Here is a 55,776-nt window from a genome sequence, read left to right as displayed (position 1 = left end):
GCCCGCCATCGCAAAGGCCGGCGGCAAGGTGCTCGGCGAAGAGTACGCACCGCTGGGCCACACCGAGTTCTCGTCGATCATCAACAAGATCAAGGCCGCCAAGCCCGACTGCATCTACAGCACGGTGGTGGGCGGCTCCAACGTGGCCTTCTACAAGCAGCTGCGCGCCGCGGGGCTCGACGGCGCCAAGCAGGTGCTGCTGTCGACCGTGGTGTCCGAGAACGAGATCGACGGCATCGGCAAGGACAACGCCGCGGGCTACTACGCCTGCATGGGCTACTTCCAGAGCATCAAGTCGCCGGCCAACGAAAAGTTCGTGAAGGCCTTCAAGGCCAAGTACGGGCAGGACCGCGTGATCGGCGACCCGATGGAGGTGGCCTACAACAGCGTGTACCTGTGGAAGCTGGCGGTGGAAAAGGCCAAGTCCTTCGAGGTCGACAAGGTCACGGCCGCCGCCGCGGGCGTGGAGATCGAGGCACCCGAAGGCACGGTGCGCGTGCACGCCACCAACCACCACGTGTGGAAGAAGGTGCGCGTGGGCCGCGCGCGGCCCGACGGGCAGTTCGACATCGTGTGGGAATCGCCGCAGCCGGTCGAGCCCAACCCCTTCCCGAAGGTCTGAACGCGATGAACTTCGACATCGCGGTGATGCAGGTGTTCAACGGCGTGAGCCTGTTCACCATCCTGCTGCTCATGGCGCTCGGGCTGGCCATCGTGTTCGGCCTCATGGGCGTCATCAACATGGCGCACGGCGAGCTGATGGCGCTCGGCGCCTACATGACCTACCTGGCGGCGCGCTTCTTTGCGCACTTCGCCCCGGGCTTCATGGACCTGTACCTGTTCGCCGCGATTCCGTTCGCGTTCGCCGTGACCTTCGCGTTCGGCTATGTGCTGGAGCGGGGCTTCATCCGCTTCTTCTACGACCGTCCGCTGGACACCCTGCTGGCCACCTGGGGCCTGAGCCTCATGCTGCAGCAGGCCTACCGCTCGGTCTTCGGCGCGCAGGAAGTGAGCGTGCCGCTGGCCTCGTGGCTGGCGGGGGCGTGGGAGCCGACGGCGGGCATCCAGCTGCCGCTGAATCGCATCTTCATCGTCGGGCTCACGGCCCTCGTCGCGGTCGGTGTGTACCTGCTGCTGTACCGCACGCCCTGGGGGCTGAAGGTGCGCGCGGTGACGCAGAACCGCGCCATCGCCGGCGCGGTCGGCATCGACACGCACCGCGTCGACGCGATGACCTTCGCGCTGGGCTCGGGCCTGGCGGGCATCGCCGGTTCGGTGTTCACGATGATCGGCTCGACCAACCCCGGCACGGGCCAGCTGTACATCGTCGACTCGTTCATCGTGGTGGTGTTCGGCGGCGTGCAGAGCCTCATCGGCACCGCGCTCTCGGGCTTTGCCATCGCGCAGTCGCAGACCTGGCTGGAGTACCTCATGAGCGGCTCGATGGCCAAGGCCACGATCCTGCTGCTGGTGATCGCGGTGCTGTACTTCCGGCCCCACGGCCTGTTCGCCACACGCGCGAGGAGCTGACGCATGCACGGTCTTTCTCCTCAACGTACCCGCGACCTCGGCGCGATGGTGGCGGTGCTGGTGCTGCTGGCCGTGGTGCTGCCGCTCACGCTCGATCCATTCCGCCTGAACCTCATCAGCAAGTACCTGGCCTTCGCGTTCGTCGCGGTGGGCGTGGTACTCACCTGGGGCTACGGCGGCGTGCTGAGCCTGGGCCAGGGCATGTTCTTCGGCCTGGGCGGCTACATGATGGCGATGTTCCTCAAGCTCGAAGCCTCGGCGCCCGAGCTGCCGGACTTCATGGTGTGGAGCAGCGTCGAACAGCTGCCCGCGTGGTGGCAGCCGTTCCACTCGCTGGGCTGGACGGTCGTGGGCATCCTCGTGATTCCCGCCGTGGTGGCCTATGTGTTCTCGTACGCGATCTTCAAGCGGCGCGTGAGCGGCGTGTACTTCGCGATCGTCACGCTGTCACTCGCGCTCACGCTCACGGTGGTGGTGGTCGGCCAGCAAGGCGACACCGGCGGCGCCAACGGCATCACCGATTTCCGCACGCTGCTGGGCTGGGACATCGCCACCGACGAGGCCAAGCGCACGATGTACTTCGTCGAGGTGGCGGCCATCGCGCTGGTGATGATGGTGTCGCTCGCCATCGTGCGCAGCCGCTTCGGCAAGCTGCTGATCGCCATCCGCGACAAGGAAGACCGCGTGCGCTTCAGCGGCTACAACACGGCGCACATGAAGGCCTTCGTGTTCGCGGTGGCCGCGGTGCTGTCGGCCATCGGCGGGGCGTTCTACAGCCTGCAGGTGGGGTTGATCGCGCCGGGCGTGATCGGCGTCGTGGCCTCGGTCGAGATGGTGATCTACGCCGCGGTCGGCGGGCGGCTGTCGATCCCCGGTGCGGTAGTCGGCGCGCTGTTGATCGGCTTTCTCAAGTCGTACCTGTCGGAGACCTTTCCCGAAGGCTGGCTGTACTTCCTCGGTGCCGTGTTCATCCTCGTGGTGTGGGCGATGCCGAACGGACTCGCGGGCCTGGGCGAGAAGCTCATGCGCCGTCGCAGCACGGAGGTGGCGCCATGAACGCCACGATGACGATGCCCAACGGCGGGCTGCCGCAGGCCGCTTCGGCCGTGCCGCCATCGAACGAACAGATCCTGCGCATCGAAGACCTCACCGTGTCCTTCGACGGCTTCAAGGCCGTGGACGGGCTGAGCCTTTCGGTCGAGCGCAACGAGCTGCGCGTGATCATCGGACCGAACGGCGCGGGCAAGACCACGCTGCTCGACATGGTGTGCGGCAAGACCAAGCCCAGCGCGGGTCGGGTGCTGTTCAACGGCCAGGACCTGGGCCGCTTGAACGAGTACGAGATCGTGCGCGCCGGCGTGGGCCGCAAGTTCCAGACGCCCTCGGTCTACGAAGACCTCACGGTGCTGGAGAACTTCGAGATCTCGCTGCCGCGCATGCACGGGCTGCTGCAGTCGCTGACCTTTCGCCGCACACCCGCCGTGCGCGAGCGCATCGACGCGATGGCCGAGCAGGTCTTCCTGGCCGAACGCCTCGGCCATCGCGCCGGGCAGCTCAGCCACGGGCAGAAGCAGTGGCTGGAGATCGGGATGTTGCTCATGCAGGAGCCCGAGCTGCTGCTGCTCGACGAGCCCGTGGCCGGCATGAGCCCGCGCGAGCGCGAGCAGACGGGCGACCTGCTGCGGCGCATCTCGGCCGGCAAGTCGGTGGTCGTCATCGAGCACGACATGGACTTCGTCAAGCGCATCGCACACCGCGTCACGGTGCTGCACCAGGGCAAGTTGCTGAGCGAAGGCACGGCCGCCGAAGTGCAGGCCGACCCGCGCGTGATCGACGTGTACCTCGGCCATTGAGCGAAGGAGAATTCACATGCTCGAAGTCTCCGATCTCAACGTGGCGTATGGCGAATCGCACGTCATCCGCGATGTGTCGCTGCGCGTCGCGCCCGACGAAGCGGTCGCCATCATGGGCCGCAACGGCATGGGCAAGACGACCTTGCTGAAGTCGCTCATCGGCCTGCTGCCCGCGCGCGGCGGCCACATCCGCCTGGGCGGCACCGAACTCACGAAGCTGCCGAGCTACCAACGCGTGGCGCAGGGCCTGGCCTTCGTGCCGCAGGGGCGCATGGTGTTCCCGTTCCTCACGGTGGAGCAGAACATCCTCGCCGGCGCCGCGAGGTCGGGCCACCGCACGGTGCCCGACTACCTCTACACCTTCTTTCCCGTGCTCAAGGACATGAAGCAGCGCAAGGCCGGCAACCTCTCGGGCGGCCAGCAGCAGATGCTGGCGATTGCGCGCGCGCTCATCTCGGAGCCGAAGGTGCTGATCCTCGACGAGCCCACCGAGGGCATCCAGCCTTCGATCATCAAGGAGATCGCGCAGACGCTGAACGTGCTGCGCGCCGAGCGCGGCTTTGCCGTCGTGGTGTCGGAGCAGGTGCTGAGCTTCGCGCTCGACCTGGCCGACCGCTTTCTCGTCATCGACCGCGGCCGCATCGTGCACGACGAAGCACGCGCGAGCCTTGACCAAGACAAGGTCCGATCCTTTCTGACCGTGTAGCCCTTCCTCTTTTTTCCCTCAACCACCCTTCAGGAGCAGCGTCATGAGACATGGTGATATTTCGAGCAGCAACGATTGCGTCGGCGTCGCGGTCGTCAACTACAAGATGCCCCGCCTTCACACCAAGGCCGAGGTGCTCGACAACGCACGCAAGATCGGCGAGATGCTGGTCGGCATGAAGCGCGGCCTGCCGGGCATGGACCTGGTGATCTTTCCCGAGTACTCCACGCACGGGATCATGTACGACGCCAAGGAGATGTACGACACCGCGTCGGCCATCCCCGGCGAGGAGACCGCGATCTTCGCGGACGCGTGCCGCCGCGCCAACGTGTGGGGCGTGTTCTCGCTCACCGGCGAACGCCACGAGGAGCACCCGAACAAGGCGCCCTACAACACGCTGATCCTCATGAACAACCAGGGCGAGATCGTCCAGAAGTACCGCAAGATCATGCCGTGGGTGCCCATCGAGGGCTGGTATCCGGGCGACTGCACGTATGTGAGCGAAGGCCCCAAGGGCATGAAGATGAGCCTCATCATCTGCGACGACGGCAACTACCCCGAGATCTGGCGCGACTGCGCGATGCGCGGCGCCGAGCTCATCATCCGCTGCCAGGGCTACATGTACCCGGCCAAGGAACAGCAGATCCTGGTGTCGAAGGCCATGGCCTTCATGAACAACACCTACGTGGCCGTGGCCAACGCGGCCGGCTTCGACGGCGTGTACTCGTACTTCGGCCACTCCGCGCTCATCGGCTTCGACGGCCGCACGCTCGGCGAATGCGGCGAGGAAGAGATGGGCATCAACTACGCCGAGCTCTCGATGAGCCTCATCCGCGACGCGCGCAAGAACGGCCAGTCGCAGAACCACCTGTTCAAGCTCGTGCACCGCGGCTACACCGGCACCATCAACTCGGGCGACGGCGACAAGGGCGTGGCGGCCTGCCCCTACAACTTCTACACGCAGTGGATCAACGACCCCGAAGGCACGCGGGAGATGGTGGAGTCGTTCACGCGCACCACGGTCGGCACGCCCGAGTGCCCGATCGAGGGCATTCCGAACGAGCCGGCGAAGCATCGCTGAGCGACCGCACCCCGCCCCTCCCCTTCAACGCAAGAAAAAGAGGTATGCCATGAGTCAGACGCATGTCGACGACACGGTACTCGGCGACGAGTACGAGCACGACCCGGTGCCGCTCTCGAAGCGGCGCAGCACCTTCTCGGTCTCGATGGTGTGGCTCGGGTTCCCGATGATCATCACGGGGGCCATGACCGGCTCCATCCTGGTGGCGGGCATGGGCTTCCGGTCCGCGCTGCTCGCGATGGTCGTGGGCAACCTGCTGATGTTCGCGTATGTCGGGGCGCTCGGCGCGCTGGGCACGGCGCGCGGCCACAACTTCGCGCTGCTGGCCAGTGCCAGCTTCGGCAAGAAGGGCTACGTGTTCGCGTCGGGCCTGCTGTCGACCTTGCTGCTGGGCTGGTACGCGGTGCAGACCGGCATCACGGGCAACCTGATGCACACGGCCTTCAAGTTCGACTACCTGACGATGACGATCGCGGCCGGCGTGCTGTACCTGGGCATCACCTTCGTCGGCATTCGCGGCCTGCACTGGATCGGCATGGTGTCGGTGCCGCTGTTCGTGGTGCTGGGCGGCTGGGTCGCCTTGCATTCGGCCGGCGCGGCGGGGTGGGACAAGGTGCTCTCGTACGCCGGCACGCAACCCGCGTTGCCGATGTCCTTCGGCATCGGGCTGACCATCGTGGTGGCGCTGTTCATCGACGCGGGCACGGTCACGGCCGACTTCAACCGCTGGGCCACCGACCGCAAGAGTTCGCTGATCGCCACGGCCTGCGCCTTTCCGGTGGCCAACCTCGTCGCGATGCTGGTCGGCGGCGTCATGACGGCCGCGCTGGCGCTGCCGCAACCGCAGCCCTTCGGCCTGGACAACATGTTCGGCTACCTGCTGGCGCAGAACGCGCCATGGCTGGCCGTCGTGGCCTTCGTGTTCCTGCTGTGCAACCTGGGCTCGGTGTGCGCGCACTGCCTCTACAACTCGGCCGTGGGCTGGTCGCGCATCGGCAACGGGCGCATGCGCGTGTTCGCCGTGGCGCTCGCCGCGGTGGGCATCGTGATTGCCGCGGCCAACGTGTGGGCGCTGTTCATTCCGTGGCTGTCGCTGCTGGGCATCCTGGTGCCGCCCATCGGCGCCGTGCTGATCGCCGACCTGTATTTCGTGCGGCCCGGCGCCGCCATCGGTGCCGACTGGCGCCCGCGCGCCTTCATCGCCTGGGGCGTGGGCTCGCTGGTGGCCTATGCCACCGAGACGATGGCGCCGCAGCTGTCGACGGCGGTGGCGGCCTTCATTGCGGCAGGCGTCTGCTACTTCGTGCTCCACATCGGGAGCGCAGCGCCGGTGGCGGCAGCCGCGCCTTCCATCAAGAACTGAACACCTCCTTCGAAAGCGATCACCCCATGGACTACGACATCTTCGACCTCGGCGACGTGCCCCTGCAGCGGGGCGCGACGCTGCGCAATGCGCGGCTCGCCTACAAGACCTACGGCAAACTCAACGCCGACAAGAGCAACGTGATCGTCTACCCGACCTGGTACTCGGGCCAGCATTACGACAACGAATGGCTCATCGGCCCGGGCATGGCGCTGGACCCCGAGAAGTACTTCATCATCGTGCCGAACATGCTGGGCAACGGCCTGTCTTCGTCGCCGAGCAACACGCCCGAGCCGTACAACCTGTCGCGCTTTCCGGACATCACGCTGTACGACAACGTCACGCTGCAGCACCGGTTGGTGACGGAGAAGTTCGGCATCGAGCAGGTCGCGCTGGTGGTGGGCTGGTCGATGGGCGCGCAGCAGACCAACCAGTGGGGCTGCCTGTACCCCGACATGGTGAAGCGCATCGCGCCCTTCTGCGGCTCGGCGAAGACGGCGCCGCACAACATCGTGTTCCTCGAAGGCGTGAAGGCCGCGCTCCAGGCCGACGCCGCATGGAACGGCGGCTGGTACACCACGCCGCCGAGCAAGGGCCTGCGCGCGGTGGGCCGCGTGTACGCGGGCTGGGGTTTGTCGCAGCCCTTCTACATGCAGGAACTGTGGCGCGAGCTGGGCTTCAGTTCGCTCGAAGACTTCCTGGTGGGCTACTGGGAAGGCTTCTTCCTGCAGAAGGACGCGAACAACCTGCTCGCGATGCTGTGGTCGTGGCAGCACGGCGACATCAGCGACAACCCGGTGTTCAAGGGCGATTTCAAGAAAGCACTGGGCGCCATCAAAGCGCGCGCGATCGTGATGCCGGCCGAGCGCGATCTGTACTTTCCCGTGGCCGACAACGAGTGGGAGGTGTCGCACATGCCGAACGCCGAGTGCCGCCCGATCCCCGGCGTGTGGGGCCACTTCGCGGGCGGCGGCAGCAGCCCGGTCGACACCCGCTTCATCGACGACGCCCTCAAGGAACTGCTCGCCACGCCATGAACGCTCCCGTCCACGACCCGCTCGCCAGCTACCGCATCGAGACCGAGCCGTTCTACCGGCCCGCCGGAAACGAAGTGGTGCTCTATGAACACGCCTATCGCCACCGCATGCCGCTGATCCTGAAAGGGCCGACCGGCTGCGGCAAGACGCGCTTCGTGGAGCACATGGCGTGGTCGCTCGGCCGGCCGCTGGTCACGCTCGCGTGCAACGAGGACATGACGGCGTCGGACCTCGTGGGCCGCTACCTGCTCGATGCGAACGGCACGGCCTGGCACGACGGGCCGCTGACGCTTGCGGTGCGCCACGGTGGCATCTGCTACCTCGACGAAGTGGTCGAGGCGCGGCAGGACACCACCGTGGTGATCCACCCGCTGACCGATGCGCGCCGCATCCTGCCGCTCGACAAGAAGGGCGAACTGGTGCACGCGCACCCCGACTTCCAGCTCGTGGTGTCGTACAACCCCGGCTACCAGAGCAGCGCGAAGGACATGAAGCCGTCGACGCGCCAGCGTTTCGCCGCGCTGGAGTTCGACTATCCCGACGGCGTGCTCGAAGCGGAGATCGTCGCGCACGAAGCCGGCATTGAACCTGAGCTCGCCGCAAAGCTCGTGGCCATTGCGCACTGCTCGCGCGAACTCAAGCACCGCGGGCTCGACGAGGGCGTGTCGACGCGCATGCTGATCTACGCGGGCGTGCTGATCCGCGACGGCGTGTCGCCGCGCGACAGCTGCGACATGACGATGACGCGCGCCCTCACCGACGACCCCGACATGGCGAGCGCGCTGCAGGGCTTTGTCGAGGCGCAGTTCGGATGAACGACGGGCACAGCGCCCTCTCGCTGCTGGCCCGCGGGCTGGCCGGCGTCGATGTCGACGTGCAGCCACTGGCCGGCGCACGCGCCGTGCTCAAGGGCCGCCGGCTGCTGTTGCCCGAGGGCGACGAGGCCGTCGTGCGCCTGCACCGCGCGATGGTGGCGCATGCGGTCGCGCACCTGCGCTACTCGACGCCCGCGCGGCCGGCGCGCACGCTCAAGCCGATGGGCATCGCCATCGTCTCGGCGCTCGAAGACGCGCGCGTCGAGCGCCTGCTGTGCCGCGACTTTCCCGGCCTGCATGGCTGGTTCGTTGCGGCGCTGCCGCCCGCGCCCGATCCGCTGGACCTGCGCTTTGCCGCGCTGGTCGCGCGCGTGGACCGCGTGCTGCTGCTAGCCGATGCCCAAGACGACAACCACTGGGTCAACAAGGCGCGCCACCTGTTCGACGAGACCGTCGCCCGCGCAGGGCTGGACGACTACGACGCCTTCCGCGCCATCGCCTCGATCCTCGCCAACGACCTGGGCCAGATGCGCGTGCGCTTCGAGCCGCAGGACTACGCCGTGCCCGCGCCCTGGCGCGACGACAACAGCTACCTCTGGGATTTCGGCGAAGCCGAGACACCGCCCGACGACGCCATCGCGCTGCAGCAGACGGGCGTGCGGCCACCGCCAGCTTCGGATGCACCGAACGAAGGCGACGCAGCGCCACCCGAAGGCGGCGCCGACATGGAGCTCGGCCGCTACACCTACCCCGAATGGGACCGCACGCAGGAGCGCTTGCGGCCCGACTGGTGCACGGTGATCGAGAAGCTGCCCGCATGGCAGGGCCTGGGTGCGATGGGCACGTCGACGGCGGCGGGCCATGAGCGCATCGTGCCGCTCACCCTGCCCCGCGCGCGCCACCTCGACCGCACGCACCGCCTGCGCCGGCAGTGGGAAGGCGATGACATCGACCTCAATGCGGCCATCGAAGTGCTGGTCGATCGCCGCCTGCGCCTGCGGCCCGATGCGCGGCTGTTCATGCGACCCGGCAAGGGCCCGCGCCCGTCGAGCGTGCTGGTGCTGCTCGACCTGTCGGAGTCGGCCAACGACGCGGGCCACGGCGATGGCGCCGTGTCGCTGCTCGACCTGGAGAAGCAGGCCGCGCTGCTGCTGGCTGCCTCGAACGCGCGCGGCATCGACCGGCTCGCCATCCACGGCTTTTCGTCGAACACGCGCGCCGAGGTGTACTACTACCGCCTGCTCGAGTTCGGCCAGCCGCTCGCCGCGCCCTCGCGCGCGATGATCGGCACGGTGCGCGGGCGCTACTCGACGCGCATGGGCGCCGCGCTGCGCCATGCGGCCTCGCACCTGCAGGCCGAGCCCGCGGGGCCGCGCGCGATCCTGCTGGTGACCGACGGTGCGCCGTCGGACATCGACGTGCACGACCCGAAGTACCTCATCGAAGACGCCCGCCAGGCCGTGGCCGAGGCGCGCGATGCCGGCGTGCGCAGCGCGTGCATCGCGGTGGACGGCGCGGCCGATGCGTATGTGCGGCGCATCTTCGGCTGGCGCAACTATTGCATCGCCGACGATGCGCGCAGCCTGCCCGCGCGGCTGGCCCGCATGAGCACGCGGCTGGCCGCCGCCCATTGACCGAACGACGGAAGAAAGACACGGAGGAGCACACAATGAGGGCCTACACATCCAGGAGACACCCCAGTGGCTGACAGGGACCCTCTTCGCGTCGGCATTCTGTATTCCGAGACCGGCGTCACCTCGACCATCGGCCTGTCGCAGCTGCAGGGCGCGCTGCTGGCCATCGAGGAGATCAACGCGGCCGGCGGCGTCGACGGCCGCGAACTCGTGGGCGTGCGCTACGACCCGCAATCGAACCCCGTGCGCTACGCCCAGTTGGCCGAGCGGCTGATCGTGCAGGACCGCGTGAACGTGATCTTCGGCTGCTACATGTCGAGCAGCCGCAAGGCCGTGATCCCGGTGATCGAGAAGTGGAACAAGCTGCTGTTCTACCCCACGCTGTACGAAGGCTTCGAGTACTCGGGCAACGTGATCTACACCGGCGCGGCGCCCAACCAGAACAGCGTGCAGCTGGCCGAGTTCATGACCACGAACTTCGGTTCGCGCGTGTACCTGATCGGCTCCGACTACATCTACCCCTACGAGTCGAACCGCATCATGGGCGAGCTGGTGATGCAGCGCCCCGGCAGCGAAAAACTCGGCGAGCGCTACGTGGCGCTCGACGCCACCGAGAAAGATTACCGCGCGATCATGGACGACATCCGCGACAAGCGGCCCGACTTCATCTTCTCGACGGTGGTGGGCGACTCCACCGCCAGCCTCTACCGCGCGTATGCCGAGGCCGGTTTCGACCCGAAGACGATGCCCATCTCGAGCCTCACCACCTCGGAGGCCGAGGTCTCGCAGATGGGTCCGGGCGTGACCACGGGCCACTTCACGGCGGCACCGTATTTCCAGTCGATCGACTCGCCCGCCAACCAGCGTTGCCTGGCGCGGCTGCGTGCGCGCTTCGGCGACGGCTGCGTGCCCAATCTGTGCTGGGAGGCGTCGTACTTCCAGATGCACATCTTCGCCAACGCCTTCCGGCAGGCGGGCACGGACGGCATCGCGGAGATCCTGCCGCACATCCTGGGCAGCGAGTTCGATGCGCCGCAGGGCCGCGTGAAGATCGACCCGGCGAACCACCACACCTGCCTGTACCCGCGCATCGGGCGGGTCGATGCCCACGGCCAGTTCACCATCGTGCGGCAGGCGACGCGCGCGGTGTACCCGGACCCTTACCTCGTCACCCATTCGCTGGGCGACTGGACGGCGCGGCTCGATACGCTGGAGCTCTAGGATGAACCCGCAGCAGTCGTTGATCGGCGCGCCCCAGCAGCGTGCCCCTGTGCGCAGGGCACTGGGTGCTTCCCGCAGCGAAATCAAGGAGGAGGCGAAGCCGGGGGACATTCGCGGAGGGAAATACCCGGTGGCCTGCGCACGCGCCCCGAACAGCAGCACCAGCGGCGCCCTGAGAAAGAGCTGACCGTGGACAGCACAGCCCCCAAGCGACACACCCTGCGGGTGACGCCACCGCAGCTCAAGGAGCTGCGGCTGCTGAAGATCGCGGTGATCCATCCCGACGACGCAGACGGCCGGCAGCTCACCCAGCAACTGCAGCGCATCGGCTGCCAGGTGCAGGCCTTCTGGCCGCCCGTGCAGCACCTGCCCGAGGGCATCGACGTGGCCTTCATGGCCGTGCTGCCCGACTTCATCAACCTGCGTTTCGAGTGGACCCAGAGCGAGGACGCGCCCGCCGTCATCGCCGTCGTCACGTACGAGAACCCGACCATCGTCGAGGCCGTGCTCGAGATCGGCGCCAAGGCGGTGCTGCCGTCGCCGGTGCGTTCGTTCGGCTTGCTCTCGGCACTCGTGGTCGCGCGCGAGGCGCACAAGGAAAGCCGTTCGCTCGCGCGGCGCCTGCGCAAGACCGAGGCCAAGCTGCTCGGCGTGCGGCAGCTGGCCGAGGCCAAGTCCATCCTCATGAAGACGCACGACGTGTCGGAAGGCCAGGCGCACGACCTGATCCGCGAGCAGGCCATGAGCAAGCGCACCACCATGGAAGACATTGCCGCGGCCATCGTCAACGCCAACGAAATTCTTTCGCTCGGCGCGCGCGGCAACAAGCCGAGCGCGGGCTGAACGAACTCAGAGCTGGCGAAAGCCCGTCAGCACCTTCAGCACGCTCTGCGTGGCACCGTCAAGCACCGCATGCTGGCGGTGCGCAATGCCCACGCGCCGCGTGAGTTTGGGCGTCACCGGCACGATCTGCATGCGATCGTTGCGCGCCATGTCGGTGGACTTCTGCAGCGGCAACAGCGCGGCGCCATAGCCCGCCGCCACGAGGCTGCGGATGGCGGCGTCGTAGTTGAGTTCGATGCGCGCACGCGGCGCAAAGCCGGCGGCGGCAAACCACTCCATCGTGAGGCGGTACATGTGCGTGGTCGCCTCGTTGAAGATCAGCGGCTGCGCCGCGAGCCACGCCGGCGTGACGCGCTTCGGCGCCTTCCAGCGCTGCGGTACGAACGCCATCATGGGCTGCTCACACCAGGGCGTGACCACGATGCCGCGCACCGGCGGCTGCGGAATGGCGACCAGGCCGATGTCGAGCGTGCCCGCCGCGAGCCGCTCCATGGCCTCGTACGAGCCCCGGATGCTCACCTCGACGTCGATGCCCGCGTGCTCCGCCCCCAACGCCTCGAGCACCTGCGGCAGCAGGTCGACCAGCACGCCGGTCGAGGTGCCCAGCCGCACGCGGCCCGTGCGGCCTTCGGCCTGGCGCTTGACGGCGTCCACCGCGTCGTCGGTGTCGCGCAGCAGCTTGCGCCCGCGCTCCACCAGCGCCGCACCGGCCGGCGTGGGCAGCACGCGGCGGCTGCCGCGCACCACCAACGGTGCGCCCAGGCGCGATTCGAGTTCGCTGATGTGCAGGCTCACCGTCGGCTGCGCGAGGTGCAACGCCTTGGCCGCGGCCGAGAAGGTGCCCAGGTCGGCAATGGCGATGAGCGTGCGCAGTTGGTCGAGGTTGAGCTGTCGCATCAGGAATGCTGATTGAAGGTGTCAGAAATCTCAACTTCCATAATAGCACGCGCCGCCGGAAGATAAGCGCTCCCCTACCAGGAGCCCATCGTGACCGCGCCGAAGCCACCGTCTTTTCATCAACGCCTGCTGCATGCCCTGCACGACTGGCGCCGCCGCGCCGTGACACGCCGCCGCGCCCGCGACGACGTGCAACTGCTGGCCGGCATGAGCGACCACGACCTGCGCGACCTGGGCATCGGCCGCAGCGAAGTGCCCGAGCTGCTCGACAGGCACCGCCACTGATTCACCGAAACGCGCGTGCGGTTTCTTCAGGGACCGCATGCGATTTGAGGTTCAATCCAGGGCGTGCCTTCCATCGCCATCCCTGCTCTTCTTTCCATCGAACTCACTTCGCCGCAGTCCGTCAACGGACGGCGCGCCGCCTTCCAGTCGCTGTGGCTGCTGGTGCGCATGCAGCACGCCCATGCCCACGGCGGCGGCAGCGGTGTCGTGCGGCTGGCCGACCTGCGCGGCGAGGTGTCCGACGCCAGCACGCTGCGCATGGTCGTGAGCCGCGCCTTCCGCGACTTCAAGGCCTGGGGCCTCGAGGTCGGCTGGGGCGAAGACCTGCAGCGCGAGCCGCGCTTTCTCAACGCCGAGCGGCGCAGCCAGGGTCCGTTCTGGCTGCCGGCCGCGCAAGCCAAACGCCTGCGCCTGCTCGTGGACAACCGCCCGGCGACCGCCGCCGAGGTCGCGTCGTTCCTCGGCCTGCGTTCGCGCAAGGCGCAGGCCGCCGGGGCGATGACGCCGCCCGACGCCGTGCACCTGCAGGACGCGGCCTTCTGGAAACAGCTGGTCGCCTCGCAGCAGGCCGCGCGGCAGGGCCGGCTGATGTCGCCGGTGGCGGGCGGGAACGGCAGCGCGCTCGAGTCCATCCGCCTGGCCGGCACGCTGGCCGCCAGCGACTTCCAGCGCGCGCTGGTCACGCTCAACGAGGCGATGCTGTGGCGCCGGCTCGGCGACAACGAGCAGGCACGCCGCCGGCTGCAGGCACTCAAGAAGCAGCGGCTCGCGCACCACGTGGCGGGCAACGACTACCTCGGCGCGATGGAGTGCATCGTCTCGGCCTGGTGCGCCTACACCGCACGCGACCTGCCGCTGGCGCAGTCGCTGCTGGGCGGCATGGCCGAAGACCCGGCGCGCGCGCTGGTGCTGCGCCACCACCCCGACGTGCGCTTCGAGTGGTGCAACCTGTGGGCGCTGGCCTGCCGTTCGCGCGCCCTTGCGCTGGCCGCCGACGACCGCCCGGCTGCCGCGGCGCTCGCCGAAGAGTCGCTGCAGCGCTTCGGCGAAGCGCTGGCAGCGGCTTTCGAGTCGCACTCCTTCGACGCCGCGCAGCACGTGGCGGCCAACATGGGCATGGCCGCGTGGCTGTTCGACCGCGTGGGCCTGGGCGACCTGCCGGCGCTCGCGCACGACGGCCACCGGGCCGACACCACGCGCCGCGCGGTGCAATGGATCGCCTTCAGCGAATGGCTGTGCGGCCACACCGACGGCCAGGGCCGTTCGGCATGGAACGCGATCTACCTGATGCGCATCGCACGCGGCCATTGCAAGCCAGAGACGCAGCCCACGCTCGCGCAGTTCCGCGCACAGAAGCCGCTCGACCCGGCCGCGGTCTCGAAGCTCGCAGGCCCGCTCGCCGATGCCTTCGACGCCGCCAACTGGCCCGCGCGCTGGGTCGACGTGGCGCAGGCGCGGCTGGCCGACCACCAGGCCGGGCGACGCCGCTACCCCGGGCTGCAGCAGGGCAGCCTGCTGTTCGAGCACGCGTGGTACGCGGCGCATGCGGGCGACCTGAAGGCGGCCGAGCACTCGCTGGACCTGCTGCGCGAGGTGCTGCCGCAGCTGGTGCCGAGCGACCGCGCCTACTTCACCGAGTCGTGGAACGACGCACTGCCGGCCGAACTGGTGCTGGAGGCGAAGCCGCCGAGGCGGCCGGCGGCGCCGAAGAAGAAGGCGCGCTGAGCGCCTCTTGAACGCGCTCGCGCAGCACCGGCAGCACATCGCGCTCGAACCACGGATGGTGCTGGAACCACGCGGTGTTGCGTGGCGACGGATGCGGCAGCGGGACGAAGCGCGGTGCGTAGTCGGCAAAGGCTTCGACGGTTTCGGTCACGCCCTTGTGCGCGGTCTTGCCAAGGAAGTGGCGCTGCGCGTACTGGCCGATGAGCAGCGTCAGCGCGATGTGCGGCATCTGCGCCAGCAGGCGGTCGTGCCACAGCGGCGCGCACTCCTTGCGCGGCGGCAGGTCGCCGCTGGTGCCGCGGCCCGGGTAGCAGTAGCCCATCGGCACGATCGCGATGCGCGCCGCGTCGTAGAACAGCTCACGGTCGATGCCGAGCCAGCGGCGCAGCTGGTCGCCGCTCTTGTCGTTCCACGGCACGCCGGTCTGGTGCACCGTGAGGCTGGGCGCCTGGCCGACGATCAGCAGCCGCGCGCTCGCACTGGCCTGCACGATCGGGCGCGGCCCGAGCGGCAGGTGCGCCTCGCACGCGCGACAGGCGCGAATCTCGGCGAGCAGTGCATCCACGGCGCTGAAAACTAATCTGCGAACGGACGGAAGAACGCGTTGAGCTCGGTGCCCGGCGTGGCATCGGCAAAGCCGTCGAAGCGGCCCTGCTCGGCCAGCGTGCGTGCGGCGCGGATGAAGCCGCCCCAGGCCGCGCGCGCCATGCCGCCGCCCACGCTCACGCGGCGCACGCCGAGCGCGGCGATGTCCGCCATCGTCAGCTCGCTGGTCGCGCCGACCAGCAGGTTCACCGGCTTGGGCGCAACGGCGGCTACCACGGCCGCGATCTGCTCGCGCGTCTTGATGCCGGGCGCGTAGAGGCAGTCGGCGCCGGCCTCGGCGTAGGCACGCAAGCGCGCGATGGTGTCGTCGAGGTCGGGGCGGTTGGCAAAGAAGTTCTCGGCGCGGCCCACGAGCAGCGTGTCGCCGCCCGCCGCGTCGATGGCCCGGCGCGCAGCGCGCAGCCGCTCGACCGCGACGTCGATGGGGAACAGCGGATCGTCGGGGTTGCCCGTCGAATCCTCGATCGACAGGCCCGCCACGCCGGTCTCTACCGCGAGGCGCACGCTCTCGGCCACGCCCTGTGCATCGGCGGCAAAGCCGTTCTCGAAATCGGCGTTCACCGGCAGGTCGGTGGCGGCCACGAGTTCACGCAGGTGCGCGAGGATCTGGTCGCGCGACAGCGCCCCGTCGGCATGGCCGCGCGACCACGCGAAGCCGGAGCTGGTGGTGGCCAGCGCCTGGTAGCCCAGGCCTTCGAGGTAGCGCGCGCTGCCCGTGTCCCAGGGGTTCGGAATGACGAAGCAGCCTTGTGCGTGGAGGGCACGGAAGGCGGCGCGCTTTTCGGCGACGGTGCGGGTCATGGGGCCTCGGCTTTCTGTGTTCAAGACGGTGAGCCGGTCATTCTGACGCAGGCGTCTCAGCACTCCACCACGTTCACCGCAAGCCCCCCCAGCGAGGTCTCCTTGTACGTGGACTTCATGTCCTCGCCGGTCTGCTTCATGGTGCGGATCACGGCGTCGAGCGAGACGTAGTGGCTGCCGTTGCCGCGCAGCGCCATGCGCGAGGCGTTGATGGCTTTCACCGCGCCCATCGCGTTGCGCTCCACGCAGGGGATCTGCACCATGCCGCCGACCGGGTCGCAGGTGAGGCCCAGGTTGTGCTCCATGCCGATCTCGGCCGCGTTCTCGACCTGCGCGGGCGTGGCGCCGAGCACGGCGGCGAGCGCGCCGGCCGCCATCGAGCAAGCCACGCCGACCTCGCCCTGGCAGCCGACCTCGGCGCCCGAGATGGAGGCGTTGGTCTTGTAGAGCATGCCGATGGCCGCGGCCGTGAGCAGGAAGTCGACGATGCCTTCGTCGCTCGCCTGCGGCACGAAGCGCTGGTAGTAGTGCATCACGGCGGGCACCACGCCGGCCGCGCCGTTGGTGGGCGCGGTGACGACACGGCCGCCGGCCGCGTTCTCCTCGTTCACCGCCATCGCGAAGGCGTTGACCCAGTCCATGGCCGCGAGCGGATCGGCGGCGCCGGCCTGCGCCAGCAGCTCGCGGTGCAGCTCGGGCGCACGGCGGCGCATGCGCAGCGGGCCGGGCAGCGCGTGCGCGGCCAGCGGGTTGTCGATGCCGAAGCCGCGCTGCACGCACTGCTGCATCACGCCCCAGATGCGCAGCAGGCCCGCGCGCACGTCGGCCTCGGGCCGCCACACGCATTCGTTGCGCATCACCAGCGTGGCCACGGAAATGCCGTGCGCATGGCACTGCGCCATGAGTTCGTCGCCGGTCGTGAAGGGATGCGGCACGGCGGCTGCGGCGGCGGCCGTTTGCGCCACCGCCTGCCCGCCCTCGACGACGAAGCCGCCGCCGACCGAGAAGTAGGTGCCCTCGGCAAGCACGGCACCGTCGGCCGCAAAGGCCGTGAAGCGCATCGCGTTCGGGTGCTCGGGCAGCGACTCTTCGCCGCGAAAGGCGATGTCGCGCACGCGGTCGAAGGCGATGGGCGTGGTGCCCAGCAGGCTCAGTTGGCCGCTGCGGCGCAGCGCGTCCAGGCGCGGCTGCACGGTCTCGGGCCGCACGGTGTCGGGCGCGTCGCCGAAGAGCCCGAGGATCACGCCCTGGTCGGTCGCGTGGCCGTGGCCGGTGGCGCCGAGCGAGCCGAAGAGGTCGACGTGCAGCCGTGCCACCTGCGCGAGCAGGCCGCGCCGTTCGAGCGATTGCGCGAACAGCAGCGCGGCGCGCATCGGCCCGACGGTGTGCGAACTCGACGGCCCGATGCCGATCTTGAAGATGTCGAAGGCGGAGAGCATCAGCGCATCATGCGACCGGAAGCTGCTGTTTGACCAGCGCCACCCAGTAGGCCGCACCCAGCGGCAGGATGTTGTCGTTGAAGTCGTAGTACGGGTTGTGCACGTTCGGGTCGTTCGGGCCCTCGCCCGCGCCGATGCCGATGTAGGCGCCGGGACGCTTCTGCAGCATGAAGGCGAAGTCTTCCGAGCCCATGGCCGGCGGGATGTCGGTGTGCACCTGTTCGAGGTCGACCAGGCTGGCCGCCGCCGCGATGGCCGCGTCGGTCTCGGCCGGCGTGTTGACCACGCCGGGGTAGCCGCGGCGGTACTCCAGCGCGACCTTGGCGCCGTGCGTGGCGGCCACGCCGTCGCAGATCTGCTGCATCGCCGCCTGGGTCTTGTCCTGGATGCCGGCGTCGAGCGTGCGCACGGTGCCGCGCAGCACCACGGTCTCGGGAATGACGTTCCACGTGTCGCCGCCGTGGATCTGCGTGACGCTGACCACGGCCGCGTCGGTGGCGCCGGTGCGGCGGCTCACGATGGTCTGCAGCGCGTTGATGAGCTGGGCCGAGATCACCACCGAGTCGATGCCGGTCTCGGGCATGGCGCCGTGGCTGCCCTTGCCGGTGATGACGATCTCGAAGGTGTCGAGAAAGGCCGTCATCGTGCCCTTGCGGATCGCGAAGCGCCCACGCGGCAGGCTCGGGAAGTTGTGCATGCCGTAGACGGCGTCGGCCGGGAACTGGTCGAACAGGCCCTCTTCCACCATCACCCGACCGCCGCCTTCGTTTTCTTCGGCGGGCTGGAACACGAAGTGCACCGTGCCTTTGAACGGCTTGTGGCGCGACAGGTGCTCGGCCGCGCCCAGCAGCATGGCCGTGTGGCCGTCGTGGCCGCAGGCGTGCATCTTGCCGACGCATTTGGAGGCATGCGCCTGCGTGCCCAGCTCCTGCATGTTGAGCGCGTCGAGGTCGGCGCGCAGCGCGATGCTGGGGCCCTCGCCGTTCCTCAGCGTGCCGACCACACCGGTGCCCGCCAGGCCGCGGTGCACGGGCAGGCCCATGAGCATCAGCGCGTTGGCCACCACGTTGGCGGTGCGGTGTTCCTCGAAGGCGGTCTCGGGGTTGGCGTGGATGTCGCGGCGCCAGCTGAGCATGCGGGCACGGGTGTCTTCGGCAATCTCGGGGTCGCGGTACATGGCGTGAATCTCTCGTGGGATGAAATCAGTGGAAGAACTCGGCGATGAACGTCGCGCCGAGGAAAGTGCCTGCGGTGGCGGTCAGCGACACCACCACGATGCGCCAGCCGAGGCGGCGGAACACGGGCAGGTCTTTCGCGACCGAGAAGCCGGCCAGCGCCAGCACCGGCGTGGTGAAGGCCAAAAAGTTGAGCTTGGCGGTGAGCGCGATGAGCGCGTCGGAGAACGGGAACAGGCCCGGGATGCCGACCACGGTGGCCACCACCGACAGCACCAGCACCATCGGCAGGCGCGGCACGAAGCGCTTGACGGCTTCGACGGCACCGGCGATCGCCACCACGGCGAGCACGCCTTCGAGCGACACCAGCACCGGCACCTTGTAGGTCAGGGCATTGCCGATGAGCACGCCGCCGCCCACCACCAGCCAGGCCAGCAGCGTGTCGCGCAGCGAGGTCGGCGCGGCGTGGGCCACGTCGGCGCTCGAGACGTTCGCGCCCGCGTCCACGGCGGCGCCCTGTTGCGCGCCATGCTTCGAGAAGCGGCCCAGCACCGGCTCCAGCTTGCCGTAGAGCCACGAGCACAGCGGCAGCGACAGGAACAGCGTGAAGTAGAAGCCGGCCACGGTGGTCAGCAGGTTCGACGCGGCGGCAATCGCCGTGAGCTGCGGCAGCATCTCGGGCGGGCTCTGCGCAGCGATGGCGCCCAGCGCCGCCGCCATCAGGCTGCCCGAGCCCACGCCGGCGCCCATGGCCAGCGAGCGCGGGTCGAAGATGTGCAGGCTGGCGATGAAGCCCGCCAGCACCGCGATGAACAGCGCGCCCAGCACGGTGCCGGTGATGTACTCGGCCAGCACGCCGCGGCCTTCAGGCGAGGCCATGCCGTACTTCTCTCCGATGATCACGAGGTTGCCCTCGCGGCCCACCGAGAAGGTGGCGCCCACGGCCTCGCGCTTGATGCCAAGCAACAGCGCCAGCGGCAGGCCCAGCGCCAGGGTGCCCAGCGCATGGCCGAACTCCTGGAACAGCAGCGCCCAGCCGGCCTGCTTGACTTGCGGCAGCGCGGCGCCGACCGTGAGGCCCAGCTTCACCACGAACAGCAGCAGGCCCGCGTTGAGCAGGCCGCCGGCCAGCGACTGCTGCGCCGTGGCCACGCGCACCACGCCCGGCACGCGCCGGTGCGCGATGCCCCAGGCGGCGGCCATGAGCAGCGCCCACAGCATCGGCAGCAGCACCACCTTGCCGGGGCCGACGCTGAACTGCGTCGGGCCGATGAGCTCGGCCACGGCCACGAGGACCAGGGTGACGACGAGGAGCTTGAGTTTGCCGGCGGCGCTGGAAGGCGCTACGGCTGCAATCGTGGAGGCAGCGGAGGTCATGGGTGGGCGTTTTCGAGGGGTGCCGGCGAGTTTCGGGCGACGGGCCTCTTGCATCAATGACCGCAAATAAGGATATTCGTTGCATTGAATGCAACACTCGGAGACGACCGCCATGGACGACAAGCTCGACACCCGCCGGGTGCGCTACTTCATGCAGGTGCTCGACAGCGGCTCGGTGCGCGGCGCGGCCGACGTGCTCGACATGGACCCGTCGGCTGTGAGCCGCGCCATCGGCATCCTGGAGACCGAGTGCGGCCTGCCGCTGCTGGAGCGCCACGGACGCGGCGTGGTGCCCACCGACGCAGGCCAGCTGCTGGCCGGCTATGTGCGAAGGCAGCAGGGGCAGAAGCAGCACCTGCTGGCGCAGATGGACAGCATCCGCAAGATCGAGAGCGGCCACATCGACATCGTGGCCGGCGAAGGTTATGTCGACTGGCTCATGCGGCACAGCCTGCGCATCTTCATGGCCAGCCACCCGAAGATCACGGTGAACCTCGACGTGGCCAGCACCGACGAGATCGTGCGCCGCGTGATCGAGGAGCGTGCGCACATCGGCATGCTGTTCCAGCCGCCGAAGGACGAGCGGCTCACCTCGCACCAGTCGCACGCGCAGCCGATCCAGGCCATGGTGCTGGGCTCGCACCCGCTCGCGCAGCTCGGGCGCCCGCTGAAGCTGGCCGACCTGCTGCCCTACCCCGGCGCCACGCTGCACCGCAACTTCGGCGTGCGCCAGCACATCGAGGCGGCCGAGATCAGCGAGGGCGTGCGGCTGCCCGCGCTGCTGACCACCACCTCGTTCAGCGCGCTGGGCCACTTCGTGTCGGCGGGCCTGGGCTACACGCTGGGCACGCGCATCTCGCTCACGCCCAACGCCGACCATCCGGCGCTGGTCGAGCTGCCGATGAAGAACCCGCTGCTGTCGCAGGGGCGCTCGCACATCGTGTCGCGACACGGCCGCCTGCTGCCGCCGGCCGCGGCGACGCTGCTGCGGCAGGTGGTGGCGGACATGAAGCGCTATGCCGATTCGATCGCGGGCACGGGCACCCCCAAGCCCCGCGCGAGCACGCGCGGGCGCGGCGCGACAGGTTGAAGGGCATGGGGCCTTGCGTTGCGTGCGCGCACGGTTCGGTGTTCTGATCGGACCCCATGTCCTACCTCGCTCCCCTCTTCATTCACCTGCTGTGCGCCGCCTTCTGGGTCGGCGGCATGGCCGTCATGCACTTCGCGGTGCGCCCCGCCGCCGTCGCCACGCTGGAGCCGCCGCTGCGCCTGCGCATGATGGCCGCGACGCTGCGGCGTTTCTTCATCGGGGTGGACGCGTCCGTCACGCTGCTGTTCGTGACCGGCATCGGTTTGATCCACGCGACCGGCGGCTTTCGCGCCGTGCACTGGCGTGTCGAGGCCATGATGGGCATCGCGCTCGTGATGGCGGCGGTCTATGTCTACATCCGCGCCTCGGTGTTCCGCGCGCTGCGCCGTGCGGTAGACGACAGCGCCTGGCCTGTGGCGGCCGCGCGGCTGAACACCGTGCGCCAGCTGGTGACGCTGAACCTCGCGCTGGGCGTGGTGGTGTTCGGGGTGGCGGTGATGGGGCGCGGCGCTTAGGCCGCAGGACCCTTCAGTTCCACGCCGTTGCCATCGGGATCTTCGAGGTAGATCGAAGGCCCATTGCCCTCGGCCCCGAAGTTGTTCTGCACCTCACCCTGCACCGGCACGCCGTGCCGCGCCATGCGCGCACGGATCGCCGCTTCGTCGAAGGGTTCGATGCGCAAGCAGAGGTGATCGACGTTGCGCCCCTCGCGCCCGGCCAGTGCGCCGCCCTGGCTGCCCAGCTTGCCATCGTGCGTGACGAGGTCGATGAGGCTGCTGCCGGCGCGCAGGTGCACGAGGCCGAGGTCATCGCGACGCTTCTCGAGCGTGCAGCCGAGCACGTCGCAATAGAAGGCCATGGCGCGTGCGGCGTCGCGCACGCGCAGCACGACGTGGTCGATGCGCAGCACCGCGAACGGCGCGGCATCGGCAGCGGAAACCACAGGCGACGGATCAGGCGGGCGCGTCATGCCCGCCAGTGTGTCAGACCACCCCGGATGCGCGCAATGCCTCGAAGCGCCTGGCGTCGACGCCCATCTCGGCCAGCACCTCTTGCGTGTGCTGCCCGAGCGCGGGCGGTGCGCGGCGCAGCACGGGCGGCGTGGCCGTGAGGCGCAGCGGGCTCGCCACGCCGGTGATGCTGGCGATGCCGTCGCCCGCATCGCGCGGCAGCGTGACGGCCAGGCCGCGCGCCTTGACCTGCGCATCGTCGAAGGCCTGCGCGATGTCGTTGATGGGGCCGCAGGGCACGGCCTTGTCTTCGAGCAGCGCCACCCAGTCGGCGGTGGTGCGGGTGCGCGTGAGTTCTTCGAGCATCGGGATCAGCACGCCGCGGTGTTTCACGCGCAGCGTGTTGGTCGCAAAGCGTTCGTCGGTGGCCCATTCGGCGTGGCCGGCGGCTTCGCAGAAACGCGAGAACTGGCCGTTGTTGCCGATGGCCAGCAGCATCGAACCGTCTTGCGTCGGAAAGTCCTGATACGGCGCGAGGCTCGGGTGCGTGTTGCCCTGGCGGCCCGGCGCCTTGCCGGTGTTGAGAAAAGCGCTCGCCTGGTTGGCGAGGATGGCCATGCCCACGTCGAGCAGTGCCATGTCGATGTGCTGGCCTTCGCCGGTGCGGTCGCGCACCTGCAGCGCCGCAAGAATGGCGGTGCTCGCATAGACGCCGGTGAAGAGGTCAGTGAGTGCCACGCCCACGCGCAACGGGCCACCGCCGGGTTCGCCGTCGGGGCGGCCGGTGATGCTCATCATGCCGGTCATGGCCTGGATCATCAGGTCGTAGCCCGCACGCTCGGCGTAGGGGCCGTCGTGGCCGAAGCCGGTCACGCTGCAATAGATGAGGCGCGGGTTGGCCGCGCGCAGGCTGTCCTGGTCGAGGCCGTACTGCTTGAGGCCGCCGGTCTTGAAGTTCTCGACCACGATGTCGGCCTGCGCCGCCATCTGCTGCAGCAGCGCCTGCCCCTCGGGCGTGGCCATGTCGATGGTGACCGAGCGCTTGTTGCGGTTGCAGGACGTGAAGTAGCTGGCCTGGTCGGTGTCGTGGCCGTGCGCGTCCTTCACGAACGGCGGGCCCCAGGTGCGCGTGTCGTCACCGACGCCGGGGCGTTCGATCTTGACGACGTCGGCGCCCAGGTCCGCGAGGATCTGCGTGCACCACGGGCCCGCGAGCACGCGGGACAGATCGAGGACCTTGATGCCGTCGAGTGCTGCGGGCTTGGTGGTCATGCGTCCGATCAGTTCGCGAAAGCGGCGATGCCGGTGATGGCGCGGCCCAGGATCAGGGCGTGGATGTCGTGCGTGCCTTCGTAGGTGTTGACCACTTCGAGGTTCACCAGGTGGCGAGCGACGCCGAACTCGTCGCTGATGCCGTTGCCGCCCATCATGTCGCGCGCCATGCGGGCGATGTCCAGCGACTTGCCGCAGTTGTTGCGCTTCATGATCGAGGTGATCTCGACCGCGGCGATGCCTTCGTCCTTCATGCGGCCCAGGCGCAGGCTGCCTTGCAGGCCCAGCGTGATCTCGGTCTGCATGTCGGCCAGCTTCTTCTGGATGAGCTGGTTGGCGGCGAGCGGGCGGCCGAACTGCTTGCGGTCCAGCGTGTACTGGCGGGCGCGGTGCCAGCAGTCTTCGGCGGCACCGATGGCGCCCCACGAGATGCCGTAGCGGGCGCTGTTCAGGCAGGTGAACGGGCCCTTGAGGCCTTGCACTTCAGGGAACGCGTTTTCTTCGGGGCAGAACACGCCGTCCATGACGATTTCACCGGTGATGCTGGCGCGCAGGCCGACCTTGCCGTGGATGGCGGGAGCGCTCAGGCCCTTCATGCCCTTCTCGAGCACGAAGCCGCGGATCGGGCCGACGGTGCCGCTTTCGCTGACTTCCTTGGCCCACACGACGAACACGTCGGCGATGGGCGAGTTGCTGATCCACATCTTCGAGCCGCTCAGCGAATAGCCGCCCGGCACCTTCTTGGCGCGCGTGGCCATGCTGCCGGGGTCGGAGCCGTGGTCGGGTTCGGTCAGGCCGAAGCAACCGATAAATTCGCCGGTGGCGAGCTTGGGCAGGTACTTCTGCTTTTGCGCTTCGGTGCCGAATTCGAAGATCGGCACCATCACCAGCGAGCTCTGCACGCTGGCCATCGAGCGGTAGCCCGAATCGACGCGCTCGACTTCGCGGGCGATCAGGCCGTAGGCCACGTAGTTCAGGCCGGGACCGCCGTACTGCTCGGGGATCGTCGGGCCGAGCAGGCCGAGCGCGCCCATTTCGCGAAAGATCGCGGGGTCGGTTTCGCCGCTGCGGAAGCCTTCGATGACGCGGGGCGCCAGGCGCTCCTGGCAGTAGGCGTTGGCCGCGTCGCGGATCATGCGTTCTTCGTCGGTCAGCTGCTGGTCGAGAAGAAAGGGGTCGTCCCAGTGGAATTGCGCTTTGGCGGCCATGTGGATGTCTCCGGAAAAGGAAGAAGAAACAAAAGAAGGGGAATGCGGTCGATCGTAGCCACGCAGGGGGCCTGGCGCAAACGATGAATCCTCACCCAGATATGCGTCTGACGCACATATGGAGAGATACATCTTGTTGATTTACGGGTGAAACCACCCCGCCAGTCATACACTCCCGGCATACATGCGCCGCAAGATCCCACCCCTGCAAACCCTCGTGTGCTTCGACGCCGCCGCGCGCCACGAGAGCTACACCCGCGCCGCGCAGGAACTGGCGCTCACGCAGAGCGCGGTGTCGCGCCAGGTCGGGTCGCTCGAGGCCTTCCTGGGCGTGGCGCTGTTTCGCCGCACGCGGCACGGCGTGGCGCTGACGGCCAGCGGCGCCGCCTACGCGCGCCAGATCGCCCGCCGCCTCGAAGCCATGGAGCGCGACACGCTCGACGCCATGGCGCACCAGGGCGAAGGCGGTTCGCTGTCGCTGGCCGCAGTGCCCACCTTCGCCACGCGCTGGCTCGTGCCGCGCCTGCGCGGTTTTGCAGCACTGCAGCCCGACGTGGTGGTGCACATCGAAACGCGCACCCGCCCCTTCCTGTTCGCCGATGCGGAGTTCGACGCTGCGCTGTACGCGGGCACGCCCGCGCAGGTCGAGAACTGGGCCGGCACGCGCGCTGTGTTGTTGATGCACGAAGACGTGGTGCCCGTGTGCAGCCCGTCGCTGCTGCCCGATGGCCAGGCCGTGTCACCCGACGCCATCGCGCAGATGCCGCTGCTGCAGCAGAGCACACGCCCCGACGGCTGGCGCCAGTGGTTCGACGCGCAACAGATCGACGCGCCCAACGCACGCGGCGGCCCGCGCTATGAGTTGTTCTCGATCCTTGCGGCGGCGGCGTCGCACGGCCTGGGCGTGGCGCTGATGCCGACCATGCTGGTGGCCGACGAGCTGGCGCGCGGCGAACTGGTGGTGGCCTGCCCGCGGGCGCTGTCGGCGGAGCGCAGCTATTACCTCGTGACGCCGGAGCGGGCGGACCAGCGGCCGTTGTTGAAGCTGTTCAGTGATTGGTTGCTGGGGCAGGCGCGGGAGGGGTGATTCAGGCCTTGGCCGGCCGCGCACCCTCTTGCGCATACGCCTGAATCAACGCCGGGAAGGCGGTCAACTCCGGCAGCTTGCCGAAGCGGTGCTTCGCCGGCGTCGTCGCCCACGGCAACTTCTCGTCGGTCCAGGTTTCGGCGAAGGGCACGACCCATTCGTGCCGGTCGAGCATGGTGGGGCGCAGGTTGACGAACTCGTCCATGCCTTCGGTGCGGGTGAACATCCAGCTCTTGCAGTGCGGGCAGAAGAAGTGATGCGAATCGCCGTGCAGGCCGCCAAGGACGGGCTCGCCCGACACCACCTCGAAGCCCGGCGTCGGGATCGCCAATGACAGCGAGAACGCGCTGGCGCTCATGCGCTGGCAACCGGTGCAATGGCAGGCCATCGCCAGCAGCGGCGGCGCGGTGATGCGCAGGCGCACCTGGCCGCAGCGGCAGCCGCCACTCCACGGGAGTTGCCAGTCGCTGGCGGTGTCTTGAGGGGTGGGGTTCTGGGTGCTCATGGAATGCTTTCTGGCTGGGTCTTCGGGATGATCGCTCAAGCCGGGCCCTGCTCCACCGAAACCCGCGTCCGAAAACGGCGAGCCCTCAGGCATCAGCAGCGCGACACTGCCCGCATGACCTCCCCCGTCCCCTCCCGCGTCGACGCCCTCGACTGGCCCCGCATCGACGCCGACCTGGCCACGCGCGGCTGCGCGACCATCGGCACGCTCTTCACGCCCAAGGAATGCGCCGCACTCGCCGCGATGTACGACGCGCCCCAGCATTTCCGCAGCCGCGTGGTCATGCAGCGGCACGGTTTCGGCCAGGGCGAGTACCAGTATTTCGCGAACCCGCTGCCGTCCAAGCTCGTGGCGTTTCGCAGCGCGCTGTACGAGCGCCTCGCGCCGCTGGCCAATGCCTGGGCCACTGCGATGGGCCAGCCGGCCGACTACCCGCCGGACCACGCGGCCTACCTCGATCGCTGCCATGCGGCGGGCCAGCTGCGCCCCACCCCGCTGCTGCTGCGCTATGACGAAGGCGACTACAACTGCCTGCACCAGGACCTGTACGGCGACCTGCAATTTCCGCTGCAGCTCACAGTGCTGTTGAGCCGGCCCGGCGAAGACTTCACCGGCGGCGAGTTCGTGCTGACCGAGCAGCGCCCGCGCATGCAGTCGCGCGCCGAGGTGGTGTCGCTCGCACAAGGCGAGGCCGTGATCTTCGCGGTGAACCAGCGGCCCGTGGCCGGCACGCGCGGCAGCTACCGCGTGACGATGCGCCATGGCGTGAGCCGCGTGCGCAGCGGTCGACGCCACACGCTGGGCCTGATCTTTCACGACGCGCGTTGACTAAAACGAACGCCCGTTCGCAAGCAAGCCCTCGGGCGCAGCAACTTGGCACCGAGCGTGCAAAGTTGCACATATGTACCAAATACAAGCGAAAATCCCGCGCGCATCCGGGGGATTGCCAGGATGGCCGGCGCACACGATCGGCCCCGCAATCCCCTCCGGACGCCGGACCACGACCTCGTGATGAGGAGCCGGGGTCCGTTCCGCGTTGTCGTCAGGGAGCTGTATGTACAAGGAATCGTCCGGGCCTCCGGATGCGGCGGGTCGCCCGTCTTTCGCGCACGTCACCACGCCGTTGCCACCGTCTCCGTCACCCTCTTCTGCTGAAATCCCACCGCCCCGGCGACCACGTCGCTTCCGGGTCGATGTCGGGTCCATCGTCAGTGCCGTGGCGCTGGCGCAGTCGCTGCTGCTGGTGACGCTGGGCTACTGGGGTTCGCAGCGGCTGGTGACGACGATCGGCACCTCCGCGCACAAGTCGAACCACGACCGCATCGAGGACAAGGTGCTGGCCTTCCTGTCCAAGGCCGAGTCGGCGGTCGGCGCGATCGGCAGCTCGCCGAGCCTCACACCCGCGGGTGAGAACGTCGAGCGCACGGCCGAGCTTTTGTGGACGCTGCTGCAGCAATCGCCCGAGCTCGACAGCGTCTACGTGGCGAACGTCGAGGGCAGGATGCTGATGGCGCTGCGCTACCCGGTGCCGGCCATCCGCCACATCGCGCGCAGCGCCGACTTCACCACCGAGACCTGGCAGTACAAGCTGCCGCTGGGTTCCGAGGCCGATGTGCAGCAGCGCTTTGCCACGCAGCGCGTCGAGGCCTACCGCAGCACCTACAACCCGACGCAACGCAGCTGGTTCGTGCAGGCGCGCAAGACGCAGGCACCGGTCTGGACCAGCCCCTATGTGTTCGCCGCCGCGCAAGAACTCGGCGTGACCTACGCCCTGCCGAGCCAGCGCCGCCAGGCCGAGGGCAGCCCGCAGGCGATGGTGGTGGCGGGCGATGTCTCGCTGGGCCGGCTGTCAGAGTTCGTGCGCCTGTTCAGCCGCAACGGCAACGGCAACAGCGCGCTGCTGAGCGCCGACCACAAGGTGCTCGCGCGCAGCGACATGCCCGGCGTGCTGCACACGCTGGAGGCGCCCACGGGCGCACTCGGCGCGCTCGATGCACAGATGACGGCCGACGGCATCGCCGGCAGCAGCGGTGACAGGGCCTTCGCGTTCAGCCACGAAGGCAAGCGCTACCTGGTGCAGGCCTCGCGCATTCCTGCGACGGGCTGGCAGCTGGTGAGCTGGGTGCCCGAAGACGTGCTGCTGGGTGGCCTGCGCCGCGCAGTGGCGTGGTCGCTGCTGCTGGCGCTGGTGTTCCTGGGACTCGCGCTGTACATGTCGCTGAAGCTGTCGAAGCTGGTGACGGCGCCAGTCGAGAACCTCTCGCGCATCGCGCACCGCATCGGTCGCCTCGAGCTCGACGACCTGCCGCGCGAGCCCAGTCGCGTGCTTGAAATCCAGCACCTCGACCAGGCGCTCGACGATTCGGCGCGCAGCCTCAAGGCCTTCAGCAAGTTCGTGCCGGTGGACGTGATCAACCAGCTGGTGGCGCAAGGCCACGCGCTCGCACCCAATGGCTCGCCGCGCCAGGTGACGGTGATGTTCACCGACGTGGAAGGCTTCACGTCGATTTCCGAATCGATCGCGGCCGACGTGCTGGTGCGCCAGCTGACCGAGTACTTCAACCTCGCGGCCGATGTGTTCGCGCGCCACGGCGGCGTGATCGACAAGTTCATCGGCGACGGCATCATGGTCCTGTGGGGCGCGCCGGCCGACCTGGAAGACGCCGAGTACAAGGCCTGCCGCGCCGCGCTGGAGCTGCACGACGAAATGCACGCACTCAACCGGCAGTGGGCCGAACAGGGCCTGCCCGAGTTCCGCACGAACATCGGCATCCACACGGGCGTGGTGGTGGCGGGGGTGCTGGGGTCGAACGACCGGCTGTCTTACACGGCGTTCGGTGACGTGGTGAACGTGGCGAGCCGCATCGAAGGCGCGAACCGCCAGCTGGGCACGCGCATGCTGATTTCAGAGGCCACCTTCGCGGCCCTGAACGGGCGGCTGGCCACGCGTCGCATCGAAGAGCTGGTGGAGCTGCGCGGCCGGCAGACGCGCATGGTGCTCCACGAATTGCTGACCTGACCAGGACCAATCCGCGCGAGCATCGCGTCGCGCGGGTTGGAGTCGATCAGCGCGAGGGACGCGGCGGCGGCGGTGGCGTGGTCGCGCGCACCAGCATCAGGTTGGCGGTGGTGCCGTTGCCCTGCGTGAGCACCGCGTACTGCGTGTCGTTGATGAACAGCAGCTGCTCGCCACGCGTGATGCGCGCCGCGACGGCGTAGCGCATGCGCGGGTCGATGCGCGCTGCATCCACACTCAGCTCGAACGCGAAGGGCGGCTGCTTGCCGTTGGCGGGAATGCGCTGCTCGGCAAGCACGACCGAGGGTGCGTCCATGCGCGACACGTCGAGCAGCTGCACGCGCACTTCGGCTGCGGGGTCGAGCGCGATGCGCTCGCGGTAGGCCACGGTGCCGGTCACACGCAGTGGCGCGGTGCCCGGTTTGGGCGTAGCCGGCGTGCCCGAGGAAGCGCAGGCGCTCAGGACGGAGGCTCCGGCAATCGCGGAGAGCATGAGGAGGCTGGTGCGTCTTTTCATCGCCCCATTATGCGGAGGCACGCTCCGCGGCGAAAGCCACATACCAATCCAGGCTGCCGGGGTTTGCCATCGCCTCGCGGTTGACCACCTTCTCGATCGGCTGGCCCAGCAGCAGCTTCTTGATCGGCAGCTCCTGCTTCTTGCCCGACAGCGTGCGCGGAATCTCGGCCACCTGGAAGATGTCGTTGGGCACGAAGCGCGGCGACAGCGAGGTCTTGATGGCGTTGTTGATGCGCGTGCGCATGGCCTCGTCGAGCGCCAAGCCGGGGCGCAGCACCACGAACAGCGGCATGTAGCTGTCGCGGCCCAGGTATTCGAGGTCGACCACCATCGAGTCCAGCACCTCGGGCAGGCCTTCGACCGCGCTGTAGATTTCGCTGGTGCCCATGCGCAGGCCCTGGCGGTTGATGGTGGCGTCGCTGCGGCCGTAGATGATGCAGCCGCCATCAGTGCCGACCTTGATCCAGTCGCCGTGGCGCCACACGCCGGGGTAGGTGTCGAAGTAGCTCGACACATAGCGTGCGTTGCCCTCGTCGCCCCAGAAGTACAGCGGCATCGACGGAATGGGCTGCGTGCACACGAGTTCGCCGACCTCGCCGATGACCGGCTGGCCCTGCTCGTTCCAGGCTTCCACTGCGTGGCCGAGTTCGCGGCACTGCATCTGGCCCGGCACTTCGGGCAGCTCGCGGTTGCCGCCGACGAAGGCGCCGCAGAAATCGGTACCGCCCGAAATGTTGCACCACCACACACCGCTCGAGCCCGCATCGAGGATCTGCTGCGAGCCCCAGCGCTGCACCTCGTCGGGCAGCGGCGAGCCGGTGCTGCCGAGTGCGCGCACGCGCGACAGGTCGCCGCAGTCTTTGGCGACGAGCCCCGCCTTCATGCAGTTGGTGAAGTAGGCCGCGCCCGCGCCGAAGAAGGTGACGCGGTGCTTGGCCACGAAGCGCCACAGCACGCCCCAGTCGGGCTTCTCCTTGCTGCCCGCCGGGTTGCCGTCGTAGATGCAGATGGTGGCGCCGAAGGCCAGGCCCGAGAGCTGCGAGTTCCACATCACCCAGCCCGTGGAGCTGTACCAGTGGTAGCGCTCGCCGAGGTTGTTGGCGCCGTAACTCGCGCCCACGTCGTTGTGCAGGCCGCAGGCATGCATGGTGAGAAGGATGCCGCCCTGCCCATGCACGATGGGCTTGGGCAGGCCGGTGGTGCCGCTCGAATAGACGATCCAGATCGGGTGATCGAAAGGCAGCCACTCGGGCTCGAAGGCCGCGACCTCGGCGTCGTCGCGCGCAATGGCCTGCTGCCATTCGACATCGTGCGCCACCGCGTTCGCAGCAAAGGGCGTCTGCACGAGCAGCAGTTTCTGCACGCTCGGCAGCTGGCCGCGCAGCTCCTGCAGCACGGTGCTGCGATCGAGCGGCTTGCCGCCGTAGTGCACGCCGTCGACCGCGATCAGCAGCGTGGGTTCGATCTGGCGGAAGCGGTCGGCCACGGCGGCCGTGCCCATGTCGGGCGCGCACACGCTCCACACCGCGCCGATGCTGGAGCACGCGAGAAACGCCACCATGGTCTCGGGCACGTTCGGCATGTAGGCGGCCACGCGGTCGCCGCGGCGCACGCCGAGCGACTTCAGCGTGAGCGCCACCGCGGCCACCTGGCGGCGCAGCTCGGGCCACGACAGCTCGCGCACCTCGCCGCGTTCGTTGTCGCTCACGATGGCGGGCAGGCCGGCCGCATGGGCCGCGTCGGCGTGGCGCAGCACCTCGCGCGCGTAGTTGACCTGCGCGCCGGGGAACCAGCGCGCGCCGGGCATGCGCCGTTCGGCGAGCACCGCGGTGTGCGGCGTGGGCGAGTGCAGGCCGGCGTAGTCCCAGATGCTCTGCCAGAAGGCATCGAGGTCGGTGACGGACCAGCGCCACAGCGCGTCGTAGCTGTCGAAGGCCAGGCCGCGCGTGTCGCGCAGCCAGTTCTGATAGAGGCGGATCTGGGGGATGTGGGGAGCGGGCATGCCACGAGCGTAGCGCCGCGAACGGCCGTGCTCAATGAGGGTTGACCTCAGGGTTTGTACGCGTGTTCAACATTTTTGTACAGCCGTTCAATACGCCCCATGAACGCTCGCACACCGACGGTCCGCAAACGCAGCGCCTCACCTGCTGCACGCGCCTCATCTGCTTCGCGCGCTTCAGGCGCCCCGACCGTCGCACCCGAGCCCGCGCGGCCCGACCGTCGTCAGGCGATCCTGCTGGCGGCCGAGAAGCTCTTTGCGCAGCACGGCTACCACGCGGTGACGATCCGCCAGATCGCCGAAGAAGCCGGCGTGCCGCTCGCGCTCGTGGGCTACTACTTCGGCCCGAAGCACGAGCTGTTCCACGCGATCTTCGAACACTGGAGCCACACCATCGAGGAACGGCTCGCGCGCCTGGCGGCCGTGACCATCGACCCCGACGACGCGCGCACGCTGCCGCGCATCATCGAAGCCTTCACCGCGCCCGTGCTGGCGCTGCGCGCGAGCACCGAGGGCGAGTACTACGCACTGCTGGTGGCACGCGAGCTGTACCACGCGACCGAAGAAGCCGACCGCGTGCTGCGCGGCTACTTCGACCCGCTCGCCGAGGCCTACATCGATGCGCTGCATGTGGCGCTGCCGCACGCCACGCACGGCCAGGTCGCGTGGGGCTACCAGTTCGCGCTCGGCGCGCTGCTGCATCACCTGAACGACAGCCGCATCGAACGGCTCTCGCGCGGCGAGAACCGGCGCGCCGACCCGGCCGTGGCGCCGATGCTCGTGAACTTCATCGTCGGCGGGTTGCGCGCCGCGCTGCCGAAACCGAAAGCGGCTTCCAAGACCGCCGCCGCCAAGTCCTCACGCACGAAAAAGACCATCCCCAGGAGACCCCAGCCATGATGAAAAGACGCACCCTGCTGTCGGCGCTCGCGGCCGCATCGGCCACCGCCTCGTTGCCTTCGCGCGCGCAGCAGGCGCACCCGAAGATCGTGTTCGGCTACACGGCGGTGACCGACTTCGCCTCGGTCTTCGCGGCGGCCGAAGAGGGCTACTTCAAGAAGCGCAGCCTCGAGGTGGAGCTGAAGTTCATTCCGCTGAACTCCACCATCCCGGCCGCGCTGCAGTCCGACTCGTTGCAGATCGGCGGGCCCACGCCTTCGGTGTTCCTGCAGGCGGTGGACGGCGGGCTCGATCTGGTGCTGGTGGCCGGCGGCGGCCTCACCTCGAAGACGATCACGGGCTTCGGCCTCGTGGCACGCGCGGGCTCGGGCATCAAGAGCCCGCAGGACTGCGTGGGCAAGAAGATCGGCGTGCCGGGGCTCGGTGCCTTCCTGCACGTGACCTTCCGCGCATGGCTGAAAGACAGCGGCGTCGACTACCGCAAGGTGAACTTCATCGAGGCCGCGTTCCCGCAGCATGCCGACCTGCTGCGCGGCGGCTCGGTCGATGCGGTGGTGTCGGCCGACCCATTCATGAGCCGCATCACCGAGAGCGGCGCGGGCTACGTGGCCTCGTACTACTCGACCTTCCTGCCTGAGAACAACCAGACCATCGTGCATGCGGCCAAGCGCGAGTGGGTGGCGAAGAATCCCGCCACGGCGCGCGCCTTCCGCGAGGCGCTGGTCGAATCCGCGACCTTCATGCAGCAGCCGAAGAACGACGCCAAGGTGCGCGCGGCCATCGGCAAGTACATCAAGCTGCCGGCCGAGGTGCTCGCCAAGGTGCAGGTCTCGCCACCCGGCCCGGTCGTCACCGACAAGCAACTGGGCTACTGGACCGGGCTCATGAAGGAGCAGGACATGCTCAAGACGAACATCGACGTTGCGAAGCTGATCGCCAAGTGATTTCCGCACCTGCCCCGATCACCACGCGCGCCGCGCTTTCTGCGAGCGTTGCACGTTCGCCGACGAGCTCCACGATGCAAGCCACACCCTTCCTGCGCTTCGATGGCGTCACCATCCGCCTGGGCGGGCGCGAGATCCTGTCGCCCACGTCGTTCGACGTGGCGCGCGGCGAGTTCGTCTGCATCGTCGGCCCGAGCGGCTGCGGCAAGACCACGCTGCTGCGCGCAGCCAGCGGCCTTGTCACGGCGAGTGCCGGCGAGGTGCGACGCAAGGGCGTGCCGATGACGGCGCCCTCGCGCGAAGTGGCCTTCGTGTTCCAGGACTACGGCCGCGCGCTGCTGCCCTGGCGCACGGTCGAAGGCAACGTGAGCCTCGCGCTCGAAGCGGCGGGCGTGCCCGCGACCGAGCGCGCGCCGCGCATTGCCGACGTGCTCGGCAAGGTCGGCCTGGCGAAGCACGCGCACAAGTTTCCGGTGCAGCTGTCGGGCGGCATGCAGCAGCGCGCGCAGATTGCGCGCTGCCTCGCGCAGAAGCCCGAGCTGATGATGATGGACGAGCCTTTCGGCGCGCTCGATGCGCTCACGCGCCAGAGCCTGCAGGACGAGCTCGCGCGGCTGGTGCGCGACGACGGGCTCACGGTGCTGTTCGTCACGCACGACCTGGAAGAAGCCATCTACCTCGGCGACCACGTGATCGCGCTGCAGGCCAACCCCGGGCCGGGGCGTCCGAGCCTCGCGCGGATGATCGACGTGAAGATCCCGCGCCCGCGCGACCAGCTGACGACGAAGGAGCATCCGGACTACCTGCAGTTGCGGCGTGAGCTGTTCGCTTTCATCGAGCAGGGCCATGACTGAAGGCCGCCTCTTCCGCTGGCTGCGGCCGTGGGTGTTTCCCGCGGTGCTGGTCGGCGCCTTCGAGTGGTACGCACGGCGTGCCGCAGCGTTGGGCAGCGATGCACTCGCGCCGCCGAGCGCCGCGGCCAAGGCCTTCGTCGGCGCGGCGATGGACGGCTCGCTCTGGCAGGCCACGGGCTTCACGCTCGGCACGGCGGCGCTCGGCCTGCTGCTGGGTGCGGTGCTTGGCATTGCATTCGGGCTGGTGCTCGGGCTTTCGCGCCGTGCGGCGCAGCTGGGCTCCGTCTCCATCGAGGTGCTGCGCCCCGTGCCTTCGGTCGCGCTGATCCCGCTCGCGATGCTGGGCTTCGGTTTCGGTGTGCGCATGGAAGTGGCCATCGTCGCCTTCGCCACCTTCTGGCCGCTGCTGGTGCTGGTGCAGTCGGCGGTGCAGCAGATCGAGCCCCGGCTGCTCGAGGTGAGCCGCGTGCTCGGCCTGTCGGCGCGCGAACGTGCCTTCAAGATCGTGCTGCCGGCCATCGTGCCGCGCCTGTTCGTCGCGCTGCGCCTCGGTGTGGCGGTGGCGCTGGTGGTGGCGGTGACGGTCGAAATCGCCGCGAATCCGCACGGCATGGGCTACGCGATGATGATCGCGCAGCAGAGCTTCGACCCCGCGCTGATGCTCGCGTGGCTCGGCTGGATCGGCGTGGTGGGCTTTGCGGTCAACGCGGGCATGCTGCGCCTGCAATCCTTCGTCGCGCGCCGCATGGGGGTGCAGCCATGAACGACAACCGCAACGACCGACTGGGTCTGGGGTGGCTGGGTTCGGTGGCCGTGCTGCTCGCACTGGTTGCGCTGTGGTGGGCGGCAAGCAACGCGGGCTGGGTCAGCCGCGTGTTCCTTCCAACGCCGCAGGCCACCTTCGCGAGCCTGCTCGAAGGGCTCAACCTCTCTGCGGGCAACGATGGCAACGGCGAACTGCTGGCCTTCACGCAGGCCACGGTGGGCCGCATGGTCGAAGGCTGGCTGCTGGCCTCGCTGTTCGGCGTGCTGCTGGGTGCGGCCATCGGCGTGTCGCCCGCAGTGCGCGCGTGGGTGCAGCCGACGCTGGAGTTCATCCGCCCGCTGCCTGCCTCGGCGCTGCTGCCGCTGGCCATTTCGATCTTCGGGCTGAACCCCGGCATGGTGCTGTTCGTGGTCGCCTTCGGCGCGATGTGGCCGGTGCTGCTGGCCACGGTGCACGGCTTTGCGGCCGTGGAGCCGCGCCTGTCGGAAGTGGCGCGCTGCCTGCAGATGTCGCGCGCCGCGTACATCTGGAAGATGGGCCTGCCCAATGCCATGCCCGACATCCTGGCCGGCATGCGGCTGGCGCTGACCATCGCGCTGATCGTCGCGGTGGTGGGCGAAATGATCGCCTCGCAAAGCGGCCTGGGCCAGGCCATTCTGCTGGCGGCCCGCGCCTTCCGCGCCAGCGATTTGTTCGCCGGCATCGTGCTGCTCGGGCTCATCGGCTTCGTGAGCAACGCGCTGCTGGCCTTTGCCGAAAAGCGCCTGCTGCGGTGGCAGCAGCCCTGATCAAGTCCATCAAATCCAACACCCCACAAGGAGCCTCGCCATGCCCCGCAAGTTCGTCGACCTGTCGATCTTTCTCGAAAACGACGTGCTGTCCGATCCGCCGGCCTTCGCGCCGAAGATCCAGTACTTCACGCACGACAACACCTTCGAGCAGATCGAGCCCTTCTTTCCCGGCCTGAAGAAAGAAGACCTGCCCGACGGCGAAGGCTGGGCCGTGGAGCTGGTGCAGCTGTCCACGCACAACGGCACGCACCTCGATGCGCCGTACCACTTTCACTCGACGATGGACAAGGCACTGGGCGAGAAGAAGCCCGCCATCGCGATCCACGACGTGCCGCTCGAATGGTGCTTCCAGCCCGGCGTGAAGCTCGACTTTCGCCACTTCGCCGACGGCTACGTGGTCACGGCCGCCGATGTCGAGGCGGAATTGAAGCGCATCGATCACACGCTGAGCCCGCTGGAGATCGTGGTCGTCAACACGCGCGCGGGCTCGCGCTACGGCAACAACGACTACGTGTCGGCCGGCGCGGGCATGGGCTACGAAGCGACGATGTACCTGCTGGAGCGCGGCGTGCGCCTCACGGGCACCGACGCGTGGAGCTGGGACGCGCCCTTCGTCCACACCGCGAAGAAATACGGCGAGACGCAGGACGCGTCGCTGATCTGGGAAGGCCACAAGGCCGGGCGCGACATCGGCTACTGCCACATCGAGAAGCTCCACAACCTCGAGGTGCTGCCGCCCACGGGCTTCTTCATCAGCTGCTTTCCGCACAAGATCCGCGGCGCTTCGGCGGGCTGGACGCGCGCGGTGGCGATCTTCGACGACGCGTTGATGGCGTCGGCGTGAACATGATCGAACTCAACCACACGCACGACGTCGGCGCCCGCAGCTGGGTCGCATCGGCCAACGTCGCGGGCTGCGACTTTCCGATCCAGAACCTGCCGTATGCGATGTTCCGTCGCACGGGCAGCCCCGAGCCGTTTCGCGGTGGCGTGGCGATCGGCGACCAGGTGCTCGACCTCGCGGCGCTGGCTGCGGGATCGCACGTCAACGGCCTCGCGCTCGATGCGGCGCGTGCAGCTGCGTTGCCCGCGCTCAACGATTTCTTCGCGCTCGGCCAGTCGGCCTGGCAGGCGCTGCGCCACGCGGTCTTTGCGCTCTTGCACAGCGATGCGCCGGCGGTGGACGATCTGCGCGGCTGCCTCGTGCCGCAGGTCGAGGTCGAATACACCGTGCCTGCGCGCATCGGCGATTACACCGATTTCTACACCTCGATCGACCACGCGCTGAACATCAGCCGCCTGATGAATCCCGACGGCGACGTCACGCCCAACTTCCGCTGGGTGCCGACCGCGTACCACGGGCGCGTGTCGACCATCGGCGTGAGCGGCCAGCGCTTTCACCGGCCGATGGGCCAGGCCATGGCGCCCGGCGCGAAGGCGCCGACCTACCAGGCCTGCGCGCGGCTCGACTACGAGCTGGAGCTGGGCGTGTGGATCGGCCAGGGCAACGCGCAGGGCGAGGCGATTCCGCTCGAGCGCGCGGAGGCGCACATCTTCGGCCTCTGCCTGCTCAACGACTGGTCGGCGCGCGACATCCAGTTCTGGGAGATGGCGCCGCTCGGGCCGTTCCTCGCGAAGAACTTCGCCACCACGATCTCGCCGTGGATCGTGACGATGGAAGCGCTCGCGCCCTACCGTCAGGCATGGACTCGGCCCGCGAACGACCCGCAACCGCTGCCGTACCTGGAAGCCAGCGCGAACCGCGAAGGCGGCGCGCTCGACATCCGGCTCGAGGTGTGGCTCGAAAGCGAAAAGGCGCGCGAACAGAAGACCGGGCCGTCGCGCCTGTCGGGCACGAGCTTCCGGCACCAGTACTGGAGCCTTGCGCAGATGGTGGCGCACCACACGGTGGGCGGCTGCAGCCTGAACCCGGGCGACCTGTTCGGCAGCGGCACCATCTCGGGCCCCGGCGAGGGCGAGGCCGGCGCAATCATCGAACTGACCCGCGCGGCCCAAACCCCGGTGACGCTGGCCAACGGTGAAACGCGCGGATTCCTGGAAGACGGGGATGCGGTGCTGCTGCGCGGCTGGTGCGAGAAGCCCGGCCATGCGCGCATCGGCTTCGGCGAAAGCCGGGGAACCGTGCTGCCGGCCCGAGGGTGACCTGGGTTGAACCGGACGCGCCAATGAAAAAGGCCACCTGGTGAGGTGGCCTTTTTCATGCGATTTGGAGCGGGAAAAGAGTCTCGAACTCTCGACCTCAACCTTGGCAAGGTTGCGCTCTACCAACTGAGCTATTCCCGCGTGAGCCTCAGATTATAGGGTGATTCGGGGCCGTTTGCCAGCCTCCGCTGAAAAAATTTGAAATCAGGCCCCGAACACCAGCGCGCGGTGCATCGACACCCCGGCGATGAGCCCGTCGGCCGAGGCCAGCGTGGCGTTGGAAAAAGCCATCGCCACATCGCCCGCCGCGTACACGCCGGGCACCGTGGTCGTCTTCATTGCATCGACGCGCAGCACCCGGCCCGTGGGGCCGTCGTCGAAGGCGCAGCCCAGCTGTTCGGCCAGCGGACTGGTCGGCCGCGTGTGCGGCGCCACGAACATCGCCTCGATCGGCACGCGCCGGCCGTCGTCCAGGCGCACGGCCGCCAGGTCCGTCCCCTGCCCTTCAAGGCCGGTGATGCGCCCCGGCTCGACGGTCACGCCGCGCGATTGCAGCCGGGCGCGCGCCTCGGCATCCGGCCCTTCGTCGCCATTCACGAAGAGCGTGGTCGGGCCCCACTCGGCGATCAGCAGCGCGTGGTCCGGCGGATGGGCACTGTGAAAGAGCACGCCCAGCGGGCGATCACCGAACTCGTAGCCGTGGCAATAAGGACAGTGCAGCACGCTCTTGCCCCAGCGTTCGCCGAGGCCCGGAATGTCCGGCAGGCCGTCCTGCACGCCGAAGGCCAGCAGCAGCTTGCGCGCCGAGAGCTGTTCGCCGTTGTTCAGCGAGACCGTGAAGCCCTCCTCGCCATCGGGCGCCGCGGCAGTCACCGTGCCCTCGACGAAAGTGACCGATGGATAGGCGAGCAGCTTGTCGCGCGCGTCGGCAATCATCTGCAGCGGCGGCATGCCGTCCTGCCCGAAGAAGCCGTGCGAGGCTGCGGCAAAGCGGTTGCGCGGCGCGCCTGCGTCGACGACGCAGACCTTCCTGCGAGCGCGCGCCAGTTGCATGGCGGCGGAAAGGCCGGCAAAGCTGCCGCCCACGATGAGTGCGTCATGGCGCATGTGCGATGTCCTTCAGGGTGAAGCCGCCGCCCGTCATGCGGCGATGAAAGTCCTTGGAAAGATCGGCCAGCGTGATCCCGTTGAGCCGCCGCAACAGCAGCGCCTCGGCCTCCTGGCAGGCACCGTCGAGCGCCGCGTTCACCGCCTGCTCGACGATGCAGCCCGGGCTCTCGGTGCGGTTGCCCATGGCCAGCAGCGCGGGCGCGCCGACGGCGTTGTGGATGTCGCCCAGCGTCACCGAGCCCAGCGAACACGACAGCACCCAGCCGCCACCATGCCCCTTCGCCGAGCTGACGAAGCCGGCCTGCCGCAAGCCCGCCATGAGCCGGCGCACGACCACGGGGTTGGTCTGCATCGCCGCGGCGAGCGCCTCGGAGGTGATGGGTGCGTCCAGCTCGGCCATGTGCAGCAGCACGTGGAGCACGCCGGAGAGCTTGCTGTCTCGTTTCATGCAACATTATGAGTTGCATGAATTTTCACGGCACGCCGAAGGGTCTTTCGGCGCCCGGCACTCCGCGCGCGCTTGCCGCGGCGCAGGCACGAGAATCGGCCTCGCCATGACGCCCACCCCGACCACCCTGTTCGACGCCGCCCTGCGCGGCGTGCTGTTGGCCTTGCTGCTCGTGCTCGCGTTGGTCCTCGGGCGCGACCGCCCTCGCCTGCCAGCCGCACGTGCGGGTGCGCTGCTCGCGCTCGGCCTGTGCGTGCAGGTCATCGGCGCCACGCCGCTGTTCGAAGCGCTCATGCCGCGCGGGTGGCAGGCGCCCTTTGTCGCGGTGTCCGTCGGCAACGGCGTCGTGTTCTGGGTGTTCGTGCAGGCTTTGTTCGACGACGACTTCGTGCTGCGGCCGCTGCATGTCGTCACTTGGTTGGCGGTGGCCGCGGTCGCCGCGCTGAATTGCGCGCTGGTGGCGGGCAGCGCCTCGATGATTGCGCCGCTCACGATGGGCGTGCAGCGCGCGGTGCCGCTGGTGTTCGCGGTGCTGGCCGCAATGGCGGCGGCTTCGCAGTGGCGCACGGACCTGGTGGAAGGACGCCGCCGGCTGCGCGTGTTCATCGTGGTGACGGGCGTCGGCTACAGCGTCGGCATGCTGGGCGTTCGCCTGGCCTCGCCGCGCGGGCAGCTGTCGGACCTGTCGGCGACGGTGGACGTGGCGATGCTGCTGCTGATCGTCGCGGTGGTGGCGTGGCGGATGCTGCGGCTGGCGGGGTCGGAGCTGTTTCCGGCTGCGCAGGCGCCGGTCCCGATTCCCGAAGTGACGCAAGAAGCGCCACTGAAAGAAGAAGCTGTCGCACCGGCGCCGGTCGAAGCACCCCTGTCGCCGGCAGCAGCCGAGCCGCCACCTGAACCTGCCCCTGAAGCCGACCCCGCCGAAGATCGCCTCGCCGAAGCCCTCCAGCACGCCATGGCCGTCGACCGCGTCTACCGCCGCGAAGACCTGAGCATCGCCAGCCTCGCCGCCCGGTTGTCCGTGCCCGAATACCGGCTGCGCCGCGTCATCAACCAGCGGCTGGGGCACCGCAACTTCAACGCCTTCGTCAACGGCTTCCGGCTGGCCGAGGCCATGGCGGCACTGGCCGATCCGTCGAAGCGCGAGCTGCCCGTGCTGACCCTCGCGCTGACCGCCGGCTTCCAGTCGATCGGTCCGTTCAATCGCGCCTTCAAGGCTGCCACCCGGCTCACGCCCACCGAATTCCGCAAACAGAAGCTGGCCGAATCCTGAAATCTCTGGCCGAAAGCCGCGCTTGCGGGTTTCGGCCAGACGCGAGCGCTGCCGCGCGGCATCGTCCGTGTCGCCGAGGGCATGGGCCTTCGATGACAAGGAGTTGTTCGATGCGAGGACGTCTGTATTTCATCTGCCTGCTGGCGCTGGGGTCCGGCTGGGTGCACGCCGCGATGGGGCTGACGGAGATTCCCGCGGCTGACGGCGACGGCCCGGTCACGGTGTTCTATCCCTCCAGCGACCCGTCCCAGCCGACACGGCGTGCCCGTTTCACGCTCGACGTGGCGGCGCAGGGTGCACCGGTGCGCGGCAATGGCCGGCTGGTCGTGGCCTCGCACGGTTCGGGCGGCGCGCCGTGGGTGCATGCGGATCTGGCGCGCAGCCTGGTCGATGCAGGCTTCGTCGTCGCCATGCCTGAGCACCAGGCAGACAACTACAAGGACGACAGCAACCCGGGGCCAGACAGCTGGACGATGCGCCCGGCCGAGGTGTCGCGCGCCATCGATGCGGTGGCTCGCGATGCACGCTTTGCGCCGCTGCTGCGGTTCGACAAGGTCGGCATGTACGGCATGTCGGCGGGGGGTCACACCGCGCTGACCCTCGCGGGCGGGCGCTGGTCGCCGGCCGGATTCGAGCAGCACTGCGAGGCGAACCTGGTGGACGACTTCCAGTCGTGCGTGGGCCTCATCACGCGGCTCACGGGCGGGCCGTTCGACGGCCTCAAGAAGTGGGTTGCACGGCGTGTCATCCGCCATCGCTTCGACGACGCCACGTGGCGCACGCACACCGACCCGCGCATCGCCGCCATCGTGGCGGGCGTGCCGTCGTCGGCCGATTTCGACATGACCTCGCTGGCCACACCCCACGTGCCGCTGGGCCTGATCACCGCGCAGCAGGACCGCTGGCTGGTTCCGCGCTTTCACAGCGACCGGGTCCTCGCGGCCTGCCTGCCGCGCTGCGAGTGGATTGCGGACATGCCGACCGGCGGCCACGGTGCGCTGCTGTCACCGCCGCCGCCGAACCTCTCGGGCCTGATCGGCGACATGCTGAACGATCCGCCGGGCTTCGACCGCGCGAGCGTCCTGCCCGAGGTGAACCGCAAGACCACGGCCTTCTTCAGCGCGCATCTGCCGCCGCCGCGACCTGTAGACATGGCAGCGCCGCCCTAACGCACGACCCCTTCATTCCGCCGACGGTCGATTCCCACAGCAGCGAGCGAACGCGCCGCACATGGCGACAACCCGCCGGCCCGTGATGGTTGCCCCCGAATCGATCGAACCCCGGTCGGTTCTGCAAACGTGACTCAGCAACGAAAGGAACTGTCACTCATGACTACACATGCAACCAACCGCATCTTCATCGGCGCCATGCTGGCGGGCCTCCTGGCCCTCGGCGCGACGGCCCAGGCGCAAGGCGTCGGGGTCGGCGTGGGGGTCAACGCCGATGTGAAGGCCTCGGGCGCGACTGGTGCGACGCAAGGCGGCGCAGCGGGTGCACGCTCGCAGACCGGTGCGTCGGCCGGTGCCACTACGAATGCCAACGCGGACACCTCGACCTCCGGTGCGACCGGCGGCGTGGGCAATGCCGTCGGTGGCGTGCTCGGCACGGCCACGGGTGCGGTCGGCGGTGCCACCGGCGCCGTGGGCGGCGCGACACAGGCTGCGGGCGGTGCGACGCAGGCCGTCGGCGGTGTGACCAACACCGTCGGCAGTACCGTGAACAGTGCGACCGGTGCCGCGGGCGCGGTCGGCGGCGCGGTGAAACCGGCCACGGCCGGGGCCAAGGCGAGCGGCAAGGCGCAGGGCTCGGGCGCGATCGACCTGCACAAGAAGTAAGCAGCTCGCACGCCGCATCGCTGCAGTGGCCGGACGCGGCTGCTGCAGCGCATCGCTTCAACGAAATCAAGCCCGCAACGCTTCGTGCGTTGCGGGCTTGTGTCGTTCAGGGGCCGGGTGCGGGCAGCTTGAAGAGGCTGGTGACTTCGGTGTCGAGCACCACCAGCGCGCGCTGGTTGAACAGCCGCCAGCGCCAGCGCAGGATGCCAAGCGTGGGGCGCTTCTCGGAGCGGCGCACCTCGATCACGTCGGCCACGAGCCGCAGCGCATCACCGGGCCGCACAGGGTTCGGCCAGCGCACGTGCTCGAGCCCGGGCGAGGCGAACGATTCGGAGCCGGCCAGTGCGGCCTCGACCACCAGCCGCATCGCGATCGAACAGGTGTGCCAGCCGCTCGCGATGAGCCCGCCGAAGGGACTGTCGGCGGCCGCCTCGGCATCGGTGTGGAACCACTGCGGGTCGTAGGCGCGTGCGAACTGCAGCAGCTCGGCTTCGGTGAGCACATAGGGCCCGGCCTCGATGACCTGGCCCGCATGGAAGTCGGCGAACTGCATCCGCCGCAGCTTAGTACGTTTCGAGGTGGAGCCGGCCTTCGCGCTTCAAGGCAGCGCCCACGGTGTCCCAGTCGAGCCCCGCCTCCTTCGCCACGTCGCGCAGTGCGAGCATCACGCCCTCTTCCATGCTCTTCAGGCCACACACATAGAAGTGGCTGGCGCCGTCTTTCAGCAGCGCGGCCAGGTCGGCGGCGCGTTCGCGCATCAGGTCCTGCACGTAGCGCTTCGGTTGCCCTGCCGTGCGCGAGAACGCGAAGTTGATGTCGATGAAGTCCTTGGGCAGCGACTGCAGCGGACCGAAGTACGGCAGCTCCTGCTGCGTGCGCGCGCCGAAGAACAGCATGAGCTTGCCGCCTTCGAACTTGCCGCTCTTGCGCAGGCGACGGCGCCATTCGGTCATGGCGCGCATGGGGGCGCTGCCAGTGCCGGTGCAGATCATCACGATGTGCGACTTGGGGTGGTTCGGCATGAGGAACGACGAACCGAAGGGGCCCACCACCTGCACCGTGTCGCCCACCTTGAGGTCGCACACGTAGTTGGAGCACACGCCGCGTACCGGGTCGCCTTCGTGGTCCTCGGTGACGCGCTTCACGGTGAGCGAGACGTTGTTGTAGCCGGGCCGTTCGCCGTTGCGCGGGCTGGCCACCGAGTACTGGCGCGCATGGTGGCGCTTGCCGATGGCATCGACGCCCGGCGGCACGATGCCGATCGACTGGCCTTCGAGCACGGGGAACGGCACCACGCCGAAGTCGAGCACGATGTGGTGCGTCTCGCTGTCGAAGCCGGCCTCGGTGCAGTTGAAGTTGCCCACCACGGTGGCGGTGGTCGGGGTCTTCGGCGGGAACAGGTTGGTGTACGCGTGCGCGGCCGACCAGGGCGGCACGCTGGCACCGTACTGCGCGGAGTTGAAGACCGGCTCCGTGGCTTCGGCGGCGGCCTGGGCCTGCGTTTGCGCGGGCACCTGTGCAGCGTCGGCAGTCGCGCCGGACACGCCCGCGGCTTCGAGTTCTTCGGGCGAGAGCTCGGCGGGGAGTTCTTCCCACGTGAGCTGTTCTTCGATGGTGTACGCGCGCACCAGGGGCATGGTGCGCCAGTTGTCGATCGAGCCCGTGGGGCACGGCGAGATGCAGGCCATGCAGCCATTGCAGACGTCCGCACGAACGACGTAGTTGTTGTCGTCGTGCGTGATCGCGTTCACGGGGCAGGTCGCCTCGCAGGTGTTGCAGCGGATGCAGATCTCGGGGTCGATCAGGTGCTGCTTGATGATCCCGGCTTCAACGACCATGTCCATGTTGTTCTCCTAACCTGAAGCCCTCCCCCTTTGGGGGAGGGTTGGGTGGGGGCAAGCGGCCTCTGTCGTGGGCGCTATCGCCGCTTGCCCCCATCCCAGCCTTCCCCCAGCGGGGGAAGGAGCAATACCGAAATCCCGGATCAACCGAAACGCACGTACTCGAAATCGACAGGCTGGCGGTTGATGCCCATCACCGGCGGTGCAATCCAGCCTGCGAACTTGCCCGGCTCGATGACGCGGCCCATCAACGATGCCACGAAAGCGAAGTCTTCGGAACTCGGCAGCCATTCGTCGCGCTTGGCGGCCCATTCGACCTCGCTCACCACGCGGCCTTCAGGCGACATCTTGATGCCGGCGAGCGCGCCGATCTGGCGGTTGAAGGCCTTGTGCGGCACCGACAGTCGCGTCGGGATGCCGGCCTTCTCGAGCACCTTGTTCCAGCGGCCGACGCCGGACACCGAGTCCTTGATGAAGTCGTCGCGCAGCACTTCGTTCAGTGCGTTGAGCATCGGCACGTCCTTCTCGACGAGCTGGCCGTCGCGCACTTCGAGCACCTTGTAGGTCTGGCCCTTGAGCACGTGGTCGTCGTCGCGCTTGCCTTCTTCGTAGCGGCCCTTCAGGCCCGAGCTGTAGAAGATGGCGGCGTTGCTCGACTGGTCGGCGCCGAACAGGTCGATGGTCACCGAGTAGTGGAAGTTCAGGTAGCGCTGGATGGTGCCCAGGTCGATGCAGCCGGCGGCGCGGATCTTCTGTGCGTCGTCGGTCTTCAGCTCGTTCATGACCTGCGCGGTGCGCGCAATGACGCGCGACACGCCGCTCTCGCCCACGAACATGTGGTGCGCCTCTTCGGTCAGCATGAACTTCGTGGTGCGCGCCAGCGGATCGAACGCGCTCTCGGCCAGCGCGGCCAGCTGGAACTTGCCGTCACGGTCGGTGAAGTACGTGAACATGAAGAACGCGAGCCAGTCGGGCGTCTTCTCGTTGAAGGCGCCCAGGATGCGGGGGTTGTTGGCGTCGCCCGAGGTGCGCTGCAGCAGCGCGTCGGCCTCTTCGCGGCCGTCGCGGCCGAAGTGCTTCTGCAGCAGGTAGACCATGGCCCACAGGTGGCGGCCTTCTTCGACGTTGATCTGGAACAGGTTGCGCAGGTCGTACATCGACGGCGCCGTCAGGCCCAGGTGGCGCTGCTGCTCGACCGACGCGGGCTCGGTGTCGCCCTGCGTGACGATGATGCGGCGCAGGTTGGCGCGGTGTTCGCCGGGCACGTCCTGCCAGACCTTCTCGCCCTTGTGGTCGCCGAAGTGCACTTCGCGGTTGGCATCGCCCGGGTTCAGGAAGATGCCCCAGCGGTAGTCGCGCATCTTCACGTGGCCGAACTGCGCCCAGCCCTGCGGGTCGACGCTCACTGCCGTGCGCAGGTACACGTCATGGTTGGTCGAGCCTTCGGGGCCCACGTCGTCCCACCAGTTGATGAAGTTGGGTTGCCAGCCTTCGAGCGCGCGCTGCAGCGTGCGGTCTTCGCCGAGGTTGACGTTGTTGGGGATCTTCTCGCTGTAGTTGATCGTGCTCATCGTTGTTCCTTGGGTTATGCGGACTGCTGCTCTGTGCTCAAACGCGGTTCAGGTCGAAGCCGGCTTTCTGGCCGGTGCCGTAGACCTTCAATGCGCCCTTTTCGCCGACGGCGTTGGGGCGGTTGAAGATCCAGTTCTGCCAGGCCGTGAGGCGGCCGAAGATGCGGGTGGCCATGTTCTCCTTGCTCGCGAAGCGCAGGTTGGCTTCGAGGCCGGTGAGTGCGTCGGGCGACATGGCGGCGCGCTCTTCGATGGCGATGCGGATCTCGTCGTCCCAGTCGATGTCGTCGGGCGCGGCGGTCACGAGGCCGAGCTTCATGGCCTCGTCGGCGTCGAGCGCCTGGCCGGCGGCGGCGCGCGCGGCTTCGAGCGGCGTGGCCTCTTCATAGAAGCGGCGCTGCAGGCGGCTCTGGTCGTTCACCATCGGGAAGAAGCCGAAGTTGAATTCGTTGAGCGTGAGCTTCGGTGCGCGCGCAGCGTCGTCGGGCAGCGCGAGCATGTAGCTGCGGTCGGCCGCAAAAGCCAGCTCGGCCAGCGTGCCGGCGAAGCACGAGCCGGCCTCGACCAGCGCGAACAGGCTGCGCGACGACACATCGAGGCGCGCCAGCGTGCGGCGCAGGCCGCCGATGGTTTCGCGCACCAGCCAGTGGTCCTTGTGGGCGAACATCACGGCGTCCGATGCGAGCACGGCGGCGGCGTCGCCTTCGGTCTTGAGCAGCCAGGTGCCGACGTCGAGTTCGTTGGTGCGCAGGTTGAGGATCGCGTCGTCGAGCTCGCGGCACACGGCCAGCGGCCACCAGGCAGCGCCGGCGGCTTCGATGGCGGCGACGTCGGCCGGCTGCGCACCGGTGGGCGCCTTCACGGTGATCGTCGCGGTGCGCTTGCTGCGGTCGATCTGCACGTTGACGTTGGCATACGCGATGCCGTCGGCGCTGTCGGTGCGCTCGACGCGGGTCAGGGCCACGCCCTTGGCGCCGGCCGGGCGGTCGCTGCCGGCGGCGAGTTGCGCGGCGCGTTCCTGCACGGCGGCGGGGAACTGCGCGGGCTTGGCCACCGCATCGACGAGGCGCCAGTCGACCGCGCGCTGGCCGCGCACGCCTTCGACACTGGTGCAGAAGATGTCGGCGAGGTCGTGGCGCACGTGGCGCTTGTCGGTCACGCGGGTCAGGCCGCCGGTGCCGGGCAGCACGCCGAGCAGCGGCACTTCGGGCAGCGAGACCGACGAGGAGCGGTCGTCCACCAGCAGGATTTCGTCGCAGGCCAGCGCCAGCTCGTAGCCGCCGCCGGCGCAGGCGCCGTTCACGGCCGCGAGGAACTTCAGGCCCGAGTGCTTGGAGGTGTCTTCCATGCCGTTGCGCGTCTCGTTGGTGAACTTGCAGAAGTTCACCTTCCAGGCGTGGCTCGAAACGCCCAGCATGAAGATGTTGGCGCCGGAGCAGAAGATGCGGTCCTTGCCGCTGGTGACGATCACGCTGCGCACTTCAGGATGCTCGAAGCGGATGCGGTTGAGCGCGTCGTTCAGCTCGATGTCCACGCCCAGGTCATAGCTGTTGAGCTTGAGCTTGTAGCCGGGGCGAATGCCGCCGTCTTCCGCGATGTCGAGCGTGAGGCGCGCAATGGCGCCGTCGAAGCTCAGCGACCAGTGGCGGTACTGGGTGGGTTCGATGCGGTAGTCGACGCGCTGGGGCGCCTGGAGCGTGGTGTCGGTCATGCGGAAGTCTCCTGTGGGGCTGTGTTCAGAAAACCGTGAACAGGAATAATAATGCACTTCCTTGTTCCGATGACATGCATCATGCTGCATGCAAACAGGCAAGTCAATGCCTGTTGTGCTTTTTTTCAGATGCAGCGGCCTAGACCAGGCCTATGGATTGGCGGGCGACCGCGCGCAGCGCGTGGAAGCTCTGCTGCAGCGTCTTCCCACTCGTGTCCACCGACAGATCGGCCTTCGAATAGAAAGCGGCGCGCCCGTTCAGGATGCGGCGCAGGTCTTCCATGGCTTCCTTGCTGGCGGCCATCGGGCGGGTGTCGCCTTGAGCGGCCACGCGGCCCATGTGCTCCTCGGGTGCGGCCTGCAGCCACACGGTGGTGCAGTGGGCCAGCAACTCGTTGAAGGTGGCCGGGTCGGACACGATGCCGCCGGGCGTGGCAATGACCACCTCGCTGTAGATCTGCACCGCTTCTTCGAGCGCGCGGCGCTCGTAGCGGCGGTAGGCGTTGGTGCCGTACAGGTCGTGGATTTCGCGCACGCTGCAACCCGCGAGCTTCTCGATCTCGCGGCTCAGCTCGATGAAGGGAATCTCGAGGTCTTCGGCCAGCATCTGGCCCAGCGTCGACTTGCCCGCGCCGCGCAGCCCCACGAGCGCGATGCGCCGGTGCCGCGCCGGATCGACCGAGGCCGTGCCCAGCATCTCGCCGAGCGCCACGCGCACGCGGCGCAGGTCGGCCTCGCTGCGGTGCTCCAGCAGTTCGCGGATCAGCAGCCACTCGGGCGAACTGGTCGTCACGTCGCCCACCAGCTCGGCCAGCGAGCAGTGCAGCGCCCCGGCCACCTGCTGCAGCACCAGGATCGATGCGTTGCCGATGCCGTATTCCAGGTTCGCCAGGTGGCGCTCCGAGACGTCGGCCGACAGGGCCACCGCCTTGCGCGTGAGGCCGCGCTGCGCGCGCAGATTGCGCACGCGGTCGCCCAGTGCCACCAGCAGTGGGTTCTTGGCCTCCCCGGCCACGGCGGCGCCGTGGTTGCCGGTACCGCTCTCGGGCGCGGTGGCCAGCACCGCGTCTACATGCTCGTTCATGCCATTCCTCGTTCTTCGCCGGGATTGTGCGCGCTCAGGGTAAACACCATAGATGCACTATATTGCTTGACACCTGTTGTCTCGCTGCTTATTGTTCGATCACACGCAAGATACTGCACGCGCAGCCTTCCTGCAAGAAGTCGATAGTTCATCCGTTCGAGGCCCACGATGTCCGACACCTCCACGCCCGCCACCGGCAAGGCGGCATTTCACCAGCTGATCGCCAGCCTGACCGCCGAGATCGCCGGCCAGCCGCTCGACGACACGCTCGACCAGTGGCTCAACACCTCCTACGGCGCCGGCAGTGCCCGTTTTGCGCAACTGCGCCAGGCCTGCATCGGCGGCGTTGCCGAAGGCTGGCTGTGCGAGCGCGAAGGCGGCGGCATCAAGTACGGCCGCGTCTTCAAGGCCGAGGACGCGCTGCACCGCTTCTCGGTCGACGTGGTCGACATGCAGGACCTCGCCGGCCCGCACCACACGCACCCGAACGGCGAGATCGACCTGATCATGCCGCTCGACGACACCCCCGCCGCCACCTTCGACGGACGGCCCGCGGGCTGGTGCGTCTACGGGCCCGGCACCGCACACCGCCCGACCGTCGCGCAAGGCCGCGCGCTCGTCCTGTATCTCCTGCCCGAAGGGCAGATCAAGTTCACCCCATGACCGACCTTCTCCCCAACCACGTCGCCGGCCGCTGGCAAAGCGGCACGGGCGCCGGCACGCCCCTGTTCGACCCGGTGCTCGGCACCGAACTCGCGCGCGTCGACGCCACCGGCCTCGACCTGCCCGAAGCTTTCAGCTTCGCCCGCGCACAGGGCGGCCGCGCGCTGCGCGCCCTCACCTACCGCCAACGCGCCGGCCTGCTCGCAGCCATCGTGAAGGTGCTGCAGGCGAACCGCGACGCGTATTACGAGATCGCCACCGCGAACTGCGGCACGGTGAAGAACGACTCGGCCGTCGACATCGACGGCGCGATCTTCACGCTCGGCCAGTACGCCAAGTGGGGCGATGCGCTCGGCGACGTGCGTGCGCTGCGCGACGGCGACGCCGTGAAGCTCGGCAAGGAGGCGGTGTTCCAGTCGCAGCACCTGCAGGTGCCGACGCACGGCGTGGCGCTGTTCATCAACGCCTTCAACTTCCCCTCGTGGGGCCTGTGGGAAAAGGCCGCGCCCGCGCTGCTGTCGGGCGTGCCCGTGATCGTGAAGCCCGCCACGGCCACCGCCTGGCTCACGCAGCGCATGGTGAAAGACGTCGTCGATGCGGGCGTGCTGCCGGCCGGCGCGCTGTCGGTCATCTGCGGCAGCTCGGCCGGCCTGATGGACCAGTTGCAGCCCTTCGACGTGATCTCGTTCACCGGCTCGGCCGAGACGGCCGCCCTCATCCGTTCGCACCCAGCCGTGGCCGAACGTTCGGTGCGCGTGAACATCGAAGCCGACAGCCTCAACAGCGCCCTGCTGCTGCCCGGCGCCGCGCCTGGCAGCGAGGCCTTCAACCTGCTCGTGCGCGAAGTGGTGCGCGAGATGACGGTCAAGTCGGGCCAGAAGTGCACCGCCATCCGCCGCATCCTGGTGCCGGCCGAGGTGTACGACGCCGCCGCCGAAGCCATCGGCGCGAAGCTCGCGAGCGTGACCGTCGGCAACCCGCGCAACGAGAACGTGCGCATGGGCTCGCTCGTGAGCCGCGCACAACTGAACGCGGTGCGCGACGGCCTCGACGCACTGGCCACGCAAACCACCGTGCTGCACGACAGCAGCAGCAAGCCCCTCATCGACGCCGACCCGGCCGTGGCCGCCTGCATCGGCCCCGTGCTGCTGGGCGCGCGCGACGCCGATGCGGCGCAGCGCGTGCACGACGTGGAAGTGTTCGGCCCGGTCGCCACGCTGCTGCCCTACAACGACCTCGCGCACGGCATCGCGCTCGCACACCGGGGCCAGGGCTCGCTCGTCACCTCGCTCTACGGCAGCGACGATGCCGCGCTGGCGCAGGCCGCGCTGTCGGTCGCACCGAGCCACGGCCGCGTGCATGTCATCACGCCCGAGGTGGCGCAAGCCCACACCGGCCACGGCAACGTGATGCCGATGTCGATGCACGGCGGCCCCGGCCGTGCGGGCGGCGGCGCCGAGCTGGGCGGCCTGCGCGCGCTCGACTTCTATCACCGCAGGAGCGCGGTGCAGGCGAGCCCCGGCGTGCTCGCCGCCCTCGGCCTCTAGAGCCCGCCACGCACAGGCCCCAAGGAGACAACACGATGAGCAGCCTGCCCGCCCGATTCAACTTTGCCGAACACCTGTTCGCCCTCAACCGCGGCCGCGCCGAACGCACCGCCTACATCGACGACCGCGGCACGCTGGGCTACGGCCCGCTCGAAGACCGCGCGCGCCGCCTGGCCGCCGCGCTGAAAGCCGCAGGCCTGCGCCGCGAAGAGCGCGTGCTGCTGCTCATGCTCGACGGCAACGACTGGCCCGTGAGTTTTCTGGGCTGCCTCTACGCGGGCATCGTGCCCGTGGCCGTGAACACGCTGCTCACGCCCGACGACTACGCCTACATGCTCGACCACAGCCGCGCGCAGGCCGTGCTGGTGTCGGGCGCGCTGCTGCCGACCTTGCAGGACGCGATGGCGCGCGGCGGCCATGAAGTGCAGACGCTGTTCGTGTCGCAACCGACGGGCGCATTGCCCGAGGGCGCGCAAGAGTTCGAGGCCGCGCTCGCCGCCGCCGAGCCTCTGCCCACATCGGCACCCACCGCGTCGGACGACCCCGGCTTCTGGCTCTATTCCTCCGGCTCCACCGGCAAGCCCAAGGGCACGGTGCACACGCACGCCAACCTGTGGTGGACCGCCGAGCTCTACGGCAAGCCCGTGCTCGGTCTCACCGAGGACGACGTGTGCTTCTCGGCCGCCAAGATGTACTTCGCGTACGGCCTGGGCAATGCGCTGACCTTCCCGCTGTCGGTGGGCGCCACCGTCGTGTTGATGGCCGAGCGCCCCACGCCCGATGCCACCTTCCGCCGCTGGACCGAACACCAACCGACCGTGTTCTTCGGTGCCCCCACGGGCTTCGCGGGCATGCTCGCCTCGCCCAGGCTGCCGGCGCGCGATGCGGTCGCGCTGCGCATGTGCTCGTCGGCCGGCGAGGCGCTGCCGGGCGAGATCGCGCAGCGCTTCAAGGCGCGCTTCGGCTGCGAAATCATCGACGGCATCGGCTCCACCGAGATGCTGCACATCTTCATCTCCAACCGCCCCGGCGACGTGCGCTACGGCACCACCGGCAAGCCGGTGGACGGCTACGAGGTCGAGCTGCGCGGCGAAGACGGCCGCCCCGTGCCCGACGGCGAGGTCGGCGACCTGTACATCCGCGGCCCGAGTTCGGCGCTCATGTACTGGTGCAACCGCGAGAAGTCGCGCGACACCTTCCAAGGCGGCTGGACCAAGAGCGGCGACAAGTACACGCGCGACGCCGACGGCTACTTCACCTATGCGGGGCGCAGCGACGACATGCTGAAGGTGAGCGGGATCTATGTGTCGCCGTTCGAGGTCGAGGCCACGCTGATGCAACACCCCGCCGTGCTCGAGGCCGCGGTGATCGGGAAGGACGACGCGGATGGGTTGACGAAGACCAAGGCGTTTGTGGTGCTGAAGGACGGCGCTGCGGTGACTGAGGACGAGCTCAAGGCGTTTGTGAAGGAGCGACTGGCGCCGTACAAGTACCCGCGGTTTCTGGAGTTCGTGAGCGAGCTGCCGAAGACGGCGACGGGGAAGATCCAGCGCTTCCGGTTGCGCGAACGCGAGAAGCAGGCATGAGCATGCGCACGAGGTTCCCGCGTTGTCCCCTCTCCCTCTGGGAGAGGGTTAGGGTGAGGGCATCGGCCTTCGCACACGCACAGCCTTCACCGGCGCCGCTGGCCCTCACCCCCGCCCTCTCCCAGAGGGAGAGGGAGCAACAGCCAGAGGCCATGCAATGAGCACCACCTTCGCCACCATCGACTGGCGCGGCCGCCCCATCCGCATCGAGTGCCAATGGATCGCGCCCGACCGCGCCCCCGATACCCCCCTCATCGTCTTCCTGCACGAAGGCCTGGGCTCCGTCGCCATGTGGAAGGACTTCCCCGCGCAAGTCTGCGAAGCCGCCGGTGCGCGCGGCCTCGTGTTCTCGCGCCCCGGCTACGGCCGCTCCACGCCGCGCGCCGACGACGAGATCTGGGACGTCGACTTCATGCACCGCCAGGCGCACGAGGTGCTGCCCGCGCTGTTCGCCGCACTGAAGCTCGGTGACGAAAAACCCTGGCTCTTCGGCCACAGCGACGGCGGCTCGATATCGCTGCTGTATGCCGCGCGTTTTCCCGACAAGGTCGAAGGCCTCGTCGTGCTCGCGCCGCACCTCTTCGTGGAAGACAAGACCGTCGCGAACATCGAGATCGCGCGCACCGCGTACCGCACGACCGACCTGCCCGCCAGGCTCGGCCGCTACCACGACAGCGCCGACTCGGCCTTCTGGGGCTGGAACCGCATCTGGCTGCACCCGCCCTTTCGCGACTGGAACATCGAGGCCGAGCTGGTCACCATCCGCTGCCCCGTGCTCGCGGTGCAGGGCATCGACGACGAATACGGCACGCTCGCGCAGATCCGCGACATCGCACCGCGCGTCAGTGGGACATGCGAGCTGCTCGAAATCCCTGAATGCGGGCATTCCCCGCATCGCGATCAGCCGGATCGTGTCATCGTCGCGACCGCTTCTTTCATCACCAACAACAGGAGACAGACACCATGACGAACCTTCGCACCGCGCGCCTGGCGCTCACGGCCATCGCCTTCGCCGCACTGGCCACCGCCGCCGGCGCACAGGGCACGGGCAAGCTCAAGGTCGGCCTGATGCTGCCCTACAGCGGCACCTACACCGCCCTGGGCGTGGCCATTGAAAACGGCTTCAAGCTCTACGTGGAACAGCAAGGCGGCAAGCTCGCCGGCCGCGAGATCGAATACTTCAAGGTCGACGACGAGTCCGACCCGGCCAAGGCCACCGACAACGTCAACAAGCTCATCAAACGCGACAACGTCGATGTGATCGTCGGCACCGTGCACTCGGGCGTGGCGATGGCCATGGCCAAGGCCGCCAAGGAAAGCGGCACGGTGCTCATCGTGCCGAACGCCGGCGCCGACGCGGTCACGGGCCCGATGTGCGCGCCCAACATCTTCCGCAGCTCGTTCAGCAACTGGCAGCCGGCTTTCGCCATGGGCGAAGTGGCGGCCAAGCAGCAGGGCAAGAAGAAGGTCATGACCATCACCTGGAAGTACGCGGCCGGCGAAGAGTCGGTCAACGGCTTCAAGGAAGGTTTCGAGAAGAACGGCGGCAAGGTCGACAAGCAGCTCACCCTGCCCTTCCCCAACGTGGAGTTCCAGGCGCTGCTGACCGAGATCGCCGCGGCCAAGCCCGATGCGGTGTACGCCTTCTTCGCGGGCGGCGGTGCGGTGAAGTTCGTCAAGGACTACCAGGCCGCCGGCCTGAACAAGACCATCCCGCTGTACGGCCCCGGCTTCCTGACCGACGGCACGCTCGACGCGCAGGGCGAATCGGCACAAGGCATGCTCACCACGCTGCACTACGCCGACGGCCTGAACACCCCGCGCGACAACGCGTTCCGCGTGGCCTATGCCAAGTCGTTCAAGCTGCAGCCCGACGTGTACGCGGTGCAGGGCTACGACGCCGCGCAGATGCTGGGCGTGGGCCTGGCCGCCACCAAGGGCGACATCTCGAAGAAGGCCGAGTTCACGGGCGCGATCGAGAAGGCCAAGATCGACAGCCCGCGCGGCACCTTCACGATGAGCAAGTCGCACAACCCGGTGCAGGACATCTACCTGCGCAAGGTGGAAGGCAAGGAAAACAAGCTGGTGAGCACGGCCATCAAGGGTCTCTCGGACCCCGCTCGCGGCTGCCGGATGTAAGCAGGGCCACGGGCCTTCGGTTCTCTCTCGTTCCCTCGCGGTCCTGACCGGGTCAGGGCCGCGAGCCGCCTTGCGGCAACCACAACCAACTGGGATCTCACGGTGGATTTCGGAACCTTTCTCGTGCAGTGCCTGAACTCCGTTCAGTACGGCCTGCTGCTCTTTCTCGTGGCTTCGGGGCTGACGCTGATCTTCGGGATCATGGGCGTCATCAACCTCGCGCACGGGAGCTTCTACATGATCGGCGCCTACCTGGCGTTCTCGCTGGCGCCGCTGTTCGGCGACCAGTTCCTGCTGATGCTGGTGGCCGGCGTGGTGCTGGCCGCGATCTTCGGCTACGTGCTGGAGTGGGCCTTCTTCAGCTACCTCTACCAGCGCGACCACCTGCAGCAGGTGCTCATGACCTACGGGCTCATCCTCGTGTTCGAGGAATTGCGCTCCATCTTCGTGGGCAACGACGTGCACGGCGTGAAGGTGCCCGCGTGGCTCGACGGCAGCTTCGCGCTGGGCAACGTCAT

General features: G+C 68.6%; 55 protein-coding genes and 1 tRNA gene (2 of these 56 running past the window's edge). 36 read left to right on the top strand and 20 right to left on the bottom strand.

Features of this window, described 5'->3' with window-relative positions:
• The 13 genes from urtA to RZE79_RS00750 all read left to right on the top strand — a co-directional run.
• Positions 1-622: the 3' portion of an urea ABC transporter substrate-binding protein gene (gene urtA, locus RZE79_RS00810; RefSeq protein WP_153281253.1), read on the top strand. It extends 572 nt beyond the left edge of the window; 622 of the gene's 1,194 nt are visible here — the last part of the coding sequence; the start codon falls outside the window, past its left edge; the stop codon is at positions 620-622.
• Between the two features lie 5 nt (positions 623-627).
• Positions 628-1,530 (top strand): urea ABC transporter permease subunit UrtB, encoded by a 903-nt coding sequence (gene urtB / locus RZE79_RS00805; RefSeq protein ID WP_319358550.1) that lies wholly within the window; start codon positions 628-630, stop codon positions 1,528-1,530.
• A 3-nt stretch (positions 1,531-1,533) separates the two neighbouring features.
• Positions 1,534-2,586: an urea ABC transporter permease subunit UrtC gene (gene urtC, locus RZE79_RS00800; protein WP_319358549.1), complete on the top strand. Its 1,053-nt coding sequence runs from the start codon at positions 1,534-1,536 to the stop codon at positions 2,584-2,586.
• Positions 2,587-2,600: 14 nt separating this feature from the next.
• A complete protein-coding gene (gene urtD, locus RZE79_RS00795; protein ID WP_319361352.1) occupies positions 2,601-3,383 on the top strand; it encodes an urea ABC transporter ATP-binding protein UrtD in 783 nt (260 codons plus the stop codon).
• Between the two features lie 16 nt (positions 3,384-3,399).
• Positions 3,400-4,089 carry an urea ABC transporter ATP-binding subunit UrtE gene (gene urtE / locus RZE79_RS00790; protein WP_319358547.1) on the top strand — a complete coding sequence of 230 codons (690 nt, stop codon included), beginning with the start codon at positions 3,400-3,402 and terminating at the stop codon, positions 4,087-4,089.
• A 43-nt stretch (positions 4,090-4,132) separates the two neighbouring features.
• Positions 4,133-5,170 carry an aliphatic amidase gene (locus RZE79_RS00785; protein ID WP_101490566.1) on the top strand — a complete coding sequence of 346 codons (1,038 nt, stop codon included), beginning with the start codon at positions 4,133-4,135 and terminating at the stop codon, positions 5,168-5,170.
• 49 nt (positions 5,171-5,219) lie between these two features.
• Positions 5,220-6,533 (top strand): cytosine permease, encoded by a 1,314-nt coding sequence (locus RZE79_RS00780; protein ID WP_319358545.1) that lies wholly within the window; start codon positions 5,220-5,222, stop codon positions 6,531-6,533.
• Positions 6,534-6,559: 26 nt separating this feature from the next.
• Positions 6,560-7,570 (top strand): alpha/beta fold hydrolase, encoded by a 1,011-nt coding sequence (locus tag RZE79_RS00775; RefSeq protein WP_319358544.1) that lies wholly within the window; start codon positions 6,560-6,562, stop codon positions 7,568-7,570.
• Complete coding sequence (locus RZE79_RS00770) at positions 7,567-8,385, top strand: CbbQ/NirQ/NorQ/GpvN family protein (RefSeq protein ID WP_319358543.1); 819 nt, start codon at positions 7,567-7,569, stop codon at positions 8,383-8,385. Before RZE79_RS00775 ends, RZE79_RS00770 begins: the two co-directional genes overlap by 4 nt.
• Positions 8,382-10,019 carry a VWA domain-containing protein gene (locus RZE79_RS00765; RefSeq protein ID WP_319358542.1) on the top strand — a complete coding sequence of 546 codons (1,638 nt, stop codon included), beginning with the start codon at positions 8,382-8,384 and terminating at the stop codon, positions 10,017-10,019. Before RZE79_RS00770 ends, RZE79_RS00765 begins: the two co-directional genes overlap by 4 nt.
• A gap of 66 nt (positions 10,020-10,085) precedes the next feature.
• Positions 10,086-11,240 carry a transporter substrate-binding domain-containing protein gene (locus RZE79_RS00760; protein ID WP_319358541.1) on the top strand — a complete coding sequence of 385 codons (1,155 nt, stop codon included), beginning with the start codon at positions 10,086-10,088 and terminating at the stop codon, positions 11,238-11,240.
• 1 nt (position 11,241) lies between these two features.
• Positions 11,242-11,427, top strand: a complete 186-nt coding sequence (locus RZE79_RS00755) for a hypothetical protein (RefSeq protein WP_319358540.1) — start codon at positions 11,242-11,244, stop codon at positions 11,425-11,427.
• A gap of 2 nt (positions 11,428-11,429) precedes the next feature.
• Positions 11,430-12,083 (top strand): ANTAR domain-containing protein, encoded by a 654-nt coding sequence (locus RZE79_RS00750; RefSeq protein WP_319358538.1) that lies wholly within the window; start codon positions 11,430-11,432, stop codon positions 12,081-12,083.
• Positions 12,084-12,089: 6 nt separating this feature from the next.
• Here RZE79_RS00750 and RZE79_RS00745 read toward each other — a convergent pair whose 3' ends face one another.
• Entirely contained in the window at positions 12,090-12,980 is an 891-nt protein-coding gene (locus tag RZE79_RS00745) for a LysR family transcriptional regulator (protein WP_153281263.1), read from the bottom strand.
• A 90-nt stretch (positions 12,981-13,070) separates the two neighbouring features.
• On the opposite strand from RZE79_RS00745, the gene RZE79_RS00740 reads away from it, so the two are divergent.
• Entirely contained in the window at positions 13,071-13,265 is a 195-nt protein-coding gene (locus RZE79_RS00740; protein WP_319358537.1) for a DUF1127 domain-containing protein, read from the top strand.
• Between the two features lie 63 nt (positions 13,266-13,328).
• A complete protein-coding gene (locus tag RZE79_RS00735) occupies positions 13,329-14,990 on the top strand; it encodes a hypothetical protein (protein ID WP_319358536.1) in 1,662 nt (553 codons plus the stop codon).
• Here the strand turns inward: RZE79_RS00735 and RZE79_RS00730 are convergent.
• The 5 genes from RZE79_RS00730 to RZE79_RS00710 are packed head-to-tail and all read right to left on the bottom strand — an operon-like array spanning position 14,896 to position 20,388.
• Entirely contained in the window at positions 14,896-15,555 is a 660-nt protein-coding gene (locus tag RZE79_RS00730; protein ID WP_319358535.1) for a uracil-DNA glycosylase family protein, read from the bottom strand. The two genes, RZE79_RS00735 and RZE79_RS00730, sit on opposite strands and share 95 nt — an antisense overlap.
• A gap of 11 nt (positions 15,556-15,566) precedes the next feature.
• On the bottom strand, positions 15,567-16,397 hold the full coding sequence (locus RZE79_RS00725; protein WP_319358533.1) for an isocitrate lyase/phosphoenolpyruvate mutase family protein: 831 nt from the start codon (positions 16,395-16,397) through the stop codon (positions 15,567-15,569).
• A gap of 56 nt (positions 16,398-16,453) precedes the next feature.
• Positions 16,454-17,839, bottom strand: a complete 1,386-nt coding sequence (locus RZE79_RS00720; protein WP_319361350.1) for an L-serine ammonia-lyase — start codon at positions 17,837-17,839, stop codon at positions 16,454-16,456.
• Between the two features lie 4 nt (positions 17,840-17,843).
• Positions 17,844-19,013 carry a M20 aminoacylase family protein gene (locus RZE79_RS00715; protein ID WP_319358531.1) on the bottom strand — a complete coding sequence of 390 codons (1,170 nt, stop codon included), beginning with the start codon at positions 19,011-19,013 and terminating at the stop codon, positions 17,844-17,846.
• Positions 19,014-19,038: 25 nt separating this feature from the next.
• Entirely contained in the window at positions 19,039-20,388 is a 1,350-nt protein-coding gene (locus RZE79_RS00710; protein WP_319358530.1) for a DUF3100 domain-containing protein, read from the bottom strand.
• A gap of 112 nt (positions 20,389-20,500) precedes the next feature.
• Between RZE79_RS00710 and RZE79_RS00705 the strand changes: the two genes are divergently transcribed.
• Entirely contained in the window at positions 20,501-21,478 is a 978-nt protein-coding gene (locus tag RZE79_RS00705; protein ID WP_319358529.1) for a LysR family transcriptional regulator, read from the top strand.
• Positions 21,479-21,534: 56 nt separating this feature from the next.
• Entirely contained in the window at positions 21,535-21,993 is a 459-nt protein-coding gene (locus RZE79_RS00700) for a CopD family protein (protein WP_319358528.1), read from the top strand.
• Here the strand turns inward: RZE79_RS00700 and RZE79_RS00695 are convergent.
• From RZE79_RS00695 to RZE79_RS00685, 3 genes are read right to left on the bottom strand one after another with little or no spacing between them, the layout of a single operon-like run.
• Complete coding sequence (locus tag RZE79_RS00695; RefSeq protein WP_319358527.1) at positions 21,990-22,448, bottom strand: VOC family protein; 459 nt, start codon at positions 22,446-22,448, stop codon at positions 21,990-21,992. The genes RZE79_RS00700 and RZE79_RS00695 overlap by 4 nt on opposite strands.
• A 13-nt stretch (positions 22,449-22,461) precedes the next feature.
• Positions 22,462-23,700, bottom strand: a complete 1,239-nt coding sequence (locus RZE79_RS00690; protein WP_319358526.1) for a CaiB/BaiF CoA-transferase family protein — start codon at positions 23,698-23,700, stop codon at positions 22,462-22,464.
• A gap of 8 nt (positions 23,701-23,708) precedes the next feature.
• Positions 23,709-24,908, bottom strand: a complete 1,200-nt coding sequence (locus RZE79_RS00685; protein ID WP_319358525.1) for an acyl-CoA dehydrogenase — start codon at positions 24,906-24,908, stop codon at positions 23,709-23,711.
• A 184-nt stretch (positions 24,909-25,092) separates the two neighbouring features.
• On the opposite strand from RZE79_RS00685, the gene RZE79_RS00680 reads away from it, so the two are divergent.
• The gene (locus RZE79_RS00680) at positions 25,093-25,995 is read left to right on the top strand and encodes a LysR substrate-binding domain-containing protein (protein WP_319358524.1); all 903 of its coding nucleotides are present in this window, start codon (positions 25,093-25,095) and stop codon (positions 25,993-25,995) included.
• 1 nt (position 25,996) lies between these two features.
• Here RZE79_RS00680 and RZE79_RS00675 read toward each other — a convergent pair whose 3' ends face one another.
• Entirely contained in the window at positions 25,997-26,500 is a 504-nt protein-coding gene (locus RZE79_RS00675; RefSeq protein ID WP_319358523.1) for a GFA family protein, read from the bottom strand.
• Between the two features lie 114 nt (positions 26,501-26,614).
• Between RZE79_RS00675 and RZE79_RS00670 the strand changes: the two genes are divergently transcribed.
• Together RZE79_RS00670 and RZE79_RS00665 are read left to right on the top strand one after the other, a co-directional pair.
• Positions 26,615-27,328, top strand: coding sequence for a 2OG-Fe(II) oxygenase (locus tag RZE79_RS00670; protein ID WP_319358522.1), 714 nt, complete (start codon positions 26,615-26,617; stop codon positions 27,326-27,328).
• A 226-nt stretch (positions 27,329-27,554) separates the two neighbouring features.
• Complete coding sequence (locus RZE79_RS00665) at positions 27,555-29,519, top strand: adenylate/guanylate cyclase domain-containing protein (protein WP_319358521.1); 1,965 nt, start codon at positions 27,555-27,557, stop codon at positions 29,517-29,519.
• A gap of 46 nt (positions 29,520-29,565) precedes the next feature.
• Here the strand turns inward: RZE79_RS00665 and RZE79_RS00660 are convergent, their stop codons facing one another.
• Positions 29,566-30,033, bottom strand: coding sequence for a YbaY family lipoprotein (locus RZE79_RS00660; protein WP_319358520.1), 468 nt, complete (start codon positions 30,031-30,033; stop codon positions 29,566-29,568).
• Between the two features lie 7 nt (positions 30,034-30,040).
• Positions 30,041-32,035, bottom strand: a complete 1,995-nt coding sequence (locus RZE79_RS00655) for an acetoacetate--CoA ligase (RefSeq protein WP_319358518.1) — start codon at positions 32,033-32,035, stop codon at positions 30,041-30,043.
• Between the two features lie 99 nt (positions 32,036-32,134).
• On the opposite strand from RZE79_RS00655, the gene RZE79_RS00650 reads away from it, so the two are divergent.
• Genes RZE79_RS00650 through fahA form a run of 7 tightly spaced genes read left to right on the top strand, consistent with a single transcriptional unit; the run spans position 32,135 to position 38,450 of the window.
• Positions 32,135-32,932: a TetR family transcriptional regulator gene (locus RZE79_RS00650; protein WP_319358517.1), complete on the top strand. Its 798-nt coding sequence runs from the start codon at positions 32,135-32,137 to the stop codon at positions 32,930-32,932.
• Positions 32,929-33,876, top strand: coding sequence for an ABC transporter substrate-binding protein (locus tag RZE79_RS00645; protein ID WP_319358515.1), 948 nt, complete (start codon positions 32,929-32,931; stop codon positions 33,874-33,876). The genes RZE79_RS00650 and RZE79_RS00645 overlap by 4 nt, the downstream gene beginning before the upstream one ends.
• Entirely contained in the window at positions 33,873-34,730 is an 858-nt protein-coding gene (locus tag RZE79_RS00640) for an ABC transporter ATP-binding protein (RefSeq protein WP_319358514.1), read from the top strand. The genes RZE79_RS00645 and RZE79_RS00640 overlap by 4 nt, the downstream gene beginning before the upstream one ends.
• On the top strand, positions 34,723-35,493 hold the full coding sequence (locus tag RZE79_RS00635; RefSeq protein WP_319358513.1) for an ABC transporter permease subunit: 771 nt from the start codon (positions 34,723-34,725) through the stop codon (positions 35,491-35,493). The genes RZE79_RS00640 and RZE79_RS00635 overlap by 8 nt, the downstream gene beginning before the upstream one ends.
• Positions 35,490-36,284 (top strand): ABC transporter permease, encoded by a 795-nt coding sequence (locus RZE79_RS00630; RefSeq protein ID WP_319358512.1) that lies wholly within the window; start codon positions 35,490-35,492, stop codon positions 36,282-36,284. The genes RZE79_RS00635 and RZE79_RS00630 overlap by 4 nt, the downstream gene beginning before the upstream one ends.
• 40 nt (positions 36,285-36,324) lie before the next feature.
• A complete protein-coding gene (locus RZE79_RS00625) occupies positions 36,325-37,131 on the top strand; it encodes a cyclase family protein (protein ID WP_319358510.1) in 807 nt (268 codons plus the stop codon).
• Positions 37,132-37,133: 2 nt separating this feature from the next.
• Complete coding sequence (gene fahA, locus RZE79_RS00620; protein ID WP_319358509.1) at positions 37,134-38,450, top strand: fumarylacetoacetase; 1,317 nt, start codon at positions 37,134-37,136, stop codon at positions 38,448-38,450.
• A gap of 65 nt (positions 38,451-38,515) precedes the next feature.
• On the opposite strand, the gene RZE79_RS00615 is transcribed toward fahA, so the two are convergent.
• The 3 genes from RZE79_RS00615 to RZE79_RS00605 form a co-directional block, all read right to left on the bottom strand.
• Positions 38,516-38,591: transfer RNA gene (locus RZE79_RS00615), tRNA-Gly, on the bottom strand.
• A gap of 63 nt (positions 38,592-38,654) precedes the next feature.
• Positions 38,655-39,557: an NAD(P)/FAD-dependent oxidoreductase gene (locus tag RZE79_RS00610; RefSeq protein WP_319358508.1), complete on the bottom strand. Its 903-nt coding sequence runs from the start codon at positions 39,555-39,557 to the stop codon at positions 38,655-38,657.
• Positions 39,547-40,008, bottom strand: coding sequence for an Rrf2 family transcriptional regulator (locus RZE79_RS00605; RefSeq protein ID WP_099794393.1), 462 nt, complete (start codon positions 40,006-40,008; stop codon positions 39,547-39,549). Before RZE79_RS00605 ends, RZE79_RS00610 begins: the two co-directional genes overlap by 11 nt.
• 106 nt (positions 40,009-40,114) lie before the next feature.
• Here RZE79_RS00605 and RZE79_RS00600 point away from each other — a divergent pair, with 106 nt between their 5' ends.
• From RZE79_RS00600 to RZE79_RS00590, 3 genes are all read left to right on the top strand, one after another.
• On the top strand, positions 40,115-41,281 hold the full coding sequence (locus tag RZE79_RS00600; protein ID WP_319358505.1) for a helix-turn-helix domain-containing protein: 1,167 nt from the start codon (positions 40,115-40,117) through the stop codon (positions 41,279-41,281).
• 110 nt (positions 41,282-41,391) lie between these two features.
• The gene (locus RZE79_RS00595; protein WP_319358503.1) at positions 41,392-42,450 is read left to right on the top strand and encodes a dienelactone hydrolase; all 1,059 of its coding nucleotides are present in this window, start codon (positions 41,392-41,394) and stop codon (positions 42,448-42,450) included.
• A 159-nt stretch (positions 42,451-42,609) separates the two neighbouring features.
• Positions 42,610-43,116, top strand: a complete 507-nt coding sequence (locus RZE79_RS00590; protein ID WP_319358501.1) for an adhesin — start codon at positions 42,610-42,612, stop codon at positions 43,114-43,116.
• 106 nt (positions 43,117-43,222) lie between these two features.
• Here RZE79_RS00590 and RZE79_RS00585 read toward each other — a convergent pair whose 3' ends face one another.
• The 5 genes from RZE79_RS00585 to RZE79_RS00565 form a co-directional block, all read right to left on the bottom strand.
• Positions 43,223-43,669, bottom strand: coding sequence for a MaoC family dehydratase (locus RZE79_RS00585; protein WP_319358499.1), 447 nt, complete (start codon positions 43,667-43,669; stop codon positions 43,223-43,225).
• 10 nt (positions 43,670-43,679) lie between these two features.
• A complete protein-coding gene (gene boxA / locus RZE79_RS00580; RefSeq protein ID WP_319358497.1) occupies positions 43,680-44,960 on the bottom strand; it encodes a benzoyl-CoA 2,3-epoxidase subunit BoxA in 1,281 nt (426 codons plus the stop codon).
• A gap of 140 nt (positions 44,961-45,100) precedes the next feature.
• Positions 45,101-46,528 (bottom strand): benzoyl-CoA 2,3-epoxidase subunit BoxB, encoded by a 1,428-nt coding sequence (gene boxB, locus RZE79_RS00575; RefSeq protein ID WP_319358495.1) that lies wholly within the window; start codon positions 46,526-46,528, stop codon positions 45,101-45,103.
• 37 nt (positions 46,529-46,565) lie between these two features.
• Positions 46,566-48,239, bottom strand: a complete 1,674-nt coding sequence (gene boxC, locus RZE79_RS00570) for a 2,3-epoxybenzoyl-CoA dihydrolase (protein WP_319358493.1) — start codon at positions 48,237-48,239, stop codon at positions 46,566-46,568.
• Between the two features lie 139 nt (positions 48,240-48,378).
• On the bottom strand, positions 48,379-49,323 hold the full coding sequence (locus RZE79_RS00565; RefSeq protein WP_319358490.1) for a helix-turn-helix transcriptional regulator: 945 nt from the start codon (positions 49,321-49,323) through the stop codon (positions 48,379-48,381).
• A 168-nt stretch (positions 49,324-49,491) separates the two neighbouring features.
• Between RZE79_RS00565 and RZE79_RS00560 the strand changes: the two genes are divergently transcribed.
• From RZE79_RS00560 to RZE79_RS00535, 6 genes are all read left to right on the top strand, one after another.
• Positions 49,492-49,986: a DUF4863 family protein gene (locus RZE79_RS00560; protein ID WP_319358488.1), complete on the top strand. Its 495-nt coding sequence runs from the start codon at positions 49,492-49,494 to the stop codon at positions 49,984-49,986.
• A complete protein-coding gene (locus RZE79_RS00555) occupies positions 49,983-51,533 on the top strand; it encodes a 3,4-dehydroadipyl-CoA semialdehyde dehydrogenase (RefSeq protein WP_319358486.1) in 1,551 nt (516 codons plus the stop codon). Before RZE79_RS00560 ends, RZE79_RS00555 begins: the two co-directional genes overlap by 4 nt.
• Before the next feature lie 35 nt (positions 51,534-51,568).
• Complete coding sequence (locus RZE79_RS00550) at positions 51,569-53,119, top strand: benzoate-CoA ligase family protein (RefSeq protein ID WP_319358484.1); 1,551 nt, start codon at positions 51,569-51,571, stop codon at positions 53,117-53,119.
• A 157-nt stretch (positions 53,120-53,276) separates the two neighbouring features.
• Positions 53,277-54,086, top strand: a complete 810-nt coding sequence (locus RZE79_RS00545) for an alpha/beta hydrolase (protein ID WP_319358482.1) — start codon at positions 53,277-53,279, stop codon at positions 54,084-54,086.
• On the top strand, positions 54,083-55,258 hold the full coding sequence (locus RZE79_RS00540; RefSeq protein ID WP_319358480.1) for an ABC transporter substrate-binding protein: 1,176 nt from the start codon (positions 54,083-54,085) through the stop codon (positions 55,256-55,258). The genes RZE79_RS00545 and RZE79_RS00540 overlap by 4 nt, the downstream gene beginning before the upstream one ends.
• Before the next feature lie 102 nt (positions 55,259-55,360).
• Positions 55,361-55,776, top strand: the 5' end (the start) of a protein-coding gene (locus tag RZE79_RS00535) for a branched-chain amino acid ABC transporter permease (RefSeq protein WP_056574660.1). 457 nt of this gene lie beyond the right edge of the window; only the first 416 of its 873 coding nucleotides appear in the window; its start codon is at positions 55,361-55,363; the stop codon falls past the right edge of the window.

The sequence above is a fragment of the Variovorax sp. EBFNA2 genome (assembly GCF_033802765.1).
GTDB lineage: Bacteria > Pseudomonadota > Gammaproteobacteria > Burkholderiales > Burkholderiaceae_C > Variovorax > Variovorax paradoxus_H.
Note: the sequence above shows the minus strand (reverse complement) of the source record. Positions and strands in the feature narration are given on the sequence as shown.

Coding starts and splice junctions, on each gene's coding strand:
- urtB (WP_319358550.1), top strand. CDS start 628: ATGAACTTCGACATCGCGGTGATGCAGGTGTTCAACGGCGTGAGCCTG.
- urtC (WP_319358549.1), top strand. CDS start 1,534: ATGCACGGTCTTTCTCCTCAACGTACCCGCGACCTCGGCGCGATGGTG.
- urtD (WP_319361352.1), top strand. CDS start 2,601: ATGCCCAACGGCGGGCTGCCGCAGGCCGCTTCGGCCGTGCCGCCATCG.
- urtE (WP_319358547.1), top strand. CDS start 3,400: ATGCTCGAAGTCTCCGATCTCAACGTGGCGTATGGCGAATCGCACGTC.
- RZE79_RS00785 (WP_101490566.1), top strand. CDS start 4,133: ATGAGACATGGTGATATTTCGAGCAGCAACGATTGCGTCGGCGTCGCG.
- RZE79_RS00780 (WP_319358545.1), top strand. CDS start 5,220: ATGAGTCAGACGCATGTCGACGACACGGTACTCGGCGACGAGTACGAG.
- RZE79_RS00775 (WP_319358544.1), top strand. CDS start 6,560: ATGGACTACGACATCTTCGACCTCGGCGACGTGCCCCTGCAGCGGGGC.
- RZE79_RS00770 (WP_319358543.1), top strand. CDS start 7,567: ATGAACGCTCCCGTCCACGACCCGCTCGCCAGCTACCGCATCGAGACC.
- RZE79_RS00765 (WP_319358542.1), top strand. CDS start 8,382: ATGAACGACGGGCACAGCGCCCTCTCGCTGCTGGCCCGCGGGCTGGCC.
- RZE79_RS00755 (WP_319358540.1), top strand. CDS start 11,242: ATGAACCCGCAGCAGTCGTTGATCGGCGCGCCCCAGCAGCGTGCCCCT.
- RZE79_RS00745 (WP_153281263.1), bottom strand. CDS start 12,980: ATGCGACAGCTCAACCTCGACCAACTGCGCACGCTCATCGCCATTGCC.
- RZE79_RS00725 (WP_319358533.1), bottom strand. CDS start 16,397: ATGACCCGCACCGTCGCCGAAAAGCGCGCCGCCTTCCGTGCCCTCCAC.
- RZE79_RS00715 (WP_319358531.1), bottom strand. CDS start 19,013: ATGTACCGCGACCCCGAGATTGCCGAAGACACCCGTGCCCGCATGCTC.
- RZE79_RS00710 (WP_319358530.1), bottom strand. CDS start 20,388: ATGACCTCCGCTGCCTCCACGATTGCAGCCGTAGCGCCTTCCAGCGCC.
- RZE79_RS00705 (WP_319358529.1), top strand. CDS start 20,501: ATGGACGACAAGCTCGACACCCGCCGGGTGCGCTACTTCATGCAGGTG.
- RZE79_RS00700 (WP_319358528.1), top strand. CDS start 21,535: ATGTCCTACCTCGCTCCCCTCTTCATTCACCTGCTGTGCGCCGCCTTC.
- RZE79_RS00695 (WP_319358527.1), bottom strand. CDS start 22,448: ATGACGCGCCCGCCTGATCCGTCGCCTGTGGTTTCCGCTGCCGATGCC.
- RZE79_RS00690 (WP_319358526.1), bottom strand. CDS start 23,700: ATGACCACCAAGCCCGCAGCACTCGACGGCATCAAGGTCCTCGATCTG.
- RZE79_RS00685 (WP_319358525.1), bottom strand. CDS start 24,908: ATGGCCGCCAAAGCGCAATTCCACTGGGACGACCCCTTTCTTCTCGAC.
- RZE79_RS00680 (WP_319358524.1), top strand. CDS start 25,093: ATGCGCCGCAAGATCCCACCCCTGCAAACCCTCGTGTGCTTCGACGCC.
- RZE79_RS00675 (WP_319358523.1), bottom strand. CDS start 26,500: ATGAGCACCCAGAACCCCACCCCTCAAGACACCGCCAGCGACTGGCAA.
- RZE79_RS00670 (WP_319358522.1), top strand. CDS start 26,615: ATGACCTCCCCCGTCCCCTCCCGCGTCGACGCCCTCGACTGGCCCCGC.
- RZE79_RS00665 (WP_319358521.1), top strand. CDS start 27,555: ATGTACAAGGAATCGTCCGGGCCTCCGGATGCGGCGGGTCGCCCGTCT.
- RZE79_RS00660 (WP_319358520.1), bottom strand. CDS start 30,033: ATGAAAAGACGCACCAGCCTCCTCATGCTCTCCGCGATTGCCGGAGCC.
- RZE79_RS00655 (WP_319358518.1), bottom strand. CDS start 32,035: ATGCCCGCTCCCCACATCCCCCAGATCCGCCTCTATCAGAACTGGCTG.
- RZE79_RS00650 (WP_319358517.1), top strand. CDS start 32,135: ATGAACGCTCGCACACCGACGGTCCGCAAACGCAGCGCCTCACCTGCT.
- RZE79_RS00645 (WP_319358515.1), top strand. CDS start 32,929: ATGATGAAAAGACGCACCCTGCTGTCGGCGCTCGCGGCCGCATCGGCC.
- RZE79_RS00635 (WP_319358513.1), top strand. CDS start 34,723: ATGACTGAAGGCCGCCTCTTCCGCTGGCTGCGGCCGTGGGTGTTTCCC.
- RZE79_RS00630 (WP_319358512.1), top strand. CDS start 35,490: ATGAACGACAACCGCAACGACCGACTGGGTCTGGGGTGGCTGGGTTCG.
- RZE79_RS00625 (WP_319358510.1), top strand. CDS start 36,325: ATGCCCCGCAAGTTCGTCGACCTGTCGATCTTTCTCGAAAACGACGTG.
- fahA (WP_319358509.1), top strand. CDS start 37,134: ATGATCGAACTCAACCACACGCACGACGTCGGCGCCCGCAGCTGGGTC.
- RZE79_RS00610 (WP_319358508.1), bottom strand. CDS start 39,557: ATGCGCCATGACGCACTCATCGTGGGCGGCAGCTTTGCCGGCCTTTCC.
- RZE79_RS00605 (WP_099794393.1), bottom strand. CDS start 40,008: ATGAAACGAGACAGCAAGCTCTCCGGCGTGCTCCACGTGCTGCTGCAC.
- RZE79_RS00600 (WP_319358505.1), top strand. CDS start 40,115: ATGACGCCCACCCCGACCACCCTGTTCGACGCCGCCCTGCGCGGCGTG.
- RZE79_RS00595 (WP_319358503.1), top strand. CDS start 41,392: ATGCGAGGACGTCTGTATTTCATCTGCCTGCTGGCGCTGGGGTCCGGC.
- RZE79_RS00590 (WP_319358501.1), top strand. CDS start 42,610: ATGACTACACATGCAACCAACCGCATCTTCATCGGCGCCATGCTGGCG.
- RZE79_RS00585 (WP_319358499.1), bottom strand. CDS start 43,669: ATGCAGTTCGCCGACTTCCATGCGGGCCAGGTCATCGAGGCCGGGCCC.
- boxA (WP_319358497.1), bottom strand. CDS start 44,960: ATGGACATGGTCGTTGAAGCCGGGATCATCAAGCAGCACCTGATCGAC.
- boxB (WP_319358495.1), bottom strand. CDS start 46,528: ATGAGCACGATCAACTACAGCGAGAAGATCCCCAACAACGTCAACCTC.
- boxC (WP_319358493.1), bottom strand. CDS start 48,239: ATGACCGACACCACGCTCCAGGCGCCCCAGCGCGTCGACTACCGCATC.
- RZE79_RS00565 (WP_319358490.1), bottom strand. CDS start 49,323: ATGAACGAGCATGTAGACGCGGTGCTGGCCACCGCGCCCGAGAGCGGT.
- RZE79_RS00560 (WP_319358488.1), top strand. CDS start 49,492: ATGTCCGACACCTCCACGCCCGCCACCGGCAAGGCGGCATTTCACCAG.
- RZE79_RS00555 (WP_319358486.1), top strand. CDS start 49,983: ATGACCGACCTTCTCCCCAACCACGTCGCCGGCCGCTGGCAAAGCGGC.
- RZE79_RS00550 (WP_319358484.1), top strand. CDS start 51,569: ATGAGCAGCCTGCCCGCCCGATTCAACTTTGCCGAACACCTGTTCGCC.
- RZE79_RS00545 (WP_319358482.1), top strand. CDS start 53,277: ATGAGCACCACCTTCGCCACCATCGACTGGCGCGGCCGCCCCATCCGC.
- RZE79_RS00540 (WP_319358480.1), top strand. CDS start 54,083: ATGACGAACCTTCGCACCGCGCGCCTGGCGCTCACGGCCATCGCCTTC.